Annotated in this window: 57 protein-coding genes and 1 riboswitch (1 of these 58 cut by a window edge); of the genes, 31 read left to right on the top strand and 26 right to left on the bottom strand. The window is 71.7% G+C overall.

Going from position 1 to position 54,805, the window contains the following annotated elements:
- Positions 1-251: 251 nt before the first annotated feature.
- Positions 252-1,178, bottom strand: coding sequence for a DUF3027 domain-containing protein (locus tag ACFWR9_RS10245; protein WP_383838475.1), 927 nt, complete (start codon positions 1,176-1,178; stop codon positions 252-254).
- 344 nt (positions 1,179-1,522) lie between these two features.
- Here ACFWR9_RS10245 and ACFWR9_RS10250 point away from each other — a divergent pair, with 344 nt between their 5' ends.
- The 4 genes from ACFWR9_RS10250 to ACFWR9_RS10265 are packed head-to-tail and all read left to right on the top strand — an operon-like array spanning position 1,523 to position 5,063.
- Positions 1,523-2,914 (top strand): MFS transporter, encoded by a 1,392-nt coding sequence (locus tag ACFWR9_RS10250; RefSeq protein ID WP_383838479.1) that lies wholly within the window; start codon positions 1,523-1,525, stop codon positions 2,912-2,914.
- A 58-nt stretch (positions 2,915-2,972) separates the two neighbouring features.
- Complete coding sequence (locus ACFWR9_RS10255) at positions 2,973-3,485, top strand: DUF2771 domain-containing protein (protein WP_383838481.1); 513 nt, start codon at positions 2,973-2,975, stop codon at positions 3,483-3,485.
- Positions 3,486-3,508: 23 nt separating this feature from the next.
- On the top strand, positions 3,509-4,225 hold the full coding sequence (locus tag ACFWR9_RS10260; RefSeq protein WP_383838484.1) for a futalosine hydrolase: 717 nt from the start codon (positions 3,509-3,511) through the stop codon (positions 4,223-4,225).
- Positions 4,215-5,063: a 1,4-dihydroxy-6-naphthoate synthase gene (locus ACFWR9_RS10265; RefSeq protein WP_383838487.1), complete on the top strand. Its 849-nt coding sequence runs from the start codon at positions 4,215-4,217 to the stop codon at positions 5,061-5,063. Before ACFWR9_RS10260 ends, ACFWR9_RS10265 begins: the two co-directional genes overlap by 11 nt.
- A 12-nt stretch (positions 5,064-5,075) precedes the next feature.
- On the opposite strand, the gene ACFWR9_RS10270 is transcribed toward ACFWR9_RS10265, so the two are convergent.
- Complete coding sequence (locus ACFWR9_RS10270; RefSeq protein WP_053132946.1) at positions 5,076-5,459, bottom strand: cold-shock protein; 384 nt, start codon at positions 5,457-5,459, stop codon at positions 5,076-5,078.
- Positions 5,460-5,777: 318 nt separating this feature from the next.
- Between ACFWR9_RS10270 and ACFWR9_RS10275 the strand changes: the two genes are divergently transcribed.
- Positions 5,778-6,359, top strand: a complete 582-nt coding sequence (locus ACFWR9_RS10275; RefSeq protein WP_383838491.1) for a protoglobin domain-containing protein — start codon at positions 5,778-5,780, stop codon at positions 6,357-6,359.
- A 45-nt stretch (positions 6,360-6,404) separates the two neighbouring features.
- Entirely contained in the window at positions 6,405-6,677 is a 273-nt protein-coding gene (locus tag ACFWR9_RS10280; protein ID WP_383838494.1) for a hypothetical protein, read from the top strand.
- Here the strand turns inward: ACFWR9_RS10280 and ACFWR9_RS10285 are convergent.
- Together ACFWR9_RS10285 and ACFWR9_RS10290 are read right to left on the bottom strand one after the other, a co-directional pair.
- Positions 6,632-7,288 (bottom strand): HAD family hydrolase, encoded by a 657-nt coding sequence (locus ACFWR9_RS10285; RefSeq protein ID WP_383838497.1) that lies wholly within the window; start codon positions 7,286-7,288, stop codon positions 6,632-6,634. The two genes, ACFWR9_RS10280 and ACFWR9_RS10285, sit on opposite strands and share 46 nt — an antisense overlap.
- 364 nt (positions 7,289-7,652) lie before the next feature.
- Entirely contained in the window at positions 7,653-8,642 is a 990-nt protein-coding gene (locus ACFWR9_RS10290) for a hypothetical protein (RefSeq protein ID WP_383838500.1), read from the bottom strand.
- 138 nt (positions 8,643-8,780) lie between these two features.
- On the opposite strand from ACFWR9_RS10290, the gene ACFWR9_RS10295 reads away from it, so the two are divergent.
- The 3 genes from ACFWR9_RS10295 (at position 8,781) to ACFWR9_RS10305 (ending at position 12,134) form a co-directional block, all read left to right on the top strand.
- Positions 8,781-11,333, top strand: coding sequence for a helicase-associated domain-containing protein (locus tag ACFWR9_RS10295; protein WP_383838503.1), 2,553 nt, complete (start codon positions 8,781-8,783; stop codon positions 11,331-11,333).
- Positions 11,334-11,750: 417 nt separating this feature from the next.
- Complete coding sequence (locus ACFWR9_RS10300) at positions 11,751-11,966, top strand: hypothetical protein (RefSeq protein ID WP_383838506.1); 216 nt, start codon at positions 11,751-11,753, stop codon at positions 11,964-11,966.
- A gap of 30 nt (positions 11,967-11,996) precedes the next feature.
- Positions 11,997-12,134 (top strand): hypothetical protein, encoded by a 138-nt coding sequence (locus tag ACFWR9_RS10305; protein ID WP_383838509.1) that lies wholly within the window; start codon positions 11,997-11,999, stop codon positions 12,132-12,134.
- A gap of 158 nt (positions 12,135-12,292) precedes the next feature.
- Here the strand turns inward: ACFWR9_RS10305 and ACFWR9_RS10310 are convergent, their stop codons facing one another.
- Together ACFWR9_RS10310 and ACFWR9_RS10315 are read right to left on the bottom strand one after the other, a co-directional pair.
- The gene (locus ACFWR9_RS10310; RefSeq protein ID WP_383838512.1) at positions 12,293-12,658 is read right to left on the bottom strand and encodes a hypothetical protein; all 366 of its coding nucleotides are present in this window, start codon (positions 12,656-12,658) and stop codon (positions 12,293-12,295) included.
- Between the two features lie 14 nt (positions 12,659-12,672).
- A complete protein-coding gene (locus ACFWR9_RS10315; protein ID WP_383838515.1) occupies positions 12,673-13,926 on the bottom strand; it encodes a helix-turn-helix transcriptional regulator in 1,254 nt (417 codons plus the stop codon).
- A gap of 506 nt (positions 13,927-14,432) precedes the next feature.
- Between ACFWR9_RS10315 and ACFWR9_RS10320 the strand changes: the two genes are divergently transcribed.
- From ACFWR9_RS10320 to ACFWR9_RS10335, 4 genes are all read left to right on the top strand, one after another.
- Complete coding sequence (locus ACFWR9_RS10320; protein ID WP_383838518.1) at positions 14,433-14,663, top strand: hypothetical protein; 231 nt, start codon at positions 14,433-14,435, stop codon at positions 14,661-14,663.
- A 238-nt stretch (positions 14,664-14,901) separates the two neighbouring features.
- Positions 14,902-16,026, top strand: coding sequence for a radical SAM protein (locus ACFWR9_RS10325; protein ID WP_383838521.1), 1,125 nt, complete (start codon positions 14,902-14,904; stop codon positions 16,024-16,026).
- Positions 16,023-16,187 carry a hypothetical protein gene (locus ACFWR9_RS10330; protein ID WP_359274138.1) on the top strand — a complete coding sequence of 55 codons (165 nt, stop codon included), beginning with the start codon at positions 16,023-16,025 and terminating at the stop codon, positions 16,185-16,187. Before ACFWR9_RS10325 ends, ACFWR9_RS10330 begins: the two co-directional genes overlap by 4 nt.
- Before the next feature lie 87 nt (positions 16,188-16,274).
- Positions 16,275-17,144: a GNAT family N-acetyltransferase gene (locus tag ACFWR9_RS10335; RefSeq protein ID WP_383838524.1), complete on the top strand. Its 870-nt coding sequence runs from the start codon at positions 16,275-16,277 to the stop codon at positions 17,142-17,144.
- Positions 17,145-17,694: 550 nt separating this feature from the next.
- Here ACFWR9_RS10335 and ACFWR9_RS10340 read toward each other — a convergent pair.
- Positions 17,695-19,392: a recombinase family protein gene (locus ACFWR9_RS10340; protein ID WP_383838527.1), complete on the bottom strand. Its 1,698-nt coding sequence runs from the start codon at positions 19,390-19,392 to the stop codon at positions 17,695-17,697.
- Between ACFWR9_RS10340 and ACFWR9_RS10345 the strand changes: the two genes are divergently transcribed.
- The 3 genes from ACFWR9_RS10345 (at position 19,364) to ACFWR9_RS10355 (ending at position 21,564) form a co-directional block, all read left to right on the top strand.
- Complete coding sequence (locus tag ACFWR9_RS10345) at positions 19,364-21,007, top strand: DNA repair helicase XPB (protein WP_383838530.1); 1,644 nt, start codon at positions 19,364-19,366, stop codon at positions 21,005-21,007. The genes ACFWR9_RS10340 and ACFWR9_RS10345 overlap by 29 nt on opposite strands.
- 63 nt (positions 21,008-21,070) lie before the next feature.
- Entirely contained in the window at positions 21,071-21,268 is a 198-nt protein-coding gene (locus ACFWR9_RS10350; RefSeq protein ID WP_383838533.1) for a hypothetical protein, read from the top strand.
- Positions 21,265-21,564 (top strand): type II toxin-antitoxin system PemK/MazF family toxin, encoded by a 300-nt coding sequence (locus ACFWR9_RS10355; protein WP_383838536.1) that lies wholly within the window; start codon positions 21,265-21,267, stop codon positions 21,562-21,564. Before ACFWR9_RS10350 ends, ACFWR9_RS10355 begins: the two co-directional genes overlap by 4 nt.
- A 17-nt stretch (positions 21,565-21,581) precedes the next feature.
- On the opposite strand, the gene ACFWR9_RS10360 is transcribed toward ACFWR9_RS10355, so the two are convergent.
- On the bottom strand, positions 21,582-21,767 hold the full coding sequence (locus ACFWR9_RS10360) for a hypothetical protein (protein WP_383838539.1): 186 nt from the start codon (positions 21,765-21,767) through the stop codon (positions 21,582-21,584).
- Between the two features lie 275 nt (positions 21,768-22,042).
- Between ACFWR9_RS10360 and ACFWR9_RS10365 the strand changes: the two genes are divergently transcribed.
- Positions 22,043-24,115: a HelD family protein gene (locus ACFWR9_RS10365; protein ID WP_383838542.1), complete on the top strand. Its 2,073-nt coding sequence runs from the start codon at positions 22,043-22,045 to the stop codon at positions 24,113-24,115.
- A gap of 91 nt (positions 24,116-24,206) precedes the next feature.
- On the opposite strand, the gene ACFWR9_RS10370 is transcribed toward ACFWR9_RS10365, so the two are convergent.
- The 3 genes from ACFWR9_RS10370 to ACFWR9_RS10380 all read right to left on the bottom strand — a co-directional run bounded on the left by ACFWR9_RS10370 (position 24,207) and on the right by ACFWR9_RS10380 (position 26,342).
- Positions 24,207-24,902 (bottom strand): copper homeostasis protein CutC, encoded by a 696-nt coding sequence (locus tag ACFWR9_RS10370; protein WP_383838545.1) that lies wholly within the window; start codon positions 24,900-24,902, stop codon positions 24,207-24,209.
- 75 nt (positions 24,903-24,977) lie between these two features.
- Complete coding sequence (locus ACFWR9_RS10375) at positions 24,978-25,661, bottom strand: maleylpyruvate isomerase family mycothiol-dependent enzyme (protein ID WP_383838548.1); 684 nt, start codon at positions 25,659-25,661, stop codon at positions 24,978-24,980.
- A gap of 33 nt (positions 25,662-25,694) precedes the next feature.
- A complete protein-coding gene (locus ACFWR9_RS10380; protein ID WP_383838551.1) occupies positions 25,695-26,342 on the bottom strand; it encodes a TetR/AcrR family transcriptional regulator in 648 nt (215 codons plus the stop codon).
- A 137-nt stretch (positions 26,343-26,479) separates the two neighbouring features.
- Here ACFWR9_RS10380 and ACFWR9_RS10385 point away from each other — a divergent pair, with 137 nt between their 5' ends.
- Both ACFWR9_RS10385 and ACFWR9_RS10390 read left to right on the top strand, forming a co-directional pair.
- On the top strand, positions 26,480-27,142 hold the full coding sequence (locus ACFWR9_RS10385) for a hypothetical protein (RefSeq protein ID WP_383838554.1): 663 nt from the start codon (positions 26,480-26,482) through the stop codon (positions 27,140-27,142).
- A gap of 10 nt (positions 27,143-27,152) precedes the next feature.
- Positions 27,153-28,238: a GNAT family N-acetyltransferase gene (locus tag ACFWR9_RS10390; RefSeq protein ID WP_383838557.1), complete on the top strand. Its 1,086-nt coding sequence runs from the start codon at positions 27,153-27,155 to the stop codon at positions 28,236-28,238.
- Here ACFWR9_RS10390 and ACFWR9_RS10395 read toward each other — a convergent pair.
- The gene (locus ACFWR9_RS10395) at positions 28,220-28,519 is read right to left on the bottom strand and encodes a DUF4031 domain-containing protein (protein WP_383838559.1); all 300 of its coding nucleotides are present in this window, start codon (positions 28,517-28,519) and stop codon (positions 28,220-28,222) included. The two genes, ACFWR9_RS10390 and ACFWR9_RS10395, sit on opposite strands and share 19 nt — an antisense overlap.
- A 10-nt stretch (positions 28,520-28,529) precedes the next feature.
- Entirely contained in the window at positions 28,530-28,910 is a 381-nt protein-coding gene (locus ACFWR9_RS10400) for a hypothetical protein (protein WP_307013266.1), read from the bottom strand.
- A gap of 55 nt (positions 28,911-28,965) precedes the next feature.
- On the opposite strand from ACFWR9_RS10400, the gene ACFWR9_RS10405 reads away from it, so the two are divergent.
- The 4 genes from ACFWR9_RS10405 (at position 28,966) to ACFWR9_RS10420 (ending at position 32,195) form a co-directional block, all read left to right on the top strand.
- Positions 28,966-29,931, top strand: a complete 966-nt coding sequence (locus ACFWR9_RS10405) for a MurR/RpiR family transcriptional regulator (RefSeq protein WP_383838562.1) — start codon at positions 28,966-28,968, stop codon at positions 29,929-29,931.
- Positions 29,932-30,047: 116 nt separating this feature from the next.
- A complete protein-coding gene (murQ, locus tag ACFWR9_RS10410) occupies positions 30,048-30,983 on the top strand; it encodes an N-acetylmuramic acid 6-phosphate etherase (RefSeq protein WP_383838565.1) in 936 nt (311 codons plus the stop codon).
- Between the two features lie 56 nt (positions 30,984-31,039).
- Positions 31,040-31,609, top strand: coding sequence for a hypothetical protein (locus ACFWR9_RS10415; RefSeq protein WP_383838568.1), 570 nt, complete (start codon positions 31,040-31,042; stop codon positions 31,607-31,609).
- Position 31,610: 1 nt separating this feature from the next.
- Complete coding sequence (locus ACFWR9_RS10420) at positions 31,611-32,195, top strand: TetR/AcrR family transcriptional regulator (protein ID WP_383838571.1); 585 nt, start codon at positions 31,611-31,613, stop codon at positions 32,193-32,195.
- Positions 32,196-32,207: 12 nt separating this feature from the next.
- Here the strand turns inward: ACFWR9_RS10420 and ACFWR9_RS10425 are convergent, their stop codons facing one another.
- Positions 32,208-32,957, bottom strand: coding sequence for an SDR family NAD(P)-dependent oxidoreductase (locus tag ACFWR9_RS10425; protein WP_383838574.1), 750 nt, complete (start codon positions 32,955-32,957; stop codon positions 32,208-32,210).
- A 94-nt stretch (positions 32,958-33,051) separates the two neighbouring features.
- On the opposite strand from ACFWR9_RS10425, the gene ACFWR9_RS10430 reads away from it, so the two are divergent.
- Positions 33,052-33,663: a TetR/AcrR family transcriptional regulator gene (locus ACFWR9_RS10430; protein WP_383838577.1), complete on the top strand. Its 612-nt coding sequence runs from the start codon at positions 33,052-33,054 to the stop codon at positions 33,661-33,663.
- Positions 33,664-33,671: 8 nt separating this feature from the next.
- Here ACFWR9_RS10430 and ACFWR9_RS10435 read toward each other — a convergent pair whose 3' ends face one another.
- Complete coding sequence (locus tag ACFWR9_RS10435; protein WP_383838580.1) at positions 33,672-34,061, bottom strand: hypothetical protein; 390 nt, start codon at positions 34,059-34,061, stop codon at positions 33,672-33,674.
- Between the two features lie 118 nt (positions 34,062-34,179).
- On the opposite strand from ACFWR9_RS10435, the gene ACFWR9_RS10440 reads away from it, so the two are divergent.
- Positions 34,180-35,019 (top strand): helix-turn-helix domain-containing protein, encoded by an 840-nt coding sequence (locus tag ACFWR9_RS10440; protein ID WP_383838583.1) that lies wholly within the window; start codon positions 34,180-34,182, stop codon positions 35,017-35,019.
- On the top strand, positions 35,003-35,209 hold the full coding sequence (locus ACFWR9_RS10445; RefSeq protein ID WP_383838586.1) for a DUF397 domain-containing protein: 207 nt from the start codon (positions 35,003-35,005) through the stop codon (positions 35,207-35,209). Before ACFWR9_RS10440 ends, ACFWR9_RS10445 begins: the two co-directional genes overlap by 17 nt.
- Here the strand turns inward: ACFWR9_RS10445 and ACFWR9_RS10450 are convergent.
- The 6 genes from ACFWR9_RS10450 to thrC form a co-directional block, all read right to left on the bottom strand.
- Positions 35,181-36,710: a carboxylesterase/lipase family protein gene (locus ACFWR9_RS10450; RefSeq protein ID WP_383838589.1), complete on the bottom strand. Its 1,530-nt coding sequence runs from the start codon at positions 36,708-36,710 to the stop codon at positions 35,181-35,183. The two genes, ACFWR9_RS10445 and ACFWR9_RS10450, sit on opposite strands and share 29 nt — an antisense overlap.
- Positions 36,711-36,743: 33 nt before the next feature.
- Positions 36,744-37,874 (bottom strand): NADH:flavin oxidoreductase, encoded by a 1,131-nt coding sequence (locus ACFWR9_RS10455; protein WP_383838592.1) that lies wholly within the window; start codon positions 37,872-37,874, stop codon positions 36,744-36,746.
- Positions 37,875-38,091: 217 nt separating this feature from the next.
- On the bottom strand, positions 38,092-39,717 hold the full coding sequence (gene groL / locus ACFWR9_RS10460; RefSeq protein WP_383838595.1) for a chaperonin GroEL: 1,626 nt from the start codon (positions 39,715-39,717) through the stop codon (positions 38,092-38,094).
- A 331-nt stretch (positions 39,718-40,048) separates the two neighbouring features.
- Positions 40,049-40,252, bottom strand: a complete 204-nt coding sequence (locus tag ACFWR9_RS10465) for a cold-shock protein (RefSeq protein ID WP_004929928.1) — start codon at positions 40,250-40,252, stop codon at positions 40,049-40,051.
- Positions 40,253-40,690: 438 nt separating this feature from the next.
- A complete protein-coding gene (locus tag ACFWR9_RS10470; protein WP_383838598.1) occupies positions 40,691-40,966 on the bottom strand; it encodes a MoaD/ThiS family protein in 276 nt (91 codons plus the stop codon).
- Between the two features lie 116 nt (positions 40,967-41,082).
- Positions 41,083-42,384, bottom strand: a complete 1,302-nt coding sequence (gene thrC, locus ACFWR9_RS10475; protein WP_383838601.1) for a threonine synthase — start codon at positions 42,382-42,384, stop codon at positions 41,083-41,085.
- Positions 42,385-42,401: 17 nt separating this feature from the next.
- Positions 42,402-42,549, bottom strand: a riboswitch (SAM riboswitch).
- A 141-nt stretch (positions 42,550-42,690) separates the two neighbouring features.
- On the opposite strand from thrC, the gene ACFWR9_RS10480 reads away from it, so the two are divergent.
- Entirely contained in the window at positions 42,691-43,635 is a 945-nt protein-coding gene (locus ACFWR9_RS10480) for a glucosyl-3-phosphoglycerate synthase (protein WP_383838604.1), read from the top strand.
- A gap of 62 nt (positions 43,636-43,697) precedes the next feature.
- The gene (locus tag ACFWR9_RS10485; RefSeq protein WP_383838607.1) at positions 43,698-45,086 is read left to right on the top strand and encodes a trehalose-6-phosphate synthase; all 1,389 of its coding nucleotides are present in this window, start codon (positions 43,698-43,700) and stop codon (positions 45,084-45,086) included.
- A gap of 65 nt (positions 45,087-45,151) precedes the next feature.
- Here the strand turns inward: ACFWR9_RS10485 and ACFWR9_RS10490 are convergent, their stop codons facing one another.
- The 4 genes from ACFWR9_RS10490 to ACFWR9_RS10505 form a co-directional block, all read right to left on the bottom strand.
- Positions 45,152-47,815, bottom strand: a complete 2,664-nt coding sequence (locus ACFWR9_RS10490; protein ID WP_383838610.1) for a KGGVGR-motif variant AAA ATPase — start codon at positions 47,813-47,815, stop codon at positions 45,152-45,154.
- A gap of 554 nt (positions 47,816-48,369) precedes the next feature.
- Positions 48,370-49,242 carry a trehalose-phosphatase gene (gene otsB, locus ACFWR9_RS10495; protein WP_383838613.1) on the bottom strand — a complete coding sequence of 291 codons (873 nt, stop codon included), beginning with the start codon at positions 49,240-49,242 and terminating at the stop codon, positions 48,370-48,372.
- A gap of 450 nt (positions 49,243-49,692) precedes the next feature.
- Positions 49,693-49,926, bottom strand: a complete 234-nt coding sequence (locus tag ACFWR9_RS10500) for a DUF3263 domain-containing protein (RefSeq protein ID WP_125494788.1) — start codon at positions 49,924-49,926, stop codon at positions 49,693-49,695.
- 39 nt (positions 49,927-49,965) lie between these two features.
- Positions 49,966-51,183 carry an extracellular solute-binding protein gene (locus tag ACFWR9_RS10505; protein ID WP_383838825.1) on the bottom strand — a complete coding sequence of 406 codons (1,218 nt, stop codon included), beginning with the start codon at positions 51,181-51,183 and terminating at the stop codon, positions 49,966-49,968.
- A 146-nt stretch (positions 51,184-51,329) separates the two neighbouring features.
- Here ACFWR9_RS10505 and ACFWR9_RS10510 point away from each other — a divergent pair, with 146 nt between their 5' ends.
- The 3 genes from ACFWR9_RS10510 to ACFWR9_RS10520 all read left to right on the top strand — a co-directional run bounded on the left by ACFWR9_RS10510 (position 51,330) and on the right by ACFWR9_RS10520 (position 54,484).
- The gene (locus ACFWR9_RS10510; protein WP_383838616.1) at positions 51,330-52,301 is read left to right on the top strand and encodes an ROK family protein; all 972 of its coding nucleotides are present in this window, start codon (positions 51,330-51,332) and stop codon (positions 52,299-52,301) included.
- Positions 52,301-53,446, top strand: a complete 1,146-nt coding sequence (gene nagA / locus ACFWR9_RS10515; protein WP_383838619.1) for an N-acetylglucosamine-6-phosphate deacetylase — start codon at positions 52,301-52,303, stop codon at positions 53,444-53,446. The genes ACFWR9_RS10510 and nagA overlap by 1 nt, the downstream gene beginning before the upstream one ends.
- Positions 53,447-53,551: 105 nt before the next feature.
- Entirely contained in the window at positions 53,552-54,484 is a 933-nt protein-coding gene (locus tag ACFWR9_RS10520) for a 1-phosphofructokinase family hexose kinase (RefSeq protein WP_383838622.1), read from the top strand.
- A gap of 4 nt (positions 54,485-54,488) precedes the next feature.
- On the opposite strand, the gene ACFWR9_RS10525 is transcribed toward ACFWR9_RS10520, so the two are convergent.
- Positions 54,489-54,805: the 3' end of a carbohydrate-binding protein gene (locus ACFWR9_RS10525; protein ID WP_383838625.1), read on the bottom strand. The gene runs 673 nt beyond the window's last position; only the last 317 of its 990 coding nucleotides appear in the window; its start codon lies off the right edge, out of view; the stop codon is at positions 54,489-54,491.

The following is a 54,805-nucleotide window of genomic DNA, read 5'->3' on the forward strand; positions in this document are numbered from 1 at the left end:
GCACCATCCAGCCCGGGCCGCATCATCCAGCCCGGGCGGCACCATCCAGCCCGGGCGGCACCATCCGGCGCGGGCGGCACCATCCAGCCCGGGCAGCACCATCCAGCCCGGGCGGCGTTTGAGGACGAGGCCGTCAAGGCCGAAGGGGGGTCCGGGGGCGCAGCCCCCGTGGACGCGAGCCACAACGCACCCGCACCCGCACACCCTAGGGACGCACCCGCACCCGCACCCCCTAGGGACGCACCCGCACGCTACGAATGCCCCAGCTCCGCCGACGCCTCGTCCTCCGCCACGGAAACGGACCCCGAGTCCGACGCCGGCCGCAGCGGAAACGGATCCACCCGCGTCTCGTCGATCACCGGCGGAGCCACCCGCGGCGGCTTCGGCATGACCGCCGCCTCGGAGTGCCCGCCGCACCCGTAGGCCAGCGACACCACGTGCCCGTCCGCCGGGGAGAACTCGTTGGCGCACACGCCGAAGGCCTGCCCGAGCGAGCCGCCGATCCGGGCCAGGAAGCCGCAGCTGACGCAGGACGCGGGGGCCGCCTGGGCCATCGCGGTCTTCGGGCCGTAGCCGTCCTCCCAGCGGTCCGCGGCGACGTGCAGCCCGTACCGGGACAGGACCCTCGTGCGGCGCAGGCCCAGTTCCTCGGCGACCGCCGAGATGGTGCCGCGGGCCGGCACGGTGGTCAGCTCTGCGGGCGGCCCGGCGGTCACCTCCGCGTCCTCGGCCTCGACCAGGTCGGCCATCTCGTGGGAGACGGCGGAGTTCGGCGGCGGCTCGTCCTCTCCGGTCCAGCCGGGCTCCAGACGCAGGTCCTCCGCGTCGGTGGGCAGCAGGTCGCCGGGGCCCATGTCGCCGGGGCGCAGCCGCTCGCTCCACGGCACCCACTCGGGGGCGAGCAGCGCGTCGGGGCCGGGCAGCAGCACCGCCTCGTCCACCGTGACGATCTTGGCGCGGGAGGCGCGGGCCACGGTGACGGCCCAGCGCCAGCCGCGGTAGCCCATCTCCTTGCAGACGAAGTAGTGGGTGACGACCCGGTCACCCTCCGACACCAGGCCCTCGTACTCGCCGACGACGCCGGGGGCGGCTGCCTCCTCGGCTGCGGCGCGGGCGAGGTCGAGGGCCTCGGCGCACAGGCGGTCAGGGGTGCGGCTTCGCGTTGTCGCTGCGCTCACAGGTATCGCTTCTCTCCATACGCCGTCTCACGAGTGCGCCGCTGCCTGCGAGGGGCGGACGGAGCGGACCTGTGGACCGCGTCGACGTCCGCGCCCGATCGCGCTCGGGCACACCTACGTCATCCATTCTGCGGGATGGCCGTAAGGCGCGCGGCCGAGAACGTTCGCCACGGCGCGCTAGGCACGCTACCTGCTCATGTGCGCTGGGCCTACACCGACGGGAGTTTCGGCGGGGTACGGTCCGGTGTTCCCCCTCGGCGCCGGCGTCCCTGTCACCCGACTCGATCACCGCCATCCGTGCCGATAGGACGCTATAGCCCCCGCTCTCGGGGCACTATGACGGGGTGGCAGCCGCACGCACGGAGTTCAAGGGCGGGAGCCGGCGGCGTGGCCCCGGCCCGCGGTTCCGCGCGCTCGGCCGCGCGCTTCGCCTGCCGGTGACCGGGACCGCGCGCGGTATCCGGAAAGCGACGCACGCGCACGGCGCCGGAGAGTCGGGCCTCGGCAAGCTGATCGAGCTGCACGGGGTGAACGGCGCCGGGGACGTCATGATCACCGTCGCCCTCGCCTCCACCGTCTTCTTCTCCGTCCCCACCGACGAGGCGCGCGGCCGGGTCGCGCTGTACCTGGCCATCACCATGGCGCCGTTCACTCTGCTCGCGCCGGTGATCGGCCCGCTCCTGGACCGGGTGCCGCACGGCCGCCGCGCGGCGATGGCGTGCGCGATGGCCGCGCGGGCGCTGCTCGCGCTGGTGCTGTCGGGGGCCGTCATCACCGGCAGCATCGAGCTGTACCCGGCCGCGCTCGGCGTGCTGGTCGCCTCGAAGGCGTACGGCGTGGTCAGAAGCGCGGTGGTGCCACGGCTGCTGCCACCCCGTTTCTCCCTGGTCAAGGCGAACTCCCGGGTCACGCTCTGCGGGCTGCTCGCCACCGGTGTCGCCGCGCCGATCGGGGCGGGGCTCCAGCAGGTCGGGCCGCGCTGGCCGCTGTACGGCGCGTTCGTGATCTTCGTGGCGGGCACCGTGCTGTCGTTCACGCTGCCGCACACGGTGGACTCGGCGCGCGGCGAGGCCCGGGCGCTGCTCGCCGCCGACGAGGACCATCTGCACGGTCCGCTGCGCAAGCGGAGCAAGCGGCCTGGGCTGCGCACGGTGGGCCCGGCGGTGACGCACGCGTTGGCCGCCAACGCCGCGATCCGCTGTCTGACCGGCTTCCTGATCTTCTTCCTGGCCTTCCTGCTGCGGGTGCATCCGCTGTCCGGGCAGAGCGCGGCGGTGTCGCTGGGGATCGTGGGCGTCGCGGCCGGTACGGGGAACGCGCTGGGCACGGCGGTCGGGGCGTGGCTGCGGTCCCGGGCGCCGGAGATCATCATCGTGACGGTGGTCGCGATCGTGCTGGGCGCGGCGGTCACGTCCGCGGTGTTCTTCAGCGCCGTCCTGGTGGCGTGTCTGGCGGCGGTCGCGGGGTTCGCGCAGGCGCTGGCCAAGCTGTCCCTGGACGCGCTGATCCAGCGGGACGTGCCGGAACTCGTCCGCACCTCGGCGTTCGCCCGCTCGGAGACGCTGCTCCAGGTCTCCTGGGTGCTCGGCGGGGCGGTCGGTATCGTGCTGCCCCTCAACGGCACGCTGGGCCTGTCGGTGGGCGCCGCGATCATCGCCGCCGGGTGGCTGACGACCGTACGGGGGCTGGTCGGCTCGGCGCGGCACGGCGGACCCGCCCGACCCAGGGTGGCGTGATCACGCCACGCCGTACCCAGGTGGGGGCCGGGCCGCGGGCGCCAGATAGCCTTCGCCCATGACCACGTTGCTCCGCGGCACTGCCGCCCTCGGACACGGCGCTGTGCGGCGCCGCCGCGCCGTCGCCGCCGCCGGCGCGGTATCCGCCGGACTGCTCCTGCTGTCCGCCTGTGACAAGCCCACGCCCATGGCCACGGTCACGGTCGGCAGTGACTCGGTCAGCTCCGACGCCACCTGCGGCGGGCACGGCAAGACCCTGGAGACCGCCGAGATCCAGGAGTGCCTGCAGGACGACGACGTCAAGTCCATCTCGGTCAACGCCGACGACACGGTCCGCTTCGGCGTCGACCCGGAGGTCGCCGACGAGCGCTGGACGATCCTGATGAACGGTCAGCAGCTGACCGACGACACGGACAACACCTACCGGACGGTCCCGGGCAGCGTGTTCTTCAACGCCCAGTACGGCGCCCAGGGCGACTCCACGCTGGTCACCATCAAGGCCGGTGACGGCAAGGACGACAGCGAGGAGGCCACCGGTCTGTGGTCCTTCAAGCTGACGAAGGACGACTGACCACGTCCTCCACGCGCGTTCTCGTGGCCACCGCGGTCCCCGCCGAACGGGACGCGGTGGCTCGGGCGTTCCCGGCGCCGGCCGCCGAGCTGTCCCGTCCCGGGGTGGCCCTGCACCGCCTCCCGGACGGCGGCCCGGACCTGCTGGCCGCCGGGGTCGGTCCCGCCCTCGCCGCCGCCTGCACCGCCGCCGCCCTGACCGCCGCGGCCCTCGACGGCGCCCCCTACGGCCTGGTCGTCTCGGCCGGCATCGGCGGCGGCTTCGTGCCGGACGCGCCGGTCGGCTCGCTCGTCGTCGCCGACGCGATCACCGCCGCCGACCTGGGCGCCGAGACCGCCGACGGCTTCCTGCCGGTCACCGACCTCGGCTTCGGCACCGTCACCCACCACCCGCCGCCCGGCCTGGTGCGGGCCGTCGCCGCCGCGACCGGGGCCCGCCCCGGCACCGTCCTGACCGGGTCCACCGTCACCGGCACCGCCGAACGCGCCGCGCTGCTGCGCACCCGCCACCCGGGCGCGCTGGCCGAGGCGATGGAGGGCTTCGGCGTCGCCGAGGCCGCCGCCGCGCACGGGGTGCCGGTACTGGAACTGCGCGCCGTCTCCAACCCGGTCGGCCCGCGCGACCGCGCCGCCTGGCGCATCGGCGAGGCCCTCGCGGCGCTGACGGACGCCTTCGGGAAGCTCGCACCCGTCCTCAGGAGTTGGAACCCACATGCCCCACATGACAGACATGACCGCTGAGACCCTGCGGATCGCGTACTCGCCCTGCCCGAACGACACCTTCGTCTTCGACGCCCTCGCCCACGGCCGGGTGCCGGGCGCGCCCGCCCTCGACGTGACCTTCGCGGACATCGACATCACCAACGGCATGGCCGAACGCGGCGAGTTGGACGTGCTGAAGGTGTCGTACGCCGTGCTGCCGTACGTCCTCGACGAGTACGCCCTGCTGCCCTGCGGGGGCGCGCTGGGCCGGGGCTGCGGGCCGCTGGTGCTGACCCGGGAGGCGGACGCGGACCTGCGCGGCCGTACGGTCGCGGTGCCGAGCGAGACGTCGACGGCGTACCTGCTGTTCCGCCTGTGGGCGGCGGACACGGTGCCCGACGGCGTCGGCGAGATCGTCGTGATGCCGTTCCACGAGATCATGCCGGCCGTGCGGGACGGGAAGGTGGACGCGGGCCTGGTGATCCACGAGGCGCGCTTCACGTACCGGAACTACGGGCTGCACAAGCTCGCCGACATGGGCGAGCACTGGGAGCACACCACCGGGCTGCCGATCCCGCTCGGCGCGATCATCGCCCGGCGGTCGCTGGGCGCGGAGGCCCTGACCCGGCTGGCCGACGCGGTCCGCGCCTCGGTCCGCGCGGCCTGGGACGACCCGGAGGCCTCCCGGCCGTACGTCATGGAGCACGCGCAGGAGATGGACCCGGCCGTCGCCGACCAGCACATCGGGCTGTACGTCAACGAGTTCACGGCCGGCCTCGGCGAGGCCGGCTACGCGGCGGTCCGGGGCCTGCTGACGCGCGCGGCGGCCGAGGGACTGGTGCCGGCCCTCGGCCCGGACGCGCTGGCGTTTCCCTGACGGGCGGGCGGGTCAGACGTCCAGCTGGTCGGCGACGGCGCGGAGCAGGCCGGCGATCTTCTTGCCGGCGGTCTTCTCGGGGTAGCGGCCGCGCTCCAGCATTGGCGTGATGTTCTCCAGGAGGGTCGTCAGGTCCTGGACGATGGAGGCCAGTTCGTCGGGCTTCTTGCGCTGGGCGGCCGCGACCGACGGGGCCGGGTCCAGCAGGGTCAGGGACAGGGCCTGGTCGCCGCGCTGCCCGGCGACGACGCCGAACTCCACGCGCTGGCCGGGCTTCAGCGCCTCGACTCCGGCGGGGAGGACCGAGGAGTGCACGAAGACGTCACCGCCGTCGTCGCGGGAGAGAAAGCCGAAGCCCTTCTCGCTGTTGAACCACTTGACCTTGCCAGTCGGCAAAGCACACGCTCCCTCGATCAGTCCCGGACGATTACCGACGCCGGTCGAACCGCTGCCAGGACACCCTACCGGGGGTCTCTCCACGGGAACACGCCTTAAAACGGGCCTGAGCCCCTATGCGCGTTGAGTGACGGGCCAGAGGCTCAGTCGGACGAGGGAAGCGTGACGACCATGTCATGAGGCTCCCCCTCGGTTTGCCGTGTTCTCGTGATCACCCGATCAGGTATCCGTTCGGTCGACACACCTCAAGATCGTGCGACGACGGCCTGTCACGCGGTACCGCTTTGATCCCGGACACGAGAAACGAGGCGGTTCTCCATGAGCGCACAGCGCCCTGCCGGTTACGACTACGGCTCGACTCCACCCGGCCCGGTCTCGAGGGCGGAGCTGGCCAAGCTGGAGGCGAGTGTTCTCTTCACCGCCGAGGACGAGCAGGCCCTGCGCATGGCCGGTGACGTACTGGAGGACCAGGTTGAGGACGTCTTGGACGTCTGGTACGGATTCGTCGCCTCGCATCCGCACCTCGTCGCCTACTTCGCGACCCCGGACGGCACGGTCCTGGACGACTACCTGACGCGTGTCCGCGCCCGATTCGGCCAGTGGATCATGGACACCTGTCGTCGCCCGCACGACGAGGAGTGGCTGTCGTATGCGCACGAGATCGGCCTGCGCCATACGAAGGACAAGAAGAACCAGACCGACGGAGCAGACTCCGTAGGCCCCGTCGCCCTGCGCTATATGGTGGCGTTCATCTATCCGATCACTGCCACGATGCGACCGTTCCTGGCCAACAAGGGCCACGACGAAGCAGCCGTGGAAAGCATGTACCAGGCATGGTTCAAGTCGGTGACGCTGCAGACCGCCCTTTGGCTCCAGCCGTACGCAGCTGACCAGTGGTGAACCGCGATGACCCCGCGCCCCGGGGCTGCGAACTACCCTGGTCGGGTGCGTGAACAAACCCAATCGAATTCCGCCGCGCCCGGCGACCGGCTGATCCGCGCCGGTGCGATCGTCTTCTTCGTCGGTACGGTGGCCACTCTGGTCACCGTGGCCCCGCTGCTCCTGGGGACGACGCCGTTTCCCACCTACATGTTCGGCCTGAGCATGCTGATGGGCGTGGGCTTCCTGATCGCCGGGGCGGGGGTGTTCCAGTCGATCGCGGCCGGGCGCCGTCAGGCCCGCGCGGCGGCCGGTCCGTCGGCCTCACCGTCGCCGTAACCCGCGAGCCACTCCGGGAACTCCGTCAGGTCGGCCAGGACCACGTCCGCGCCGGCCGCGCGCAGCTCCTCGGCGTCGCACGGGCCGCTGGCCACCGCCACGGAGCGGACGCCCGCGGCCCGGGCTCCGCGGACGTCGCCGACGTGGTCGCCGACGTAGACGTCCGCGCCGTGCTCGCGCAGCGCGACGGCCTTCTGCTCGGCCCACAGGTCGCCCACCACGGCGTCCGGCTCGATGCCGAGGTGGGCCAGGTGCAGCTTGGCGTTGGGTTCGTACTTGGCGGTGACGACGAGCGTCCGCCCGCCTGCCGCGCGTACGGCGGCGACGGCCTCCCGGGCGCCGGGCAGCGCGAGCGTCGGCTCGATCGCGTACGCCGGGTACATCTGCCGGTAGAGGTCGGCGGTGGCGGCGATCTCCTCGGCCGGGAACCAGTTGGCCAGCTCCTCGGCGAGCGGCGGCCCGAGCCGCGTCACGGCCAGGTCGGCGTCGACGTACGTCCCCGTCCGCTCACTCAGCGCCAGGTAGCAGGCCCGGATGCCGGGCCGCGAGTCGATCAGCGTCATGTCGAGATCGAACCCGACGGTGGGCGCGGTACGGGTGGTGAAGACCATGGCCCCCATTGTGCAGGTCCCGCGCATCCCCCCGGCCGGCCCCTCCCCGAGAGCGCGCCGCCTTCCCCGAGAGCGCGCCGCCCGGTCAGCCGCCCGCCACGGACGCCTCCGCCCGGAGCCGCGCCCGGCCACCTGCCCGCCGCACCGGCACGCGGGGCACCCACCCGGCACCCGGGCAGCGCCGCAACGCGCGCCATCACCCCGGAGCGAGACCACGTCGCAGGTCGGGCCACCGAACGCCCGCGCCCGGCCACCACGCGGCCCGATGCGCGCCCCCCGGCCGGATCCGGCACCGGGCGCCTGCCGGCCACGACGGCGCGGGAGGTGCCCATCCGGCACCCCGCGGTGAGGGGGGCGCGCCCGCTCAGCCCCGTGGGCGGCGGGAGTGCCGGAGGAGGTACAGGGACGTGGCGATGGCGGCGCCGCGGAGGATCCAGGGCCAGGTTTCGGTGATCGCGTCGTTCATGTGGCCCTCGGCGATGGGGTCGCCCCAGCGGCCCTCCGTGCGGCCCCAGAGCCAGACCACGCCGGCGGCGGCGACCGTGCCGGGCAGGCCCAGGACCGCCCACTTCGACTGGGCCGGGGTCAGGCGGCGCGAGAGGTAGGCGATGAGCCAGCCCAGGCCCAGGGCGACGAGGTTGCCGAGGGCGGCGCCGACGACCAGGAGCCCGGCGGCGAGCAGCAGCAGGGGGTTGTTCCAGCCGCCCTCGGGCCATGGGCGGGGCAGGCGTCGCAGGCGGCGTGTCCTGCCGGCGGGGACCGGCTCCTCCACAGCCTCCACGGCGGGCTTCGCGGCGGGGCCGTCCTTCTTCTCCGCCTCGGCCTCCCGCTTCGGCGGCGGCTTGAGCAGCTCCGGGATCTCCACCCCGCCGACGAACCCGGGCACGCTGTCGCCCACGCCGGCGAACGGGCCGCCCTCCACCCGCCACCAGTCCGGCCGCGGACCGGTGCCGCCGCCCAGTTCCTGCGCGCTCGCCAGGTGCGGCGGTGAGGCGGCCGGCGGTTCGGGCGGGCGTTCGGGCGCGTTCCGCCGCAGGCCCTTGCGGCGCTCGGTCTTCTGGGGGTCCGTGTCCCGCTGCTCGGGCACCGCGGTCGGTGGCGGCACCGGTGCCCGCCGGATCCCGCTGGTGCCGCCCGCCGCGTCGACGAGGTCGTCGGGGCTGCCGAGCCGGTCCAGGATGCGCCGGACGGCGGCGGGACTGTCCACGGTGGTCCTGGCCCGGTGCCGGTCGATCTCGTTGCGCAGCTCGGAGACCAGCCGCATGCGCGCGGCCGACGGCAGCTGCCGCTGCTGGGCCACGTCGCCGACGCGGCTCAGATACTCGTAGACGACCTGGTCGCTCTCGATCCCCACGGACCCCTCCGGGGCGGTGTGTTGTGGTAGCCCGTCGCACGAAGGTACCGAATCCTCCCGTGGACGGCGGACACCCCCACGCCCGGCACCGGCGTACGCGCCGCCCCGCCGTCACCCCCACCCGCTAACGTGGGCAGGATGAGCACCGAGGAGAAGTCCGCGGCCCCCCGGTCCCTCGCGGAGGCGCTCCGTGTCCGGGACGACGTTTCGCTGGCCGCCCTCCTGCGCAGCCGTCCCGACCTCATCACTCCCGTGCCCACCGACCTCACGCAGCTCGCCACCCGGGCCGGCACCCGGGCCTCGGTCGTGCGGGCGCTGGAGCGGCTGGACCGGTTCGCGCTCCAGACGGCTCAGGCGCTGGCCGTGGCGTCGGACCCGGCGCCGTACGGCGAGCTGCTCCGTCTGATGGCGGGTGACGACGAGGACCCGGCCGTCTCCGCGGCGCTGCCCCGGGCCGTCGCCCTGCTGCGCGAGCAGGCCCTGGTGTGGGGCGCCGACGACCGGCTGCGGCTGGTGCGCACCGCCCGTGAGCTGCTCGCGCCCTCCCCGCAGCACCCGTCCCCGACGGGTCTTGGGCCCACCGTGCGGGAGGCGACCGCCGGGATGTCGCCGGGGCGGATCCAGGAGCTCCTGACCGCCGTCGGCCTGCCCTCGACCCACGACTCCGTGTCCGCGGTGACCGCGCTCGGCACCCTGTTCGCCCACCGGCGGCGGATGACGGCGCTGCTCGCCGGGCTGCCCGAGGAGTCGCGGGAGGTGCTCGCCCGGCTGGTGTGGGGACCCCCGTACGGGCAGGTCACCCACGACCCGGCGGCGCACCTGCGCGCGCTCCTCGACCGCGGCCTGCTGCTGCCGACCGCGCCCGGCACGGTCGTCCTGCCCCGCGAGGTCGCCCTGCACCTGCGCGCGGGCCGCGCGCACCGGACGCCCGAGCCGGCGCCGCCGGCGGTGGAGGCCGCCGCCACGCACCGCCCACAGGTTGTGGACGCCACCGCGGCCGGGCAGGCCCTCGCGGCGCTGGCGACCGTGGCGGAGCTGCTGAAGGAGTGGGACGAGGGCGGCCCGACGGTGCTGCGGGCCGGCGGGCTGAGCGTGCGCGACCTGAAGCGCACGGCCGTCGCCCTGGACCTCCCCGAGCCGGTCGCCGCGTTCTGGCTGGAACTGGCCTACGCGGCCGGGCTGATCGCCTCCGACGGCGAGCCGGAAGAGCGGTACGCGCCGACCCCGGCGTACGACGAGTGGCGGGAGCTGCCGCCCGCCGAGCGCTGGGCGGGCCTCGCGCAGACGTGGCTGACGGCGACCCGGACGTCGGGTGTGGTCGGCGGGCGGGACGCGAAGGACCGGACGCTCTCGGCGCTGGGCCCGAACCTGGACCGTTCGGCGGCGCCGGAGGTACGGCACCGGGTGCTGGCCCTGCTGGCGGGCCTGCCCGAGGGAGCCTCGCCCACGGAGGAGTCGGTGCTGGCCCGGCTGCGCTGGGAGCGTCCCCTGCGCGGCCCCGAGCGGGACCGGCGGGAGGACGACCTGCGGACCCGGCTCGCCCGGTGGACGCTGTCCGAGGCCGAGCTGCTGGGCGTCACCGGCCGCGGCGCGCTGGCCGCGCCGGGGCGGGCGCTGATCGGGGCGCCCGAGCCGCCGCACCCGGCGAAGGCGCCCGAGGGCCCCGGCGACAAGCTTCCCGTCCACCACCGCACGCCCGCGCCGCCCGCTCCCCCGGCCCCCGGCGAACGGGCCGCCGCCGCCGCGCTCGCCGCCCGGCTGCTCGCGCCGCTCCTCCCGGAACCGCTGGACCACGTGCTGCTCCAGGCCGACCTGACGGCGGTGGCGCCGGGGCCGCTGGAGCATGAGCTGGCCGACCTGCTGGGGGTGAGCGCGGACGTGGAGTCCAAGGGCGGGGCGACCGTCTACCGGTTCACGCCGGGCTCCGTGCGCCGTGCGCTGGACGCCGGGCAGACCGCCGCCGACCTGCACACGTTCCTCGCCCGGCACTCCCGCACGCCGGTGCCGCAGCCCCTGACGTACCTGATCGACGACGTGGCCCGGCGGCACGGGCAACTGCGGGTGGGCGCGGCCTCGGCGTACGTGCGCTGCGACGACGACGCGACGCTGGACGAGATCCTCGCCGACCGGCGGGGCGCCGGCCTGGGCCTGCGCCGGCTGGCGCCGACCGTGCTGGCCGCGCAGGCCGACCCGGCGGCGCTGCTGGAGGGGCTGCGCGCGATGGGGTTCGCGCCGGCCGCCGAGTCCGCCGCGGGCGACGTGCTGATCGCGCGCGCCGACGCCCACCGCACCCCGCCGCGGGCGGCACCGGAGCCGGTCCCGGACGGTCCGCCGGCGCCCGACGACACCCTGCTGGCGGCCGCGATCCGCGCCGTCCGGGCGGGCGACCTGGCCTCCACGGCCCCGCGCAAGCCGGGCCCCGGGGGCGGCGAGGGCGGTGCCCCGGGCGGCGAGCTGCCCCGCACGGGCGCCGCCGAGACGCTGGCGACCATGCAGGCGGCCGTGCTGACCGGCGAGGCGCTGTGGATCGGCTACGTGAACGCGGAGGGCTCCGCCAGTCAGCGCGTGATCGCCCCGATCCGGGTGGAGGGCGGCTTCGTCACGGCGTACGACCACACGGCGGACGAGGTGCGCACCTATCCGCTGCACCGCGTCACGGGCGTGGCGGAACTGGCCGACGACGTGACGTGACACGCCCTCTTTCGGGCGTACGGGCCGGTTCATGCACGCCACGCCGGGTGATTCGCACCTGAGAGGGAGCTTTTTTCATAAACCGCATCGACCTGTCGGCGGTCGGGCAGCCACCCGGTGTCCTGAACCGAAACCGAAAGGAAGAACCCGATGCGTACTGCCGTTCGTCGAGTCGCCACCGTCCTGACCTCCACCGCGACGCTGATCGCGGCGTTCGCCGCCGAGGCCGCCGCGATCGGCATCGACCTCGGTGGAGGCCTCACCCTCTGACCGCCCCTCTGATCGCCCTCTGATCAGGCTCTGATCCCCCGCATCCCCTTCCGGCGGGCCGGGCGCCCAGTCCCCCTGGGCCCGGCCCGCTCCGGATCACCTTCCCTCCCCTCCCCCCTCGCCCCCCTCGCCCCCGGAAGGCCCCTCATGCGTCCCAAGACCGCCGAACCCCTCCGCTCCACCGTCCGCTCCGCCGTCGCCGTCTCCGTCGCTGCCCTGATCACCGCCGCGGCGCTGTTCGGCGCGCTCGCCCCCAAGGCCACCGCGCTGCCGCTCCCGCTGCCGGCCACCGGGGCGGAACCCCTGGTCACCGAGGGCGTCACCATCGAGGGGCCGCTGATCAACAACATCGGTCTCAAGTAGCCCGGCGGCGCGATCAGGCAAACTGGACGTTTGGCCGTCGTTGCCGTCAACCAGGCCCTCCTGCAAGAGTTCCCGCTCATCCTGATGCCGGTCCTACTGGAATTACTTGGCTCTGCCATTCCCGTTGCCCAGTGGCCGACCCAGGTGACCAAGCGCGAAGGCCACTGACGGGCCCGGCGGCATACACAGAGTGAGGTGGCCGCAAGCGACCAGGCGTCGGCTACAACCACCAGCCGAGGCTGCGACGCGGCAGCGATGGTCCAGCCCTATTGGCCCAGCCCAGGCCGTGCTCTCGGCCTTGTATCAGGTCGAGAGCTCACCAGCGATCAGCTCCGTGCCTTCTCGATGGCCTCGAAGATGTCGGCGTCGCTCTCCTGCTGCCACGACGGGAGGTCGGGCCAGTCGGCCACGTAGCCCGGCTTCGGGTCCTCGAAGTGCTTGAACATCTGCGCCGTCCAGCACGTCGCGACGAAGCGGCTCTTCTGCTCGCGGGACAGCCGTGCCGTAGTGCCGCCGCTGATCTCGATGAAGTGACGGACTTGCTCGTAGACGGAACCCGCGGCCTCGCGCTCCCACTGCGGGGTGTCGTCCCACGGCGTGACATAGCCGGCCTTCGGTTCTCCCGGGAAGTGCTGGCGGACTCCCGCGATCCAGGCTTCCCGGAACACTCGTGCACCCTCGGTCTGCGACATGCTTACCCCTCTCGTCACGGCGTGCTCAAAGCGACGATCTCCTCTCTCAGCTCCGCCACGCGGTGGTCGCGGCTCAAGGGACCGAACTCGTCGCACAGGGTTTGGAGTCTACGGGCGACGTACCCGGACCCGGAGGATCGGGCCAGCTCGATGGCTTCCCTGCCATACGCCACAACCTGTTCGACGTCCCGCCGCTTCGCACCGATGGCGGCCAGGTCGGTGAGCACTGCTCCCCGTCGCCGGTACGACTGCCCGGACGCCAAAGCTGTCTGCTCCAGGGCACCCCTCAAAGCGTTCTCCGCCAGGTCGAGACGGCCCAGCTGTACGTAACGCGACCCCCGTTCCTCTGCCAGACGCGCTCCGCCGAACCGGAGCCATCCACCGTTGGTGCTGTCCGCGGTGAGATCGCGAACGGCCTCTGCCCGGCCCATCGCGCGCTCGCACGCGTCCAGGTCTCCAAGGCCGGCACATGCCTCGGCTTGGACGGAAGCGACCCAATGCCGAGTCGAGAGGTTGCTGTCCCCTCGGTCGGCCAGTCGCTCGGCCGCGCCAAGCATCTGCGCAGCCTGCCGGTACCGCTGCTCGGACATGTCCACGTAGGCGTGACGGACGAGCGCGCATGCCCACAAGTCGTACGCCTCGGCGTCCTTACTGACCGACGCAGCGAGCGAGTACGAAGCAACTGCGTCGGAGTACCGATTGCCGTCGAACGCCACCTCCCCGGCCAACTGAAAGAGGTCGGCCGCCGCGCTCAGCAGGGCCCGTGCACTTCCACGGTTGCTCGCCAGCGCCTCGTTCAGGGTCGTCAACTGGTCCCGGACGACGGGATAGACAGAGCCCTTGGAGCGAGCCAGTTGGTAGACCTGCCAGAGGTGTCTGTTCATACGCGCGAAGTCGGCAGGCACTCCGCGACGGACGCCCTCGGTCAGGGCCTCGGCCTCCTCGACCGGCAGGACGGTCAAAGCCCCGCTGACAGTCAGTATCCGGAGGAACTCACGGCGGATCATTTCGTCGGGGTCTCCCGCGCTCGGGGCGTCACTGAACTGGTGCCCGGCAGCCTCCTGGCCTGCGGATCTTGGCGGCTTCAGGAGGATGTCCAGCTCTCGGAGGCTGACTTCGAGGGCGGCGGCCAAGCCCCGTCGCTGGGGCGGCTGAGGAGCGACTTTGCCACTTTCCCAGCGTCCGACCGTTGTCCGGTCCACGCCGAGCAAATGGGCCAACTTCTCCTGACTGTAGCCCAGAGCCCTGCGCCGTTCCGCCAGTTCCATGGCGCCCCTTTCCCGCGGCTTCGGCCCCTTCGGTGCCCGTGCACGGACCTGCGTCAAGACTGCCGCATTGATGCCGTGGAGACCTCCGACTCCTGGCGCTTTCCTGGATGTTGCCCGGACGAGCAGCGGGATTCACAGAGGAGTTCGGTCATGACCACGAGTGGCGAGGCTCTGGCGCGCGAGCCAGACAGGAATACGCGGATGCAGGGCCCGGGGGCTGAGCATCGAGTCCTCATGACGCTCAGGGTCTCGCGTGACTCCGGCCGGACTTGGGGCCAGCGGACGGAGGTATGGGAGGTCGAGAATCCGGTGATTGTCGACAACCTCATTGGCTTTCCGCCATGCACGTGCTCGCGCTGCACGGACCAGTCCCCGCACTCCGAAGCCTCCCCTGGGGTGGAGTCGTGATGCGGTGCACTCACTGGCACCAGGTGCTCCTGGACTTGGTGCAGGAAGCACGGGGTAGGTCGGCCGCGGAGTGCGTCGACAGGACTGTGCAGTGCCAGTTGTCCGCGCACGACGACGGTGAGCACTACGGCCTCCTCGACGACGTCGGCGAGTACGGGACCGCCCTGTGGCTCCGCTGGCTCGGGAGGGCCGAAGTGGAGCTGGTCGTACTGCCGGACTGCCCGGTGGTCGCCCCGGGTCTCGACGGTGAGGGCTGCTGTCTGTTCGCCGACCACACCGAGCAGCACACCTGGGAAGACACCCTGGAGGCGGTCTCGTGCACCAGCTGAGCGCGAGCCTGCGCATCGGCGCGTATCTCGTCGCCCGCCCCGACTCCCCTGGCGGAATGCAGACCCGGCGCCTTCGCCCTCCTCGCAACCAGAGCTGCGAGGACTGCGGCGGCAGTGGCGCCGACTCGTCCGGCAAGTCATGCGGCACCTGCAACGGGCTCGGCGAGATCTATTGTCGCGCCGGCCGTCAAGGCGCACGTGAGCCGTCACGTTCCATGATCCGGAAGGAGGGCCGCTGATGGCCCACGCTCTGATCGCATCCCCGTTCCTCGATGGGCACCTGCTCCTCAAGCCCGGAGCGAGGGCAGGCGCCCGCATCCCCGACGACCACTACGAGGGCATCCGGCAAGCGGTCGCCGATGGTGAGGCGCTGCCCGCCTGGGCGGTGCGGACCGCAGCCGATGTCTGGGGCATCGACCTGAACGGCCGATCCGCGCAGGGCACGGTGCTGGTGCGCCATCCGTCCCCGTACGGCTACTGCCGCGCCTCCTGGGAGATCAACCTCGGCTGCAACTTCGGTTGCAAGCACTGCTACCTCGGCGAGCGTCCCTTCTCCGGGCTCGGCTGGGAGGACAAGGTGCGACTGCTGGACATCATGCGCGAGGCCGGTGTCCTCTGGCTCCAGATCACTGGTGGTGAGCCCACCATGGACCCCCACTTTCAGGGCGCCTACCGGTACGCCTGGCAAGCCGGGATGATGCTCACCGTCTCCACCAACGGCTCGCTGCTCTGGCGACGAGACCTCCTCAAGCTCTTCCGCGACTGCCCGCCCTACCGGTTGGTCGTCAGCATGTACGGAGCGAGCGAGGAATCTTTTGACACGCTCACCCAGCGCCGTGGCGCGTGGAAGGCGTTCCGACGCGGCATGGACGCCGCACGCGAGGCGGACCTGCAGCTGCGTATCAACGTCGTGGTCACCGAGGACAACGCGGCCGAGGCCGAGGAGATGGCCGCCCTCGCCGACAAATGGAACGTCGAGAACCACGCCTACACGAACATGACGCCCACGATCTACGGCGGCGGTGAGCCGCTACTCGCCCAGTCCGCCGCCCACCTGCGGAAGCGCAAGCCGTTCGCTGGCTGCAACGCGGGACACACCTTCTTCCACGCCGACCCGCACGCCAAAGTGTCGATCTGCAAGGTCGGCCGAGACGACCAGATCGACCTCATGGCCGAAGGCATCGACGGCCTCACCCGGCTCGGCGCCATCGCCGACCGCCTCATGCTTCGCACCGGAGGGTGCGAAGGCTGCGCCCTGTCCGGCAACTGCCGGGTCTGCCGCCCCCTGGCCAAGCACTATCAGGAGGCGAAGGCGCCGCTGCACAGCTACTGCCAACACGGAGACAAGGAGAACGGATCATGACCCCGCCCGTACTGGTGACCCTTCTGCCCGGCCCGCCGGCCTCGGCGCGCCGTGCGGCGCCGCCCGTCGCCGCCCTCTCAGTGACCGCCGTCCCGGACCTGGACGACGTCGTGGAGAGCGCGGAGTGCTCCTGCGACGCTGGCGACGACAATCCCCACTGACCGACGCAATCCAGTCGGTTCCGTTCAGGCCCTGGCGTGTTCGCGTCGGGGCCTGACCCTGACCGGCCGACGGTTAGGGTGCCGCTCATGTTCTTCCGCTGGGACTGGCTCCGGCCCGTATTGACCGCGCCGATCGTGCCTACTCTCGGCCCCGTCCACCCTCACGTCCTCACCGTCGACCTCTTCGAGGACACACTGCGGGCGGCCGTCACCGACCGGTCCTTCCTTCACTATGACAAGGACCGGCGCTGGAGCAGCGAGAAGGACGAGGTGCTCCTTCGCGGCGACGTGGTGCACCAACCCGACCACACCCTCATCCCCACCCTGACCCGACGCGGACGCGGCGCCGTCAAGGTCTTCGCCTACGGGCACTGCGGCAGCGTCGTGGATGAAGCCGCCGAATTGGCCGCGAAGCTCGCCGCCGTGCACGACACGGTCAACGCGAGGGTCGTGCGCCCGCTCGGCCCCGAGACCAGATCCCCGCGCGGCACCCGCATACAGCTTCAGGACTTCGCCGCCCGCCCGTGCCCCGACCCCGGTGGCCCGGTCCGCCCCGTCGCCGACTGGCCAGCCGCCGTGCAGGAGACCTTCGCCCCGTTCGCCATGGCCATGGCCGCCGATGGCCTGGCCTTCCTTCACACGCAGATGCAGGCTGGCCGGTGCGGCCCGGTACTCGCCGCTGCCGTCGAGAACCGCATCGTGGGCGCGATCGGCCCCATGGAAGTACGCCGCGACGCGATCGGATGTCCCCAGCTCCTGCCCCAGTACTTCGCCGTCCTGCCTGAGGCCCGAGGACAGGGCCTGGGACGCGTCCTCTGGCGGGCCGCGATGCACTGGGGCCAGTGCCACGGTGCCGCTTACCAGCTCCTCCAGACCGAGGTCGGCGGCCCCTCCGACATGCTGTGCCAATCTGAAGGACTGGCCTCCCTCGGCTTCAGCCACACGACACGGGCGTAGCCTCCAGATCTCGCCCGCCGTAAGTAGCGTGTCTCCACTGGGACTGAGGAAGTCGCCGCAGCCATCGGAAAGCTCTTCGGCAGGCAGTCGCCGACCCGGGCCAGCGACGAAGCCGACTACTTCGAAGTGATGCCCCGATCCACCACCATGCGAGTCGTCATCTCCGGCCCTGAATCCATCAGGGCCGGCCTGCTGACAGCAGCACCTCGCTATGCACCAAAGCCCAGTATTCGGCTCTGGTCCCGCCTCGCCGACGCATAGGCCTCGGCAGCTTCCGCCTGAGTTCCGCCTCATGGGACCTGCCGGAATCCGTCCCAGCGCTGAGGGCCGCACTGTCCGGGCAGGCGGGGACGCCCTCTGCGAACTCGCTGCAGAGACAGTTGAGTTCACAACCCGCGATGGCGCCGCACTGTCCTATTGCCGCCCCTCTATCAAGGTCATCGGCCCCTGGCACGACCCCGACCAGCGCACTGCCTGAGCTGAACAGACGAGAGGGCGCCTCCACCTCGTCCGGTGGGGGCGCCCTCTCGTCTGTCTGGTGGCGTCGGCGTCAGCCCTGGGTGTCGGTCGCCTCGATCTCCTGTCCGCTCTTCTTCACCTCTGCCGCCCGTCGCATGTGCCCCTCCTCGCCGAAGTGCACCGACAGCCGCGACGTGTCCAGCTTCTTCCCACCGCGCCGCGCGGGTGCCACCTCCACGTAGCCGCCCGCGTTCAGCAACAGGTCCCGCTTACCGGCCACGTCCGAGCGCTTCCACTGCTCGGAGTGCGTCTCGCCGGCCGGCTCTGCCTTCACTCCACCGGGCTTCGCCGTTCGCTGCTTCTCCATCAGGGACGCCAGACGGTCCTCCAGCTTGGCGTACTGCTCCGCATACCGGATCGCGCCGTCGTCTCCCTTGAACAGACCTCGGTCGTACCGGTCCTTCTGCAAGTCGGCCAGGGCTTCCTCTGCCTGCCTGATCTGGGGACGGAAGTCCTCGCCTACCTCCTGGACCATCCGCATCACGGGGAGGTGCCCGTACTTCGCAAGGAACTGCTCGGTGACATGCTCCTCGGTGGTCACCCCCGCCACGGTCGGCCCGTAGCACTTCTCGCCCGGCTTCGCCTCCCCCTTGGCCGCCCGCTGGCGATACTTCAGCGGACCGATGCACCGGTACCGAAGCTGACCGTTGCGCCCGCTGAACGTGTACATACGCTCACCGCACACCCCGCAGTGCATGATGCCACGCAGCAGCGACGTCCCCTCCCGGCGCTTCTCACCGAGATTGGCCCGGCGCTCCAACTCATCCTGGAGCGCCTGCCAGGTGTCCGTGTCGAGAATCGGCGGGCGAGTGACCAGCGGCAACCCGTCCGTTCGCAAGATCGGCTTTCCGTCCTCGATGACCTGGCCGAGCAGTTGCGGATTGCCCAGCAGGCTACGCAGAGTCGTCGTGTACCACTGTTTGGAGTCGCTGCGCTTGCCCGTGGTCTGGCGTGATGTGTGGCCGGGCGACGGCACGCCCTCCTTGCTGAGGTCGTTGATGATCTGCATGAGCGAGTCCTTGGCCAGAACCTGCTCCACGATCCTCCTGATCGTCCTGGCCTCGTCCTCATTGACGGCGAGGACCTTGCCCGCCCCGTTGGGATTGGGGACGACCATGTACCCGTACGGGACCCGGCCACCGGTGTAGCGGCCCTCGCGACGCAGGTGTTCGTGCGCACTGGAGACCCGCACGCCGATGGTGTCCGACTCCAGCTCCGCGAAGACCGCGATGACCTTCGCCATGGCCCGGCCCATGGACGACGTGAGGTCGAGCGGCTCCGTCGCCGACGCGAGCGCAACGCTCTGGTGCTCGGCAAGCTGCATGATCTCCGCGAAGTCCACCGTCGAACGTGCAAGCCGGTCGATCTTGAAGAACACGATCACGTCCAGCACGGCGAGCCGAGTGAGGATGCGCTGCAGTCCCGGCCGGTCGAGGCCCCGGGAGAAGCCCGAGACATCGATGTCCTCCTCGACAGCTATGACGTCCCAGCCACGCGCCTCACACAGTGCCTCGCACGCCGCTCTCTGGCGCTCTGGAGAAGTCGTCTCGTCCGTTTCACGCGATAGGCGAACATAGATAGCGGCGCGCATCCCCGGCGCGTCGGCCGGTACGCCCTTCCGGCGCCGGGCACGGGGCATGGCCCGAACCGTGGCAGGTGTGGTGTCTGTCACGGTGACAATCGTAACCGCGGAGGTATGCGTGTCTTGCCTAATCGTCCAGTCCGACAAAACCCTGCTCCTGGAAGTCGACCACGAGCGGGCCGGTGACTGCCGTCGGGCCATCGCGCCGTTCGCCGAGCTGGAGCGGGCGCCCGAGCACATCCACACCTACCGGGTGACGCCGCTGGGCCTGTGGAACGCGCGGGCGGCCGGCCACGACGCCGAGCAGGTCGTGGACGCCCTCGTCGAGTACAGCCGCTACCCCGTGCCGCACGCGCTGCTCGTCGACATCGCCGAGACGATGGACCGCTACGGCCGCCTCACCCTCTCCAAGCACCCGGCGCACGGCCTGGTCCTGACGACGACCGACCGGCCGGTCCTTGAAGAGGTCCTGAAGTCGAAGCGGATCGCGCCGCTGGTCGGCACCCGCATCGACCCCGACACGGTGGCCGTGCACCCCTCCGAGCGCGGGCAGATCAAGCAGACGCTGCTCAAGCTCGGCTGGCCCGCCGAGGACCTCGCCGGGTACGTCGACGGCGAGGCGCACGCGATCGAGCTGGCGGAGGACGGCTGGGCGCTGCGCCCGTACCAGAAGCAGGCGGTGGAGAACTTCTGGCACGGCGGCAGCGGTGTCGTCGTCCTCCCCTGCGGTGCGGGCAAGACGCTGGTCGGGGCCGGTGCGATGGCGCAGGCCAAGTCGACGACGCTGATCCTCGTCACGAACACCGTCTCCGCCCGGCAGTGGAAGCACGAGCTGGTGCGGCGGACCAGCCTGACCGAGGACGAGATCGGCGAGTACAGCGGCACGAAGAAGGAGATCCGGCCGGTCACCATCGCCACGTACCAGGTGCTGACGACCCGGCGGAAGGGCGTCTACCCGCACCTGGAGCTGTTCGACTCCCGGGACTGGGGGCTGATCCTCTACGACGAGGTGCACCTGCTGCCGGCGCCGGTCTTCAAGTTCACCGCCGACCTCCAGGCCCGGCGGCGGCTCGGTCTGACCGCGACCCTCGTCCGCGAGGACGGCCGCGAGTCCGACGTCTTCTCCCTCATCGGCCCGAAGCGGTTCGACGCGCCCTGGAAGGAGATCGAGGCGCAGGGCTACATCGCGCCCGCCGACTGCGTGGAGGTCCGGGTCAACCTCACCGACTCCGAACGGCTCGCGTACGCCACGGCCGAGACGGAGGAGAAGTACCGCTTCTGCGCGACGACCGACACCAAGCGCAAGGTGACGGAGGCGATCGTGCGGCGCTTCGCCGGGCAGCAGATCCTCGTCATCGGCCAGTACATCGACCAGCTCGACGAACTGGGCGAGCACCTGGGCGCGCCGGTCATCAAGGGCGAGACGTCCAACGCCCAACGGGAGAAGCTCTTCGACTCCTTCCGGCAGGGCGAGATCAGCGTCCTCGTCGTCTCCAAGGTCGCGAACTTCTCGATCGACCTGCCGGAGGCGACGGTCGCCGTCCAGGTGTCGGGCACCTTCGGCTCGCGGCAGGAGGAGGCGCAGCGCCTCGGCCGGGTGCTGCGTCCGAAGGCCGACGGTCACAAGGCGCACTTCTACTCGGTCGTCGCCCGCGACACCCTCGACCAGGACTTCGCCGCCCACCGCCAGCGCTTCCTGGCGGAACAGGGCTACGCGTACCGGATTATGGACGCGGACGAGGTGCTTGCCGAGGATGCCTGAGAGGGGCACGTTCACTCGACCGAGTACTGGGCCGAGTGTCATACGGCTCATATGATGGCCAACATGACAGTCAACATGACGTTCTCTCTGCCGGACGAGGTAGCCGCCTTCCTGAAAGCTCGTCCGAACGCGTCGTCGCAGGTCACCGCCGCCATAAGACGCCAGATGCTGGAGGAGGCACTGGACACGCTGCCGCGCCGCTCGGACGACGACGCCTTCCTCGGGGCGTCGGCTGACGCGTTCTTCAGTGAGCGCCGGTGAAGCGGGGACACGTCTACGACATCGAGCACGGAGGCCGTTCCCGGCGTGCCCTGGTCGTCTCCGACGATCTCGTCAACGAGCGGTTGGGCATCGCGACGTGCGTCGAAGTACACGAGCCGGGACGGATGCCGCCGTCCATCCTGGCGACAGAGCTGACCGCGCCCCTGCCCGGGACCGCCGTCGTCGACACATACGCCACGTTCGCGGCCCGCTACTTCGACAACGACCTCGGAGCCGTGGCTCCCCGGGACATGGAGGCTGTGGAGACGGGGATACGTCTGGTGCTGATGCTGTAGGCCTCACGGGGCCCGTCCTAGCGGCGGCGTACGCCGGCCTCCTCGCCGTACTCGCCGAGCACGACCACGTCGAAGGCGGCGCCCGCGAACACCCGCACGGCGCGCACGGCGTCGCCGAGCCGGTGCCGGTGGCTGCCGGCCACGGGCGTGGCACCGGACGCGCGGCCGGGTGCCGGGGCGGGGTACATGGTTGCTGCGCTCATGTCTCCATGGTGCGACCGCGCGGCCCCGACCGGCATCGGTCTCGGGACCGAACCCGCTCCGCCCCCGCGTACACCTCCCGGGGGACGGCTGCCCCTCAGGTCGGAGGGCCCGTCCCCTAGGGGTCGAAAAAGAGTTGGCCTGCCTCCCGCCCCCTCCCCTAAAATCTCCGCTCTTGCCCGCCTCCCCCACGGAGAGCCGCCGTCCGGACGGAAACCGGTCGGCTTCCCGCGCGCGCCCGCGCCCACCGCACCGCAGGTCACCCGGAGGCACCGCCTTGTCCACGCCCGTCCACGACGACCCCCTGTCCCGCGAGCGCTCCCACCTGGCCGCCTCGCGCTCCGCCCTGCGCGCCATGCGCGAGGACGTGGAGTCACTCGACATCTCCGACGTGACCGCGAACTGGGTCAACGCCGCGGTCCTGGAGAGCCAGATCGAGCAGCGCATCAAGGCGCTGGCCGACCTCAGCGGGACCCCGCTGTTCTTCGGCCGGCTCGACTACCTGCACGCTCCCGGTGCCGAGCGGGCCGAGGGCGCGGAGGGCGAGCGCCCGCGGCCGGAGGCCGCTTATCAGACACTGCATGTGGGGCGCCGGCACGTGCACGACACGGACGGCGACCCGATGGTGATCGACTGGCGGGCGCCGGTCTCGCAGCCGTTTTACCGGGCGTCGAAGAAGGACCCGCTGGACGTCTCGCTGCGCCGCCGCTTCGGCTACACCGGCGGGGACCTCACGGCGTACGAGGACGAGCACCTGTCCGACCCGGCCGAGACGGCGACCACCAGCAAGCTGCTCCAGCAGGAGATCGAGCGGCCCCGCGTGGGACCGATGCGGGACATCGTCGCGACGATCCAGCCCGAGCAGGACGAGATCGTGCGCGCAGGGCTGTCCGGCTCGGTCTGCGTGCAGGGCGGTCCCGGCACCGGCAAGACCGCCGTCGGCCTGCACCGGGTCGCCTATCTCCTGTACGCCCACCGCGAGCGCCTGGCCCGCACCGGCACGCTGGTCATCGGGCCGAACCGGTCCTTCCTGCACTACATCGAGCAGGTGCTCCCGGCGCTCGGCGAGCTGACGGTCCGCCAGGCCACCGTCGACGACCTGGTCGGTCACGTCGAGGTGCGCGGCACGGACGACGCGGCGACGGCGGTGGTCAAGGGCGACGCGCGGATGGCGGAGGTGCTGCGCCGGGCCCTCTACTCGCACGTCTCCCCGCCCGCCGACGGGATCGTCGTGGTGCGCGGCTCGCGGCGCCGGCGGGTCGCGGCGTACGAGCTGGAGGAGATCGTCCGTGAGCTGCTCGCCCGCGACATCCGCTACGGCGCCGCCCGCGAGGCACTGCCGCAGCGCATCGCGCACCTCGTGCTGGTGCAGATGGAGCGGGCGGGCGAGGCGCCGGACGACCGGGTGCAGAACGCGGTGGCGCGCAACGCCGCCGTGAAGGCCGCGGTGAAGGCCGTCTGGCCGCCGGTCGACCCCGCGAAGCTGGTCCTGCGTCTCCTCTCCGACGCGGACTTCCTCGCCGAACACGCCGCGGGCGTCCTCACCGAGGACGAGCAGAAGGCGGTGCTGTGGGTGAAGCCGGCCCGCTCGGTGAAGTCCGCCAAGTGGTCGCCAGCGGACGCCGTGCTGATCGACGAGGCCACCGACCTGGTCGAGCGCACCCACTCCCTCGGGCACGTGGTCCTCGACGAGGCGCAGGACCTCTCCCCGATGCAGTACCGCGCGGTGGGCCGGCGCTGCACCACCGGCTCGGCGACCGTCCTCGGCGACCTGGCGCAGGGCACCACGCCGTGGGCGACGCGGAGCTGGGCGGAGGCGCTGGGGCACCTGGGCAAGGGCGAGGCCGTGGTGGAGGAGCTGACGGCCGGTTTCCGCGTGCCGACGGACGTCATCGCGTACGCCTCCCGGCTGCTGCCGCACATCGCGCCGGGCCTGACGCCGGTCGCGTCGATCCGGGAGAACCCGGGCTTCTTCGACATCCGTACGGCCCCCGAGGGGACGGCGGGGGTGCTGGCGGCCTGCGGTGAGCTGCTGTCCCGCGAGGGCTCCGTCGGCCTGATCGCGGCGGACGCGCGGGTGCCGGAGCTGGCGGCGGCGCTCGGTGCGGCGGGCGTCGGGTACGTCGGGCCGGGCGAGGAGACCACCGACGCCACGCGGCTGACCCTGGTGCCGGCCTCGCTGGCCAAGGGTCTGGAGTACGACTACGTGGTGCTGGACGAGCCGCGGGCCGTGGTGGACGGGGAACCGGACGAGCGGACGGGGTTGCGGCGGCTGTACGTGGCGCTGACCCGTGCGGTGTCGGGGCTGATCGTGACCCACGCGACGGAGTTGCCGGCGCAGCTTGGTTAGCGTGCCCGGGGGTGGGTGACGCGGCCCGGCGCTTGCCGGGTGCCGCTCTCTTTGGGACGGGTGCCGCCCCAGGCGGCACATCTGCCCACGGTTACGCGTGGCCCCCCAACACCCGCCGCCACTCCGCGACCGCCTCCGACGACACCGGCCCCTCCCACCCGGAGGGTCTCGCCGCGCCGCCGATGTGGAACGCGTCGATCCCCGCTGCCAGCAGGCCCGGCACGTGCTCCAGCCGGAGGCCGCCGCCGACGAGGAGCTGCTGCTCGTAGCCCGGCTCGCCCCGCCGCCGCGCCTCGGCGAGCAGGACGGGCATGCCCTCGTCCACGCCGCCGGCCGCGCCGGCCGTGAGGTAGGTGTCAAGGCCCGGGAAGTCCCCGAGCTGCTTGCGCAGCGCGTCGCGGTTCGCGGCGTGGTCGATCGCCCGGTGGAAGGTCCACCGGCATCCGTGCAGCACCCCCGCGATCCGCTCCACCGCGTCGAGGTCCACGTGCCCGTCCGGGTCGAGGAACCCGAGCACGAACTCCGTCGCCCCGGCCTCCCGCATCCGGCCGGCGAGCCGCGTCAGCCGTTCGACGTCACCGGCGGCGAACCCGTCCGCGAGCCGCAGCATCACCCGCAGGTCGATGTCGACGGCGGCACGGATCGCGGCGACGGTCTCGGCCGACGGGGTGAGTCCGTCGGCCGCCATGTCGGTGACCAGTTCGAGGCGATCCGCGCCTCCGGCCTGGGCGGCGACCGCGTCCTCGACGTCGAGGGCGATCACCTCCAGGACTGCACGCTTGCTCATGGGACCCCATTCGTCGGCCTGCTACAGGTCTAGTCCAATCCAAGACTACGCCCAGACGGCAGGCCGGGGCCCCCCTCAGTCGCCGAAGAGGTTCAGCTCCGCCGCCTCCACCCCGGCCAGCTCGTACCCGGCGGCGCCGTCCAGCGGCCGGCCCGCGTACAGCCGTACGAGGGTGGCGGCGTCGCCGATGAACCGGCCCGGGGGCCGCTCGCCGCTCACCGCGCCGAGTTTGAGGGGCTCGTCCACGTCGTCGAGGTCGGCGTGCAGCGGGACGTGGCCGCGGTCGCGGGTGAGGGTGGCGAGCAGCGCGAGGGCGGCGGGCAGTCCGGGCCCCGCGTACGCACCCGGCTCGCCCAGGGCCGTGCGCACATCACCCGCGTGCACCCACTCCCCCAGCGCGATCCCGTCCAGCGCGCCGTCCGCGCGGCCGATCACCGGGCCGGCCTCGGTCATGCCGCGCTCCAGCTCGTCCAGGACGCGGGCGTTGGTCCAGTCGGCGCGTTCGGCGATGTCGCGGTCGTTGGACTCGGGGGAGAAGACGCCGTCCTCGAAGCGGCTCTCCACCACCCGGATCAGCGCGCAGGAGCAGTGCGCCAGCACGTCGCGCACGGTCCAGCCCGGACACGCGGCCACGGGCAGCGCGAAGTCCGCGTCCGCCCGCGCCCGCAGCAGAGGCACCAGTTCGTCCCGCTCGATGGTCAGCAGCCGCCCGGGCAGCTCGGGGTCGCGTACGTCGTTCACGTCGGCAGGCGTCGTCATGGACCCCACGTTAGGGCCGGGCGGGGTCCGCGGTCAGCGTCCCGACAGGTCGTCGAGTTCGGCGGCGAAGAGCAGGGCGGGGTCGAAGGTCATGCCGGTGAAGTGTCCGGCGAGTTCCAGGGAGAGGGCGCCGTGCACGCGGGTCCAGAAGGCGAGGGCGCGGTGCAGGGCCGCGGCGGGGGCCGGGTGGCCGTCCGCCCACTGCCGGTGGCCGTCGAGGTGCGCGTCGAAGTCCGTGGCGGGGCGGTCCGACGGCAGTGCGGCGCTGGCGTCGAGGATGACCGCCATGGTCTCGGAGGCGATCTCGGTGATGTTGTCGGGGGCGTGGTAGCCGGGGACGGGGGTGCCGAAGACGAGGAAGTAGCGCTGGGGGTCGGCGAGGGCCCAGGCGCGCAGGGCGTGCGCCAGTCCGGACAGGTCGGCGCCCGAGGCGGCGGTCGCCTTGAAGGTGTCGGCGAGGCTTCGGTAGGCGTCCCGGATCAGTTCGGTGATCAGCTCGTCGCGGCCGGCGAAGTACCGGTAGAGCGCGGGCCCGCTCATGCCCATCCGCTTGGCGATCGCGTTGAGGGAGAGCGCGGAGGCGCCCGCCGCGGCGATCTGCTCCCACGCGTGTTCCTTGATCTCCGCGCGCACCTGGGTGCGGTAGCGCTCGCGCGGGGTCTCGGTGCGCGCCTCGGGCATGGTCCGCCGCCTCTCCGCTTCATCATCAAGATTGAGTGAGAGGTTATCGCGAAAGCTATTGACACGGACCGTGCGGCCGGACGGGGCGCGGAGCATGTCCAAGACATGGTGACCGGCCCCGCTGGAAGAATGGGCGCATGGCCGACCTCGACGCCCTGCGCTCCCGCTTCGCCCGTGCCCTGGAGCAAGCCGCCGCCCCCGGTTCCTGCCCCGACCCGGCGCCGTACGCGGACCGTCTGCTCGCCCGCTGGCAGGAGCCGCACCGCCGCTACCACACGCTCGCGCACCTGACCGCCGTACTGGACCACGTCGACGTGCTGGCCGAGTACGCCGACGACGTGGCCGCCGTCCGGCTGGCCGCCTCGTTCCACGACGCGGTGTACCTCCCCGAGCGCTCGGAGAACGAGGAGCGCTCGGCCCGGCTCGCCGAGCGCGCCCTTGCCGAGGCCGGGGTCCCGGCGGAACGCACCGCCGAGGTGGCCCGGCTGGTCCGCCTCACCGTCACCCACGCCCCCGCCGACGACGACCACGACGGACAGGTGCTGTGCGACGCGGACCTGGCGGTCCTCGCCTCGCCGCCGTCCGCGTACGCGGCGTACACGGTCGCCGTGCGCGAGGAGTACCACTTCGTGCCGAACGACGCCTTCCGCGAGGGCCGGGCCGCGGTCCTGCGGCAGCTGCTCGGCCTGCCCCGGCTGTTCCACACCCCGCACGGCCGCCGGGAGTGGGAGGCGACCGCCCGCCACAACATCACGGGCGAGCTGGAAATGCTGTCGCTCGGGGACACCCCGGACCCTTAGCCTGCCCGGCATGCGGACCATGGGTGGGGAACAGGTGGAGGAAGCCGTCGCGAGCGCCGTCGCGCTGCTGCGGACGGCGGCCGGCCGGGACTGGGAGACGGCGCGGGCCGGCCGGCTGGAGTGGAGCTGCCGGTACACGGCGGAGCACGTCGCGGGCGATCTCATCACCTACGCGGGGCAGTTGGCCGGACGAGCCACCAAGGCGTACGTCCCCTTCGAGATCACCCTCGACGAGGGCACCGGCAACGAGGACGTGCTCCAGGTGATCGAGACGACCGGCGCGCTGCTCGCCGCGACGCTGCGCACCACCCCGCGCGAGGTACGCGCCTTCCACCCGTACCCGTACCGCAGCGCGAACCGCGAGGGCTTCGCCGCGATGGGCATCGCCGAGGTGTTCCTGCACACGCACGACATCGCCGAGGGCCTCGGCCTGGCCTACGAACCGCCCGCCGGGCTCTGCGCCGGCGTCCTCGCCGGGATCTTCCCGCACATCCAGCCCGGCGCCGACCCCTGGCGCACACTGCTGTGGGCCACCGGCCGCGGAGAGCTGCCCGGACGTGCCCCGGTCACCGAGTGGCGCTGGCGCAACAACCTGGTGATCCCGGCCGAGCGGCTCACCCTCCAGGGCGTCACGCCGGCCGCCGCCACCGACCTCGCCGCGGGCGGCGACGGCGGGTTCGAGTGGGTCGACAGCGGGCCCTTCCAGGGCACCCGGGACGCCGCCGGAATGCTGCTCAAGGCGTACGAGGGGGGCGTGCACCGGCCGGAGTGGGGCGTGTTCGCGCTGGTGCGCCGGGAGGACGGCCGCGCGGTCGGCGGTATGGGCTTCCACGGGGCGCCGGACGAGGACGGCCGGGTGGAGATCGGCTACGACCTCGCCGAGGCGGCCCGCGGCCACGGCTACGCCACCGAGGCGCTGCGCGCGCTGTCCGCGTGGGCGTTGGCGCGGGACGAGGTGACGTCCGTGTTCGCGACGACCGAGCACGCCAACCTCGCCTCCCAGGCTGTGATCACCCGCGCCGGCTTCACCCGGGTCGCCGGAGACGAGGGCGACAAGGGCGACGAGGGGCAACTCGCCTACGAGCTGCGCGGCTGAGCCTCGGCACCCGAGCCGGTCCCGGAGCCCTTGCGGCGCCGCAGCCCCGCCCCGTGCAGCAGCCGCACCACCTCGCGGCTGCTGACCTCCAGCGCGCCGGCGGACACCGCGTCGGCGTACCGCTGGGCGGGGACGTCGTAGTGGTCGCGTTCGAAGGCGCGGCGCGGCACGCCCAGCGTCCCGGCGAACGCGTGCAGCTCGGCGTAGGAGACGTCGCTGACCAGGTGCGACCAGAGGCGGCCGTGGCCCGGCCAGGCCGGCGGGTCGATGTAGACGGTCACCGGGGCGTCCTCACGGGGCGGAGCCGCCGGTGGCGCCGCCCAGCGAACCGACCGCGGCGACCTTCACACCCGCCTTGCCGCACACCCAGTGCGGGTCGGGACCGAGTTCCGGCTCGACGTCCAGCGCGTGCGGGTCGCCGGAGCCGCAGACCGGGCACAGCGGCCAGCGGCCGTACCGCTCCAGCAGGGCGTCCTGCACGTCCTGCGCGACCAGCCCGGCCACGAACTCCGCGCCCTCGGGCCACTGCTCGACCCACCAACGCCGTTGTACGACGGACTCCTCGACCAGCGACACGACGTCCGGCTCGGCGACCTGGCCCGCCACCAGATCGGCGAGCACCAGTGCGCGCGCGGCGTGCAGCGTCTGCTCCAGGGGGCTGATGGGGTCCATGCACCCATTGTGCGCACTCTTGACCCGCGGACCGAAACGAAAATATCTTTCATGAGTGACCGATGACGTGAAGGAAACTTTCGCGAACGCCTCCGGGGGCCGCCGCGCCACCGGCGGCCGGACCGCGCCGCCCGCGCCGCCCGCGCCCGCCGCGCTCGCGGCCAAGGTGCGCACGCTGGCGCCGTCGATGACCCGTTCCATGCAGCGGGTCGCCGAGGCCGTCGCCGGCGACCCGGCCGGCTGCGCCGCCCTCACGGTCACCGGTCTCGCCGAGCTGACCGGCACCAGCGAGGCGACCGTCGTACGCACCGCCCGGCTACTCGGCTACCCCGGCTACCGCGATCTGCGCCTCGCGCTGGCCGGGCTCGCCGCCCAGCAGCAGTCCGGCCGCGCGCCCGCCATCACGACGGACATCGCGGTGGACGACCCGATCGCCGACGTCGTCGCCAAGCTGGCCTACGACGAGCAGCAGACCCTCGCCGACACCGCCGCCGGACTCGACACCGGCCAGCTCGGCGCGGCCGTCGCCGCACTGGCCGCCGCCCGCCGCACCGACGTGTACGGCATCGGCGCCTCCGGTCTGGTCGCCCAGGATCTCACCCAGAAACTCCTGCGCATAGGGCTGATAGCCCACGCCCCCAACGACCCGCACCTCGCCGTGACCAACGCGGTGCAGCTGCGCGCCGGGGACGTCGCCCTCGCGATCACCCACTCCGGGTCGACCGGGGACGTCATCGAACCGCTGCGGGCCGCGTTCGAACGCGGCGCGACGACCGTCGCCATCACCGGCCGTCCCGACAGTCCCGTCACCCAGTACGCCGACCACGTGCTGACCACGTCCACGTCGCGGGAGAGTGAGCTGCGGCCGGCGGCGATGTCCTCGCGGACGAGTCAGCTGCTGGTGGTGGACTGTCTGTTCGTGGGGGTGGCGCAGCGGACGTATGAGGCGGCGGCGCCGGCGCTGGCTGCGTCTTATGAGGCGTTGGCGCATAGGCACGGGGGACCTCGCGGAAGACCGTAGGGGTGAATCGCCGTTCGCGGCCGCGGGCCCGTGGTGGCTGGTCGCGCAGTTCCCCGCGCCCCTGGGAGCCTCGCACCACCCAGCATCGACAAGACACCGGAAAGAGCCGCACCATCATGACCTCAACCCCCCACCACCCCGATCTCCGTTCCCAGTTGGAGACCCTTGCCACTGAGGCGTTCCGGCCCGAGCTGGCCGAGATCGATCAGTTGGCCACCCTCGACATCGCCCGGACGATGAACGGTGAGGACGCCACCGTCTCCGCCGCCGTCGCCGTGCGGTTGCCGGAGATCGCCGCCGCCATCGACGCCGTGGCCGCCCGGATGGCGCGCGGAGGGCGGCTGGTCTACGCGGGCGCCGGGACCGCCGGACGGCTCGGGGTGCTGGACGCCTCGGAGTGCCCACCCACCTTCAACACCGCCCCGGGACAGGTCGTCGGCCTGATCGCGGGCGGCCCGGACGCCATGGTCACCTCCATCGAGGGCGCCGAGGACTCGCCCGAGCTGGCCGGTGCCGACCTGGACGCCCTCGGCCTCACCGCCGACGACGCGGTGGTCGGCGTCTCCGCCTCCGGCCGCACCCCGTACGCCGTCGGCGCCGTCGAGCACGCCCGCGCGGTCGGCGCCCTGACCGTGGGGCTGGCCTGCAACGAGGGCAGCGCCCTGGCCGCCGCCGCCGAGCACGGCATCGAGGTCGTCACCGGACCCGAGCTGATCACCGGGTCCACCCGGCTGAAGGCCGGCACGGCGCAGAAGCTGGTTCTCAACATGCTGTCGACGATCACCATGGTCCGGCTCGGCAAGACGTACGGGAACCTGATGGTGGACGTGCGCGCCTCCAACGAGAAGCTGCGCGCCCGCTCACGCCGGATCGTCGCGCTCGCCACCGGCGCCGCCGACGCCGACATCGAGCGCGCCCTGACCGCCACCGACGGCGAGGTCAAGCACGCGATCCTGGTCCTGCTCGCCGACGTGGACGGCCCGACCGCGGCCCGCCTCCTGGCGGACTCCGACGGCCACCTGCGGGCAGCGCTGGCGGCGGCGACGGGCTGACCCGCGCCGGGGCCTGTGGCCCGGGGCGGTCGGCGGCGTGTGCGATTCTGAAGGACATGAACCACGCCCAGCTGACCGCCCTGGGCCGCGCCCTGCGTCTCCTCGGTGAGCACGGCGAGGCCCTGACCGGTGACACCCCCGACGCCAAGCTGCACGAGGTCCGCGCGGACGTGAAGCGCGCGCTGGACCTGCTGGAGGAGAGCGTCGCGACGGCGGCCCCCAGCACCCGCTGCCCGGAGCATCCGACGGGACCGGTCGACGAGGCCGCCCCCGACCGGTGCCTGCTGTGCGAGACCCGCCGCCGCAGCGCCCGCCGCGCCGAGTACAACGGCGGCCCCCTCCCGGCCCGGCCCGCCGAGCCGGTCCAGTCCCGTTACGGGGTGCGGGGCGACCGTCCGCAGCCCCAGCAGCGCTGGCTGCCCGAGCTGTGGAACGGACAGGTGTGGCAGCTGTGCGGCACCCCGCGCCGCGACCGCCGCGAGGCCGAGCTGTACATCGCGGCCCAACTTCGCGCCCCGCGCGCGGCCATGGCGTACCGGCTCGTCCACGAGTTCACGGACTACGAGGTGCTGCGGGTGTGGGGCACGCCGGTGCGGTTGGACATCGAGCCGATGGGCGGCCTCTGAGGTGGTCAGACGGAACGACCTGCGGCGCGCCGCCCTCGTCGACGCCGCCATCGAGGTGCTGGCCGCGCAGGGCGCCCGGGGCCTGACCTTCCGGGCGGTGGACGCCGAGGCCGCCGTCCCGGCCGGCACCGCGTCCAACTACTTCGCCAACCGCGACGACCTGCTCACCCAGACCGGCGCCCGCGTCTACGAGCGTCTCCACCCCGACGAGGCCACCATCGCCCGCCAGCGCGCGGCCGGGAGCGACCGCGACACCTACGTCCGGTTGATGCGCGAACTCGTCGACCGCGTCTCCTCCTTCCGCTCCGGCTACCTCGCGCTGCTCGAACTGCGCCTTGAGGCCACCCGGCGCCCCGGCCTGCGCGCGGTCCTGACCGAGCGCATCCGCGAGGACGTCGACGCCAACGTCGCGTATCACGAGGGGTCCGGCCTCCCCGGCGACGCCATCGCCGTCAAGCTGCTCTACCTCGCCCTGAACTGGCTGATCGTCGAACAGCTCACGCTCCCGGACGTGTTCACCCCGGCCGAGCGCGACGAGCTGGTGGCGGCGGCGGTCGAACGCATCGTGGCGCCGGACGGGGACTGACCGCCCGCCGGGTCAGATCTGGTTCTCGCCGCCGTCGACGTACCAGTTGGCGCCGAGGACGAAGCTGCTCTGCCCCGAGGCGAGAAAGGCCACCACCGCGGCGACCTCCTCGGGGCGCCCCATCCGGCCTATGGCCGTGTCCCCGGCGAGCTTCGTGCGGACGGTGGGCGCGTTGTCCTCGCCGAAGAGGTTGGTGATCCCGGGGGTGTCGACCGGGCCCGGGGAGACGGCGTTGACCCGGATGCCGCGGTCCTTGAGTTCGTTGGCCCAGCCCCGCGCGAAGGACCGTACGGCGGCCTTGGAGGCGGCGTACAGGCTGAACGCCTCCGCGCCGTTGTCGCCGGCGGTGGAGGCGTTGAGGATCACCGAGGCGCCGTCGTTGAGCAGCGGCAACGCCTTCTGCACGGTGAAGAGAGTGCCCCGCACGTTGACGCCGAACGTGTGGTCGAGCTGCTCCTCGGTGATCTGCTCCAGCGGCACCAGCAAAGCGGTCGCCGCGTTGGCGAAGACCACGTCGAGGCCCCGGCCCCGGGCGCGGACCGCGTCGTAGAGCCGGTCCAGGTCGGCCAGGTCGGTGACGTCTCCGGCCACCGCCGTGACCTTCGCCGCGCCGATGGCCTCCACGGCCGCGTCCAGCTCGGCCTTGCGCCGGCCGGTGATGAACACGTGCGCGCCCTCGGCCGCCAGCCGCACCGCGGTGGCGAGGCCGATCCCGGTGCCGCCTCCGGTGATGACGGCGGTCTTGCCTTCCAGCTGTCCCATGAGAATGACCTCCGGTGACTTTCAGTACCGATCGGTACTGAACGCGACCGTAGCACATCTGCACCGTTCGGTACGGAAGCGGTAGGGTGGGGGCATGGAGACGCGGGGAAAGGGGTCGCCGATCGGCCGGCCGAGGGGATTCGACGCCGGCGAGGCCCTCGAACAGGCCATGCGGGTCTTCTGGAAACAGGGCTACGAGGGCGCCAGCCTCACCGACCTGACCAACGCCATGGGCATCACCCGCACCAGCATGTACGCGGCCTTCGGCAACAAGGAGGACCTGTTCCGCAAGGCCCTGGAGCGCTACGAGGAAGGCCCCGCCGCCTACGTGGCCCGGGCCCTGAAGGAGCCGACCGCCCGCGAGGTGGCCACCGCCTTCCTGAACGGCGCCGTCCGGACCAGCACGCGCCCCGACTGCCCGCCCGGATGCCTGGGCGTCCAGGGCTCCCTCGCCGCCGGCGACGCGGGACTCCCCGTCCGGGACATGCTCGCCGACTGGCGCAAAGGGGGCGTCACCCACCTCGCGGACCGGTTCCGGCAAGCCGTCGACGACGGCGACCTGCCGCCCGGCATCGATCCGCTGCACGTCGCCCGTTACCTCATGACGTTCGCGAACGGCATCTCCGTGCAGGCCGCCGGGGGCGCCACCCGGGAAGACCTCCAGCGGGTGGCCGAGATGGCCCTGCGCGACTGGCCACCCGCTTGACGGCACCCCTAGGGCTGTACGCTCTCGTGGTTCGTCCTGCGCAGCCGCGCCTTCAGCACCTCCTCCGGCCGCGCCACGGCCACCGACACCTGCGGGCAGTCCCACTCCCGGCCTCCCGCGACCGGCCGCAACTGCACACTGCCTCCCACGTGCCCCATCACCTCCCCCACACGCCCGTCCCGCGCGTCCACGGCATGCGTGCCGACCGCCGGCCGCTCACCCCGCACCACCGACGCCAGCCGCTCGGCCACCCGGACGTTGCACCGCCCCAGGTCGACCAGGGCGAACGGCTCGTCACTCGCGCCGGTCACCGGATCGACGCACAGGGACGGCAGGACGACACCGGCCCCCACGAGGGCCTGCCGCAGGGACTCGACGACTTCTTCGGTCGAACGCACCCTTCCTCACCTCCACGCTGAGTTTGTGATTCGCGACACAGCGTGTCCGGTCCGCCTCTAACCTGGCCATAGAGGGCGCCCCAACAACCCCTGCTGTACGACCGGGAGTTCCGTTGCCATGCCAGGACCGAAAGACCTAGACCCTTCGTCGTCCCCCCGCGCCCTGCTGGGCGCCGAGCTGCGTCACGCCCGCGAGAAGGCCGGCCTGAGCCAGGAGGAGTTGGGCGGGCGGTTGTTCGTCAGCGGTTCGTTCATCGGCCAGTTGGAGTCCGGCACGCGCAGGATGCAGCCGGAGTACGCACGGTTGTTGGACGACGCGCTGGGGACGGAGGACTTCTTCCAGCGAAACTGCGCGGCTTCGGCGAAGTCCAAGCATCCCGAGCACTTCGCCGAGGCGGCGGAGGCGGAAGCACAGGCCACGGCGATCAGGCAGTACGCTCCGCTGCTGATCCCCGGCCTGCTCCAGACTCCCGCGTACGCGCGAGCAGTTTTCCGCGCCTATCGGCCAACGGGGCCGGAGGAGAAGGTGGACGAGCTGGTGACGGCTCGAATGGAGCGGGCCCACATCCTCGACGATCCAACAGATCCTTTGTTGTGGGTGGTAATCGACGAGGCCGCACTGCGTCGGGAGACGGGCGGGCGCCAAGTGATGACGGAGGCTCTGCGCCACCTGGCCAGCGTTATCCGGCGAAACCGGGCCATCGTGCAGGTCTTGCCACTCAAAGCCGGTGCCCACGCGTCGATGGAAGGCTCCATCAAGCTGATGGACTTCGAGGACGCTCCTCCTCTGCTCTATTTCGAGGGCGTCGGCACGGGACGGTTGGAGGACGATCCCACCACCGTCAGGTACCAGCGCCACACCTACGAGCTCCTCACCGCCTACGCGCTCTCCCCACAGAAGTCCCTGGCCCTGATCGAGGCGATGGCGCAGGATTACGCCCATGAGGAGCACCCCTGAGGCGACTTGGTACAAGTCCAGCTACAGCGGCGGGAGCGGCGGCGACTGCCTCGAAGTAGCCGTCGGCAACCCCGCCGTCACCCCGGTCCGCGACTCCAAGGCCCCCGACGGACCCACCCTCCGGTTCCAGGCCGCCGCCTGGTCCGCCTTCCTCCACGGCGTCAAGGCGTCACCAGGGGCAGCGGCGTGAACTCGTAGCCCTCCCAGAGGCGTCGGGACGTCTCCTCCGGGTACGGCGCGACGACCGGCTCCGCGTCCAGGACCTGGACGAGGCGCCGCTCCGCGTCGTACTCCGGCCAGCCGGGATCACCCGTGCGGGCGAACGCCGTCCACGAGGACCGGAAACGGGACGACAGGGCCAGCGCCTCCGGGGACGGTTCCGCACCGGCGAAGAGGAGGGGGCCGATGTCGGCACGGAAGGTGCCGAAGAGCAGCGGGATGTCCAGGGCGTGACAGGCGCCGAGGGCGCCGCCGTCGGCCGGGGCCGGCCAGGTCAGCTCGTAGACGTGGGCGCGGCCCCCGCCCGCGAGGTGCGCCTCGGCCAGGTGCAGGGAGGGCATGCCGAACAGCCAGTCCGTCTGGACCCGTTCGTAGAGGTCGTTCGCGGAGAATTCGGGGAACGCCGCTCGGTAGGCCGCCTCGCCGCCCGGCGCGTACAGGCGCAGGGCGGCGCCCGACCGCTCCTCGCCGATCTCGCCGAGCTTGCCGGCCATCGCGGTGAAGAGGCGGTTCTCGTCGCGGTTGTGGCCGACGATCAGGTCGACGTCGCGGGAGGCGCCGGAGGCCAGCGCCCGCCAGGGCGTGACCGGCAGGACGTCGCCGTCGACGACCGGGGCGTAGGGGGTGACGGTGGGCGCGGCCTGTCCCCAGCGGTCGACGCGGCCGGGCATCTTCGGGGCGAGGGCCTGACCGGCCTTGACCAGCTGCTCGGGAGCGACGGCGCCGAGGTCGGCGACGGTGGGGCGCAGACCGGCCTCGGCGGCGAGGGCGGTGCCGAGGTCCCGGGCGAGTTCCGGGGAGAAGAAGGTGCCCGGCACGCTCTGCGCGACGGCCCGCCCGAAGAGTCCGGCCGCTCGTGGCATGGCGAGGAGCGCGGCCACGGAACCGGCGCCCGCGGACTCCCCGAAGACGGTGACCCGGCCGGGATCGCCGCCGAATGCGGCGATGTTGTCCCGCACCCACTCCAGCGCGGCCACCTGGTCGAGGAGGCCCCGGTTGGCGGGGGCGCTCTCGATGTGGGCGAAACCCTCCATGCCGAGGCGGTAGTTGAAGGTGACGACGACGAGGTCGCCGTCGACGGCGATACGGCGGGCGTCGTAGCCGGGGCTGCCGGAGTGGCCGAGCTTGTAGGCGCCGCCGTGGATCCACACCATCACCGGGCGGCGGGCGGCCGGATCGGGCTCCGGCGTCCAGACGTTGACCGTCAGCCAGTCGTCGCCCTCGGGCAGCGCACCGGCCGGGCCCGCGATGCCGAGGTCCTGCGGGGGCGGCGGGCCGAAGGCGTACGCGTCGCGTATGCCGTCCCAGGGGCGGGCGGGGCGCGGGGCGGCGAACCGGCCCGCACCCACCGGAGGTTCGGCGAAGGGGATACCGCGGAAGACGGTCAGCCCGTCCTCCCCTCGCCCGCGCACCGCACCGGCGGCCGTGCGCACCACGTATTCCACTGACTCCACGGGTCCAGGGATCGTCATCCCACGGACCCTACGCCGTGGTGCGCACCGCGCTCAGCTGAGGGTCTTCAGCGACGCCGCGTCGTAGGGCGCGAGGCTGTCGAAGCGTCCGGCGAGGACCTTCTCGGCCCACAGCGGGTCCTGGAGCAGCGCGCGGCCGACGGCGACGAGGTCGAACTCGTCGCGCTCCAGGCGGTCGAGGAGGTTGCCGAGGCTGCCGACGGGTGCGCCCTCGCCCAGGAACGCCTTGGTGAAGTCGCCGTCGAGGCCGACCGAGCCGACGGTGATGGTGGTCCTGCCGGTCAGCTTCTTGGTCCAGCCGGCGAGGTTGAGGTCGGAGCCGTCGAACTCGGGCAGCCAGTAGCGGCGGGTGGAGGCGTGGAAGGCGTCGACGCCGGCCGAGGCGAGCGGGGCGAGGATCGCCTCCAGTTCGTCGGGGGTCTCGGCGAGGCGGGCGTCGTAGGCCTCCTGCTTCCACTGCGAGTAGCGGAAGATCACGGGGAACTCCGGCGAGACCTTCTCCCGCACGGCGGCCACGATCTCGGCGGCGAACGTGGTGCGGGCCACGGGGTCGCCGCCGTAGGCGTCGGTGCGGCGGTTGGTGCCGGACCAGAGGAACTGGTCGACGAGGTAGCCGTGGGCGCCGTGGATCTCCACGCCGTCGAAGCCGATGCGCTCGGCGTCCGCGGCGGCTTCGGCGAAGGCGCCGATGACGTCGTCCAGGTCGCTCCGGGTCATCGCCGTGCCGGTGACCTCGTCCTCGCCGATGCGCAGCCCGGACGGGCCGACGGCGGGGGCGTCGGCGAAGGGCGGCTGGCCGGCCTTGCGCACCATCCCGACGTGCCACAGCTGGGGCACGATCGTGCCGCCCGCCGCGTGCACCGCCTCGGCGGCCTTCGCCCACCCGGCGAGCTGCTCCTCGCCGTGGAACCGCGGCACCCGGCTGCTCTGCCCGGCGGAGTCGTGACCGACGTACGTCCCCTCGGTGACGATCAGGCCGACACCGGCGGCGGCCCGGCGGGAGTAGTACGACACCACGTCCTCACCGGGGACGCCGCCCGGGGAGAACATCCGGGTCATCGGCGCCATCGCGATGCGGTTCGGGACGGTGAGTCCGTTGATGGTGGCCGGGCGGGCGAGGATCTGGGCGGCGCGGGAGGCGGCCTCGACGGGGGTGACGGTCACGTGGGGGCTCCTTGGTGGGGGTACCAGGTGGTATGTGCGTGCGCATGGATACTCCCAAGGGTGAACCCCCGCACCCACCGGTCCCATTCCGCTCACCGCACCCGGCCGGACGTGATCAGGCCCACACCCCCCCGGACAACGCCGAGGGCGGCACCCCCCGTTCGGGGAGTGCCGCCCTCGGTTCGTGCGGGACGGTCGATCAACCGGAACCGGTCGATCAGAAGTCCATGTCACCGCCCGGCATGCCGCCCGGGGCGCCGCCCGCGGCGGCCTTCTCCGGCTTGTCGGCGATGACGGCCTCGGTGGTGAGGAACAGCGCGGCGATGGAGGCGGCGTTCTGCAGCGCGGAACGGGTCACCTTCGCCGGGTCGATGATGCCCTCGGCGATCATGTCGACGTACTCACCGGTGGCGGCGTTCAGGCCGTGGCCGACCTGGAGGTTGCGCACCTTCTCGACGACGACGCCGCCTTCGAGACCACCGTTGACGGCGATCTGCTTCAGCGGGGCCTCCAGGGCGAGCTTCACGGCGTTGGCGCCGGTCGCCTCGTCACCCGTCAGCTCCAGCTTCTCGAAGACCTGGGTGGCCTGGAGCAGGGCCACGCCACCACCGGCGACGATGCCCTCCTCGACGGCCGCCTTCGCGTTGCGAACGGCGTCCTCGATGCGGTGCTTGCGCTCCTTGAGCTCGACCTCGGTGGCGGCACCGGCCTTGATGACGGCCACGCCGCCGGCCAGCTTCGCCAGACGCTCCTGGAGCTTCTCGCGGTCGTAGTCCGAGTCGCTGTTCTCGATCTCGGCGCGGATCTGGTTGACGCGGCCGTTGACCTGGTCGGTCGAGCCGGCGCCGTCGACGATGGTGGTCTCGTCCTTGGTGATGACGACCTTGCGGGCGCGGCCCAGGAGGTCCAGGGACGCGTTCTCCAGCTTGAGGCCGACCTCCTCGGAGATGACCTCGCCGCCCGTGAGGATGGCGATGTCGCCGAGCATGGCCTTGCGGCGGTCGCCGAAGCCCGGGGCCTTGACGGCGACGGACTTGAAGGTGCCGCGGATCTTGTTGACCACCAGGGTCGACAGGGCCTCGCCCTCGACGTCCTCGGCGATGATCAGCAGCGGCTTGCCCGACTGCATGACCTTCTCCAGGAGCGGCAGCAGGTCCTTGACGTTGCCGATCTTGGAGTTGGCGATCAGGATGTACGGGTCGTCGAGCGACGCCTCCATACGCTCCATGTCGGTGGCGAAGTACGCCGAGATGTAGCCCTTGTCGAAGCGCATACCCTCGGTGAGCTCCAGCTCCAGACCGAAGGTCTGGGACTCCTCGACGGTGATGACGCCTTCCTTGCCGACCTTGTCCATGGCCTCGGCGATGAGCTCGCCGATCTGGGTGTCGGCGGCGGAGATGGAGGCCGTGGAGGCGATCTGCTCCTTGGTCTCGACGTCCTTCGCCTGCTCGAGCAGGGCGGCGGAGACGGCCTCGGTGGCCTTCTCGATGCCGCGCTTGAGGGCCATCGGGTTGGCGCCGGCCGCGACGTTGCGCAGGCCTTCCTTGACCAGGGCCTGGGCGAGAACGGTCGCGGTGGTCGTACCGTCACCGGCGACGTCGTCCGTCTTCTTGGCGACTTCCTTGACCAGCTCGGCGCCGATCTTCTCGTACGGGTCCTCGAGCTCGATCTCCTTGGCGATGGAGACACCATCGTTGGTGATCGTGGGGGCGCCCCACTTCTTCTCGAGGACGACGTTGCGGCCCTTGGGGCCGAGCGTCACCTTGACGGCGTCCGCGAGCTGGTTCATGCCGCGCTCGAGGCCGCGCCGTGCCTCCTCGTCGAACGCGATGATCTTGGCCATGTGAAGTGGTCCCTCCAGGACTGGGGGTGATTCCTTCGGACCGCGCCCGCGCCCGCGACGGACGGCTCGCCGGCCTTGTGGTTCCTTCCCCACCCGGCCTGCGGGCCTCACCGACCCGGTCCTTCGTTGTCACTCTCACCTTCAGAGTGCTAACGCCAATGATTAGCACTCGACCCCATCGAGTGCAAGCGCCTCCGGGGGATCCGGCCGCCCGCTCCGCCACCCGCGAACAAGGGGCGCGCCCGGGTCCGGGCAGCCCGAAGGGCCCGGACCCCCTGAGGAGGTACGGGCCCTTCGGAGAAGAACCGTTTACTTGCGGTGGCCGAACGTCTCAGGCGCTGAGGCGAACCATGTCGGCCTGCGGGCCCTTCTGACCCTGCGAGATCTCGAACTCGACCCGCTGGCCTTCTTCGAGGGTGCGGTAGCCGTCCATCTGAATCGCGCTGTAGTGGACGAAAACATCCGCACCACCGTCGACCGCGATGAAGCCGTACCCCTTCTCCGCGTTGAACCACTTGACGGTGCCCTGAGCCATGCCTAACTCCCCTATTACTGGCCCTTGCACAGATCCGCACTTCGCGGATCCGGGTCAGACCTCACCCCCCACGACTGGGGGCGTGCGCCGGAACGCGTCGACCGCGGCTGAATGTATCTGTCCAACTGCCGTCTGCAACAGGTCAATCGGACGAGAAATCTGGACGTACCCGGTCCGGAAAATGACGAGCTTTCCCCTGAATGTGGGTCAAGTCGGGGCACGCAAAGGTCACAAAAGCCGCGAAACACGCCCACACTTTGGCTACTTCTTGTCGGGCGGGCGGCAGGAATTCAGGGTTCCCGATGCCTTGATCGGGAGCGCGTTCCCCAACTCTACCGCGCTCAATCCAATGGAATTGCCCCCTCCGCTTCTCTTACGGAGGGGGCAATTCGATGAACTCTGCGTCACCACGATTACCAGTGGTAACGAAGGGGCGGTTCAGCCGCCGGCGACCGCCGGGATGATGGAGACGCCCGCGCCGTCCGGGGTCGCGGTCTCCAGGCCCTGCTCGAAGCGCACGTCGTCGTCGTTGACGTAGACGTTGACGAAGCGGCGCAGCTTGCCCTGGTCGTCCAGGACGCGGGCGGCGATGCCGGTGTGGTTCTTCTCCAGGTCGGTGATGACCTCGCCGAGATTCGCGCCCTCGGCTTTGACCTCGGCCTGGCCACCGGTGTAGGTGCGCAGGATGGTGGGGATGCGGACGTTGACGCTCACTTGAACCTCCGGTCAGGGTGACTTACCTAGGGGGCGCGGGGCTGTGTTGAATTTGCGGCTACCGCCGCGTGGGCGCGACCAGCCCCCACCGGCCCGCAGACGACGTACAAGCTGTCTTACGCGAGCCCGGCCTCACGGAACGAATCCAGGTTGGGACGAATGGTCGCAGTCAGCCCCGTGTCCGCCACCGCGTCCAACGTCTTCAGACCGTCACCGGTGTTGAGGACGACCGTGGTGAGCGACGGGTCCAGCAAGCCACCCTCGACCAGCTTCTTGGTCACCCCCACCGTCACGCCACCGGCGGTCTCCGCGAAGATGCCCTCGGTCCGGGCGAGCAGCTTGATCGCGTCCACGACCTGCGCGTCGGTCACGTCCTCCACGGCACCGCCGGTGCGGCGCGCGATGTCCAGGACGTACGGCCCGTCGGCGGGGTTGCCGATGGCCAGCGACTTGGCGATGGTGTTCGGCTTCTGGGGGCGCACGACGTCGTGGCCGGCCTTGTACGCGGTCGACACCGGCGAGCAGCCCTCGGCCTGGGCGCCGAAGATCTTGTAGGGCTTGTCCTCGACCAGACCGAGCTTGATCAGCTCCTGGAGGCCCTTGTCGATCTTCGTGAGCTGGGAGCCGGAGGCGATCGGGACGACGATCTGGTCGGGCAGCTTCCAGCCGAGCTGCTCGCAGATCTCGTAGGCGAGGGTCTTGGAGCCCTCGGCGTAGTACGGCCGCAGGTTGACGTTGACGAAGCCCCAGCCCTCGCCGGCCGGGTCGCCGATCAGTTCGGAGCAGAAGCGGTTCACGTCGTCGTAGTTGCCCTGGATGCCGACCAGCTCACCGCCGTAGACGGCGGCCATGACGACCTTGCCCTGCTCCAGGTCGTGCGGGATGAACACGCAGGAGCGGAAGCCGGCCCGGGCGGCGGCGGCGCCGACGGCGCCGGCCAGGTTGCCGGTGGAGGAGCAGGAGAGGGTGGTGAAGCCGAAGGCGCGGGCGGCCTCGATGGCCTGGGCGACGACGCGGTCCTTGAAGGAGTGCGTCGGGTTGCCGGAGTCGTCCTTGACGTAGAGACCGCCGGTGACGCCCAGCTCGCGGGCCAGGTTGTCGGCCTTGACCAGCTTGGTCCAGCCCGGGTTGATGTTCGGCTTGTCGGCCACGTCGGCGGGGACGGGCAGCAGGGGGGCGTAGCGCCAGATGTTCGCGGGGCCCGCTTCGATCCGCTTGCGGAGTTCCTCGGTGTCGTAGGCCGAGAAGTCGTAGGCGATCTCCAGCGGGCCGAAACACTCCTGGCAGGCGAAGAGCGGGCCGAGCGGGACGCGGTGGCCGCACTCCCGGCAGCTCAGGGCGGCGGCGGGGCCGAGGTCGACGGTGCTGTCGGTGGCGCCCGGGGTGTTCGTGGAGGTTTCGGCAGTCTGCACAGCCATGGAGGCGAGGCCCTTTCTCCTCATCTTCCTCACGACGCATCTCGCCGTGAGACGGATTTGGCACCTTCCCTAGTCGGGAGCCTCGCCACGTCTGTGTGACAAGAACCGACTGGAGGGTTGCCGGGGCTTCAACGGGCCGTATCCCTCTGCCCCTCTGGATGAGCGGTATGAAGTTGTATTTCGCTGCTACGCGCGGCGACCCCGGCATGCGGTGGTCCTGCGCGTTGTTCAAGACTGTAACCGAAGGCCAGGACGGTTGAGATAGTCGTCCGTACCGCGAGATGGATCACAGAGGAGCCCGGGACCGTGCTGGAAGAAGTCGAGCGCTGGCTGAGCGCGCGTTCCTGGTCCGCCGGGGACCGGCCGATCCGGCAGCTGCTGGCCGCCAAACAGGCCACCGGGCAGACGGTCAGCGTGGTGCTCCCGGCCCTCGACGAGGAGGCGACGGTCGGCGAGATCGTCACGGTGATCCGCCGCGAGCTGATGCTCCGGGCCCCGCTCGTCGACGAGATCGTGGTCGTGGACTCCGGGTCGAGCGACCGTACGTCGGCGGTGGCCGCGGCGGCGGGCGCGCGCGTCGTGCACCGCGACGCGATCCTGCCGCGCATCCCGGCGGTGCCGGGCAAGGGCGAGGTGCTGTGGCGTTCGCTGCTGGTCACCGGCGGCGACATCGTCTGCTTCGTCGACGCCGACCTGCGCGAGTTCTCCGCCGACTTCGTCTCCGGGATCGTCGGCCCGCTGCTCACCGAACCGGACGTCCAGCTCGTCAAGGCCATGTACGACCGTCCGCTCGGCACCACGCCCGGCCAGGGCGGCCGGGTCACCGAGCTGGTGGCCCGCCCGCTGCTCAACCTGCACTGGCCGCTGCTGGCCGGCTTCGTGCAGCCGCTGGGCGGCGAGTACGCGGCCCGCCGCTCCCTGCTGGAACGGCTCCCCTTCCCCGTCGGCTACGGCGTCGAGCTGGGCATGCTGGTCGACGCCCTGCACCTGGTCGGCCTGGACGCCCTCGCCCAGGTCGACGTCGGCGTCCGCCGCCACCACCACCAGGACGGCCAGGCCCTGGGCCGCATGTCCGCCGCGATCTACCGCACCGCCCAGCTCCGCCTGGCCCGCGGCCACCTGGTCCGCCCGACCCTCACCCAGTTCGAACGCGGCCCCGCGGGCTTCGAGCCCCGCACCCACGCCGTGGACACGGAGGAACGGCCGCCGATGACGGAGATCGCGGAGTACGCGGCGCGGCGGGTGGCGTGATCGGCACCGCTGTGGCGTGCGGGCACGTTTGAGTATTTCGGGGCCGGGCTAGGTTGAGGCGTATGGCTTCAAGCTTCGGTGCTGCTCAGGTGCTGGTCGCCTCCAATCGGGGGCCGGTCTCGTACGAGGTGGGTGAGGACGGGTCGCTGCGCGCGAAACGGGGTGGTGGCGGGCTGGTCTCGGGGCTGTCGGCCATCGGGCCGGACGCGGGTGCGCTGTGGGTGTGCTCGGCGCTGGGTGACGGCGACCGTGAGGCGGTGCGGCGCGGGGTCGGCGAGGACGGCGTACGGATGCTGGACGTGCCGGCGGACGTGCACGCGGACGCGTACAACGGGATCGCCAACTCCGTGCTGTGGTTCGTGCACCACATGCTCTACCAGACGCCCCTGGAGCCGGTCTTCGACGCGGAGTTCCGGCGGCAGTGGGCCTCCTACGAGGCGTACAACCGGGCCTTCGCCGAGGCGCTGGCCGAGGAGGCCGCCGAGGGCGCGGTCGCGATCGTGCAGGACTACCACCTGACGCTGGTGCCGGGGATGCTCCGCGAGCTGCGGCCGGACCTCAGGATCGGTCACTTCTCGCACACGCCGTGGGCGCCGGTCGACTACTTCCGGCTGCTGCCGGACGACATCGCCGAGCAGGTGCTGCGCGGCATGCTCGGCGCCGACCGGCTCGGGTTCCTCACCCGGCGCTGGGCCGACGCGTTCACCGCGTGCTGCGACGCCCTGGTGGGCGGGCTCGGCGGTACGGAGACCGGCGTGCACGGGCTCGGCGCGGACGCGGACTTCCTGCGCGCGCGGTCGCACGAGGCCGACGTGGACGAGCGGATGGCGGCGCTGCGGGAGGAGATCGGGGAGGGCCGCCGCACCATCGTGCGGGTGGACCGCACCGAGCTGTCCAAGAACATCGTGCGGGGGCTGCTGGCCTACCGCGAACTGCTGGCGGCGCGGCCGGAGTGGCGGGAGCGGGTGGTGCACGTCGCGTTCGCCTACCCGTCGCGGCAGGATCTCGCCGTGTACCGGGACTACACGGCCGAGGTGCAGCGGGTCGCGGACTCGGTCAACGCGCAGTTCGGCACGGCGGACTGGACGCCGGTCGTGCTGCACGTGAAGGACGACTTCGCGCGGTCGCTGGCGGCGTACCGGCTGGCCGACGTGGCCCTCGTCAATCCCGTGCGGGACGGGATGAACCTCGTCGCGAAGGAGGTCCCGGTCGTCTCCGACGAGGGGTGCGTGCTGGTGCTGTCGCGGGAGGCGGGGGCGTACGAGGAGCTGGGCGAGGACGCGGTGGTGGTGAACCCGTACGACGTGTCCGGGACGGCGGAGGCACTGCACGAGGCGCTGTCGGTCGCGCCCGGTGAGCGGGCGGAGCGGTCGAAGCGGTTGGCTGCTGCGGGGACGGCGTTGCCGCCGGGGCGGTGGTTCATGGAGCAGTTGGATGCGTTGAGGGGTTGAGGAAGAGTTGGATAGGTCGGCCAGGGCAGCTCTCCCTCACTGACCTGGCCGAACGCCACGCTTCTTCACCTTCGCACGACGCGGGCACGCCCCTGGGTCCTGAACCCCAGGGCATGCCGGTAGATCTCAGGCAACCGATAGCGGCCGTCAGTGTCCCGCGCCATGGCACCAGCTTCTCTGAGTACGGCCAGATCGTTGGCTTCCAGGCCGACGTCCTCGGCGCTGAAGGGCATCAGCACCTCCGGTGCGTACTGCCCCAGCCCGAGTAGCAGGTCCCCAAGCCGCTTGTTCTCCTGGCTGATCTCTCTGACCTTCTCTGAGCTGCACTGCGCAAGAGCGTTACGCATGGCAGTAGGGACGAGGAGCCTGTCTGTCCGTTCGTCCCCCGCGGAAAGTTCCGCCGCCTCCCGCAAGAAGCGGACGACGTCACGGGCCTGAACCTGGTCATTGAAATCAGCGAGGGCTGCGGGGACCCAGCGTTCGGACCAGGCCTCGTGCGAAGCGTCCGAACCGAGCTTCGCCCCCCAGACCGGGCGCAACGCCTGGGCAATGTCCTCGTACGAAAGTTCCATTAGCTCGCGGCCCGGGTCCGGAACGGCGCGAGCCGTCACAGCCACCCAGAGCGCGAGTCGGAGCGCTTCTTGCGCATCCCACCGCAGGGCGTATGCCTCGTATCGGTCCAAGAACTGGCCGAGATTCTGCCTGATCGCCCATGAAGCCAAGTCACGGCGGACAAAGACCACCACTCCAAGCGGACGGTCGCGCAGCGATCGGAGCCAATCAGGTACCTCGACGAGCAGCGTGCGCAACGCGACACGTTTCGCATCCCCCTCAAGCTCCTGCAGGAAGTCCTCCAGACCGTCGAAAACGAAGAGCAGCTTCTGGTCGCGCCCGAGTCGTAGAAGTTCTCGCTCCGCGTCGAAGTCGTCATGCAGGGAGGCCTCACTACCGCCGGCGATCGCCATACATCGAAGCCAGACATTGAGCCAGACGTAGGAGTCCGAGCTGTCATCGCCAGAACGCAGCGCCTCATTGAGGATCCGCAGAATCTGCGTACGCGTTGCCCCCTGGCCCCTCGCTGCCCGGTCGCGCAAGTCCTGAGGCCCGGTTCGTGCGTCACCCGCCGGTTGCTGATCAAGGTTGGCCGGGTCAAGTACCGGTACGACCAATGCGTCATCCAGCACATGGGTATTTGCCTTGCTCGCAAAGGCAGACCAACTCCCCGCGGCACACATCCTGGCGAAGGTGAAGGTCTTGCCCGCACCTTTGGCGCCAACGACCACCGTCACGGGCAGTGAACTACGGTGATCGCCAATCAGCCGACGAATGGGTTCGGTGGACAAGAAGCCCAACGCTCCGTCCAAACCCGTTCGTTCAGCAAAGACCAGGGCGGCTGCCCGGCCATGCAGCGCCGTCCTGCGCTCCTCAACCCCGCTGGGCCCCTCAGCCACCGCGTCCAAGGTTTGTCCCGGCTGGGGCTGCGGCGCCAGTTCGGCGACCTTGTCTCCCAGACCGCACCGATGGACGACGTCGATGACCTCGTCCCAACTGCGAGGCAGGGCGAGCAACTCGTCCCGGAACGGGCTGACCAACGCTACGGTCACGGCTCTGGTGTCGACGACGAGGTCCGACTCGTCCTCATCGCCTTCCGTCACACCCAGCATGTCGTTCAGCGCCTGCTCAAGCGTGGCCACGGCGGCCTCTGCTTCAGCATCGTGAACGTCCATCCGGTACTGCGTCACAATTGCCGCTGGAGCGGGGTCACCGCCCAGGAGGGTCGGCGCCTTGGCGCCGAGCTGATGGATCATGCGAACCGTACCGTCCAAGGACTGGCTGCTCAGTGTCGTGACAAAGACCCGCTGCACGCGCGGGTCCAGCAGTACAGGTGCAGACAGTTCGGAGGCACCGGCACGCAAGTCGACAATGACTACGTCAAAGCCGGATCTGTGCGCTACTTCCGCGAGGGACTCGGTGAGGAAGTAGCTTGATCGATCGGCAGTCAGCAGGTCCAACGGCTCGATGTGTGGCGGCCCGAGCCGAGGTCGACGAGTAGCGGGGAGGATCGCGAGCCTGCCTTCACCCGTACCACTAGTGACGAACTGGCCTGCCAGATAATCCTGAACGATGCCCGCGACCGAGGTCACGTCTCCGCCGGTTGTGCCGTGCAGGAGGGCCAGCACGTCCTCGTAGGCGATATCGCAGGTCCCGCCCTGGGCCTGGTGCATCCACGTAATGCCTGGCGCCTCCAGATCACCGTCAACGAGCAGCACTCGACTTCCCGACCGGGCCAACTGGTCGGCGAGAGCGACGGCGTGGACGGTACGCCCGACTCCTCCCTTGAAGGAATGGAACGCGATCACTTGGACATCACCTGTGAAGGCGTCGGAGTGTGGACGGCTGAGGGCAAGTGCCAACTCAGCCGTCGTCCTTCGCTCCGCGAGACGTGGCACTCGACGATCGGCAGCTTTGCCTTGGGTCTTCTCCAGCACCACGGGAATGCCCTCTGTGCCGAGACCACCTGGCCTGTCCAACGCGAGCACCGGCTCCTCGGGGGCGCCCGTGACAGAGCCCGCCCCGAACGCTCGATCCAGCCACTTCCGTACATCGTCGACAGATGTGTCCGGTTCGACTGCCAGCAGCAGCTGATCCCACCACGCATCCGCCTCCGACAACCAACTGGGCCAGAGGCCGGACGACGCCAAGTGGGCTAGATGCTCGTCAACGTCCACCCAGGTAAACAGACGCCCGGGCACTACTCGGCTGCGGTCGCCAGCCACCAAACGCGTCCCTACTTCAGTGTTCGTTACGTCATTCACTTCCGTGACTCCGAGATCAGGGAACGCAGCGCTTCCACCGCATGCTTCTCACCATCCGACTCCAGGTCCGCACCGTACCGCCATGCCTCATGCAACGCTTGGGACTGGACTCGCTGAGCGGCTCTCCCGTTGACCGGGGTCCGCACGCAGCCTCTCAGCGCCTCCTGGACCTCCGGTGACAACCTCAGTTCCCGGGCAAGGGCTCGGAGATCGTGTGTACGAAGATAAGCTGGAAGCTGGGAAGTGTCCCGAAGCCCTCTACGCCGCATGACTTCCGCCTTGAGGCCGCATTCGGCGCCATAGAACATCAGGAGTGCGCCCGTAGGCTGATCTCCCCCGCTCACCACCGCTTCCGCCCCACGTTCCAGTCGATCCCTGCTGCGCTCCAGCTGCCTCACCCCAACATCGACCATGCGGGTGATGTTATGGGCACACAGCGCAACTTTGCACAGGATCGGGTCGCTGCGTCATCGCTGCAGTTCTTCCGCCAGCGTCCCCAAGAGTCCGACGACGCCCGAAGGACCGTTCACGACGACGTCCGCTCGTTTCCTGAGGTCCGGGACCTCGTCGCTGCCGCTGCAGACGAGGAGGCCCGGGGTGCCCTCGGAGCGGAGTACGTCGACCGCCGCGAAGGCGGGGAGGTCGCCGAGGTCGTCGCCGGCGTAGAGGACGGACGCGGCGTCCGTGTCCCGGACGTACGCCCGTAGCGCGGCGCCCTTGTCCATGCCGGGTGGGCGCAGTTCGAGGACCATGCGGCCCGGTTCGACGATCAGGCCGTGCCGGGAGGCCAGGTCGGTGAGGGGGACGCGCAGGATGTCGAAGGCGGCCTGCGGGTCGGGGGCGCGGCGGGTGTGGACGGCGACCGCGTGGCCCTTCTCCTCGATCCAGGTGCCCTGCCCGGCGCCGGACCGCTCCAGCAGGGCGGGCAGCTCTGCGCGGACGGCGTCGACGCCGGGGTGTGGTTCGGGGGTGGTGAGGGTGCCAGTGGCGGCGTCCCAGCGCTCGGCGCCGTAGTGGCCGAGGACGACGAGCCGGTCCAGGCCGGGGACGTCCGCGAAGCCGCCGTGCCGGACGGCGACCTCGGCCGGCCGGCCCGTGATCACCGCGACGGAGGCGACCTGGGGGGCGAGGGCCGCGAGCGCCGGTACGGCGTCCGGGTGCGCCCGCGCCCGGTCGGGGTCGGCGACGATCGGGGCCAGCGTGCCGTCGAAGTCCAGCGCGATCACCGCGCGCCCGGGGTCGGCGAGAAGCGCGTCGAGCCCCGCGCGCCCGGCCTCCGTCGAGGGGGACGGCAGGTGGTCCGGGGAGTCGTCACGGGTGGAGTCCTGGTGGCTGCCCATACCGCGAACCTATCCCGCCGACACCGGCCGCGCGCATCGCCCGCGGAACGGGTCCCGGCCGCCGGCCGGAGAGGTACCGCCCGGCGGGCGGGGCTGTCGTCCCGGAGAGCAGGTCCTTCCGAGCGGACCAGGGCGGGCGGGGCCGCCCCGGCGGCGCCCCGGCGTGGGATCGGTCCGGACCGCGTGGGGCGGGTCAGCGCTCCGTGCGGCGGGATTCCCGTATCCGGCGCAGGCGCCGCCCGGGGGGCGCCCTTCGGAACGGACCAGGGCGCGGGGCCGCCCCGGCGTGCGATCGCTCCGGGCCGCGCGGGGCGGCTCAGCGCTCCGTGCGGCGGGACTGTCGTATCCGGCACAGGTGCCACCCGGGGGGCGCCCTTCGGAGCGGACCAGGGCGCGGGGCCGCCCCGGCGGCGCCCCGGCGTGGGATCGGTCCGGACCGCGTGGGGCGGGTCAGCGCTCCGTGCGGCGGGACTCCCGTATCCGGCGGAGGCGGTTGACCGTGACCGGGTCGGTGGCCAGGGCTCGGGGGTCGTCCAGGAGGGCGTTGAGGAGCTGGTAGTAGCGGACGGGAGCCAGGCCCAGTTCCTCGCGGATCGCGCGTTCCTTCGCGCCGGGGCCGGGGAAGCCGCGGCGCTCCAGTGCGAGGATGCCGCGCTCCCGCTCGGCCAGCTCTCCCAGGTCCATGTACGGCACCGTAGCGCCCCCCACCGACAGTGCGGCCGGCTACTCCGCGCTGCCCGCCCGCATCGCCGTCGCCTGGATCTGGGCGAGCACCTCCTGGGGGCTGCCGCCGGGGGCGACCGCCTGGCCGATCCGCTTCTTGACGTCCGCGCTGACCGAGGCCCAGGAGGTCTTGCCGACCGGGTACAGCTCGGAGAGCAGCAGTTCGTCCAGGAACGGCTTGAGGTTCTTGTCCTCCGCCGCCGTGCTCATGACCTGGGACGCGGAGGTGGTCGCCGGCAGCAGGTCGTACTCGCGGGAGAAGTCGAGGACGTTCTCGTCGCTGTAGACGAAGTCGAGGAAGTCGCCGATCTCCTCCTGGTGGCCGTTCTTCTTGAAGGCCGTCATCCAGTCGGACACACCCAGCGTGTTCTGGCTCTCGCCGTCGACGCCGGGGGTCGTCACCATGCCGTACTTCACGCCCTTGTCGGAGGCCATCTTCATCAGCGAGGGGTGGCCGTTGAGCATGCCGACGTCGCCGTTCGCGAAGGCCGCGAAGGCGTCGGCGCGGTTGAACCTGCCGGGGGCGATCGGGCCGGTGAGGCCCTTGCCGACCAGTTCGTCCCGGAGCCAGGTGAAGGTGGTGACGTTCTGCGGCGAGTCGACGGAGTACGTGCCGACGTCGTCGGTGTAGCCGCCCCCACCGCTGAGCATCCACTGCATGGTCTCGGCCTGCGCCTCCTCGGCGCCCAGCGGCAGGGCGTACGGGTACTCCACGCCCGTCTCGTCCAGCGCCTCGGCGGCCTCGGCGAGGTCGTCCCAGGACTTGGGCGGGGTGACGCCGGCCTCGGCGAAGAGGGTCTTGTTGTAGAAGAGCACGCGGGTGGAGGCCGCGAAGGGCAGCCCGTACTGGACCCCGTTGACCTGGCCCGCGCCCGCGAGCTGGGAGACGAAGCCGGCCTGGACCGGGATCGAGAGCACGTCGTCGGCCGCGTAGAGCAGGTCCTTGTCCGCGTAGTCGGAGTACGCGCCGATCTGCGCCATGTCGGGCGCCTCACCGGCCTCGACCATCTCCCGGACCTTCCGGTCGACGTCGCTCCAGGAGTGGACGTCCACCTCCACATGCACGTCGGGGTTCTTGGCCTCGTAGGACTTGACCAGCTCGTCCCAGTAGTTCTGGGAGCTGTTTTCCTTGCTGTCGCCGTAGTCGGCGGCGACCAGCTTCAGGGTCACCTCGCCGGAGTCGCCGGTGAGGCCGCAGCCGCCGAGGACCGCCGTCATGCCCAGTGCGGACACCACCGCGATCGTTCCTGTCCTACGCCGCTGCACCTGAATCCCCAACCCTGTGCTTATCCGTTTAACGGATTAAGGTCTACACCACGGCAGTGGACTAGACCTCTCCCGGGTCAGGGGGCCACACTGTCCCCGTGAGACATGTCATCGCCCTCGATGTGGGCGGCACCGGGATGAAGGCCGCCCTCGTCGGGTCCGGGGGCGAGCTGCTGCACCGGGCCCGCCGGGCCACCGGCCGCGAGCGCGGACCCGACGCGGTGGTCGCGGGCATCCTCGACTTCGCCGCCGAGCTGCGCGCCCACGGCGCCGACCGGTTCGGCGAGCCCGCCCGCGCGGCCGGCGTGGCCGTCCCCGGCATCATCGACGAGGAGCACGGCACCGCCGTGTACGCGGCCAACCTCGGCTGGCGGGACGTACCCCTGCGGGCCCTGCTCGGCGACCGGCTCGGCGCCGTCCCCGTCGCCCTCGGCCACGACGTGCGCGCCGGCGGGCTCGCCGAGGGGCGGATCGGGGCCGGACAGGGCGCCGACCGGTTCCTGTTCGTGCCGCTGGGCACCGGCATCGCGGGCGCCATCGGCATCGACGGCCGGGTGGAGTCGGGCGCCCACGGCTTCGCGGGCGAGATCGGCCACGTCGTCGTGCGGCCCGGCGGCATCCCGTGCCCGTGCGGGCAGCGCGGCTGTCTGGAGCGGTTCGCGTCCGCGTCGGCGGTCAGCCAGGCGTGGGCCGAGGCCTGCGGGGACCCGGCCGCGGACGCCGCCGACTGCGCCAAGGCCGTCGATTCGGGCGACGCCCGCGCGCTCGCGGTCTGGCAGGACGCCGTGGACGCGCTGGCCGACGGACTGGTCACCGCGCTCACTCTGCTGGACCCGCGCGTCCTGATCATCGGTGGCGGCCTCGCCGAGGCGGGGGAAACCTTGTTCACACCGCTGCGGGACGCCGTGCGGCGGCGCGTCACCTTCCAGAAGCTGCCGGAGATCGTCCCCGCGGCGCTGGGGGACACCGCCGGCTGCCTGGGTGCCGGGCTGCTCGCCTGGGACCTGCTCGGCACCGAACCGACCGGCACCACCCCCACGACCGCGACTCCCCCGGAGGTAACCACCTGATGGCCCCAAGCAAGGTTCTCGCCGGTGCCCGGGTGGTACTGCCCACCGGGACCGTGGACGACGGCCGCGTGATCGTCGACGGCACCCGGATCGCGGACACGGCGCCCCCCGGGGCGGATGTCCTCGACCTGTCGGGCCACTGGGTGGTGCCCGGCTTCGTCGACATCCACAACCACGGCGGCGGCGGCGCCTCCTTCGCCGGCGGCACCCCCGAGGAGATCCTCAAGGGCGTCGACACCCACCGCCGGCACGGCACCACCACCGTGGTCGCCTCCGCCGTCACCGGCGACCTGGACTTCCTCGCCCGGCACGCGGGGATGCTCGCCGAACTGGCCCAGCAGGGCGACGTCGCCGGCATCCACTTCGAGGGGCCCTTCATCTCCCCGTGCCGCAAGGGCGCGCACGACGAGCAACTGCTGCGCGACCCCGATCCGGCCGAGGTCCGCAAGCTGGTCGACGCGGCGCACGGGCACGCGAAGATGGTCACGCTCGCCACCGAACTGCCGGGCGGCCTGGACTCCGTACGGCTGCTCGCGGAGCACGGCGTGATCGCGGCGGTCGGGCACACGGACGCGACGTACGAGCAGACGCTCCAGGCCGTCGACGCGGGCGCCACGGTCGCCACGCACCTCTTCAACGCCATGCCGCCGCTCGGCCACCGCTCCCCCGGCCCGATCGCGGCGCTGCTGGAGGACGAGCGGATCACCGTCGAGCTGATCAACGACGGCACGCACCTGCACCCGGCCTCGCTCCAGCTGGCCTTCCACCACGCGGGCGCGGACCGGGTCGCCTTCATCACGGACGCGATGGACGCGGCCGGCTTCGGCGACGGCCGCTATCTGCTCGGCCCGATGGAGGTCGAGGTCGCGGACGGGGTGGCCCGGCTGGTGGAGGGCGGCTCGATCGCGGGCTCCACGCTGACCCTGGACCGCGCCTTCAAGCGGGCGGTGACGGTCGACGGGCTGGCCGTCGGGGACGTCGTCGCGGCGATCTCCGCCAACCCGGCCCGGCTGCTCGGCCTCGCCGACCGGATCGGTTCCCTGGAGCCGGGCAAGGACGCCGACCTGGTGGTGCTGGACGACGCCTTCGACGTGAAGGGCGTGATGCGCCGGGGCGCCTGGGTGGTCGAGCCCCAACTGGGCTGATCCGACGGGGGGACTGGGCCGACCGCCGTCTGTTTGGCATGATCGTGTCTTAGGACAACATCTCCGGGACAGGCGGCCGGAGGCGATCGGGGGAGGTCGGTACCGGTGATCCTCACCGTCACGCTCAACACCGCTCTCGACATCACCTACCGGGTCCGGTCCCTGCGGCCGCACGCCTCCCACCGGGTCACCGACGTGACGGAGCGGCCCGGCGGCAAGGGGCTGAACGTGGCCCGGGTGCTGGCGGCCCTCGGGCACGAGGTGACGGTCACCGGTTTCGCCGGTGGCACCACCGGCGGCGTCGTACGCGACGGGCTGGCCGGCGTGTCCGGGGTGGCCGACGCGCTCGTGCCGGTCGCGGGGGCCACCCGGCGCACCATCGCCGTCGTCGACGAACGCACCGGCGACACCACCCAGCTCAACGAACCGGGCCCGGCCGTCGCACCCGCCGAGTGGAACGCCTTCCAGGACGCGTACGAGGAGCTGCTCGCCGGTGCCTCCGCGGTGGCGCTGTGCGGCAGCCTGCCGCCGGGCGTCCCGGTGGGCGCCTACGCCGGTCTGGTGCGCTCCGCGCGCGCCGCGGGCGTACCGGTGCTCCTCGACACCAGCGGGGAGCCGTTGCGGCGGGGCGTCGCCGCCCGCCCGGACCTGATCAAGCCGAACGCCGACGAACTGGCCGAGCTGACCGGCTCGCACGAGCCGCTGCGGGCCACCCAGGCGGCCCGGCGCCGCGGCGCCCGCTCCGTGATCGCCTCGCTGGGCGCCGAGGGGCTGCTCGCGGTGACCCCCGAGGGGCGCTGGCGTGCGGCGCCGCCCGCACACGTGCACGGCAACCCGACCGGCGCGGGCGACTCGGCGGTCGCGGGCCTGCTCTCCGGCCTGGTCGAGCACCTGCCCTGGCCGGACCGGCTGGCCCGCGCGGTCGCCCTGTCCGCGGCGACGGTCCTCGCACCGGTGGCCGGCGAGTTCGACCGGGCGGCGTACGAGGAGCTGATCGGGCGGGGGGTCGCGGTGACGGCGGAGGCGGGGGCGGCGTGAGCCGCTAGTCCTTGACCTGGCCCTGCTTCAGCGAGAGCTGGTCCAGCAGGACGTTGCACTTGTCGCCGGCGGCGCAGGAGAGCGTGATCGTGTTGGTGCCCTTGTTCAGGGTGGGCCAGGCGTAGGTCTTGGTCCAGCCCTTGTCGAACTCGCCGTCCTTGGCACCGGTGAAGTTGCCCAGGTTGAGCTTGCTGCCGAACTCCTTGCCGTTGACCGTGAGGGTCATCGACTGGTCCTCGCCGGTCGCGCTGTAACCGGCGAAGAGGGTGTAGAGCCCGTCCTTGGGGATGCCGCTGACGGTCCAGGTGGCCGAGGCGCCGG

Source organism: Streptomyces sp. NPDC058534 (assembly GCF_042717365.1).
Lineage (GTDB): Bacteria > Actinomycetota > Actinomycetes > Streptomycetales > Streptomycetaceae > Streptomyces.

Excerpts from the sequence above, each read along its gene's own strand:
- nagA (WP_383838619.1), top strand. The coding sequence starts at position 52,301 with ATGGCCCCAAGCAAGGTTCTCGCCGGTGCCCGGGTGGTACTGCCCACC.
- ACFWR9_RS10375 (WP_383838548.1), bottom strand. The coding sequence starts at position 25,661 with ATGACGACGCCTGCCGACGTGAACGACGTACGCGACCCCGAGCTGCCC.
- ACFWR9_RS10255 (WP_383838481.1), top strand. The coding sequence starts at position 2,973 with ATGACCACGTTGCTCCGCGGCACTGCCGCCCTCGGACACGGCGCTGTG.
- ACFWR9_RS10315 (WP_383838515.1), bottom strand. The coding sequence starts at position 13,926 with ATGGAACTGGCGGAACGGCGCAGGGCTCTGGGCTACAGTCAGGAGAAG.
- thrC (WP_383838601.1), bottom strand. The coding sequence starts at position 42,384 with ATGGCTGTGCAGACTGCCGAAACCTCCACGAACACCCCGGGCGCCACC.
- ACFWR9_RS10505 (WP_383838825.1), bottom strand. The coding sequence starts at position 51,183 with ATGACGGCGGTCCTCGGCGGCTGCGGCCTCACCGGCGACTCCGGCGAG.
- ACFWR9_RS10445 (WP_383838586.1), top strand. The coding sequence starts at position 35,003 with ATGAGGAGCACCCCTGAGGCGACTTGGTACAAGTCCAGCTACAGCGGC.
- ACFWR9_RS10285 (WP_383838497.1), bottom strand. The coding sequence starts at position 7,288 with ATGGTCTTCACCACCCGTACCGCGCCCACCGTCGGGTTCGATCTCGAC.
- ACFWR9_RS10430 (WP_383838577.1), top strand. The coding sequence starts at position 33,052 with ATGGAGACGCGGGGAAAGGGGTCGCCGATCGGCCGGCCGAGGGGATTC.
- ACFWR9_RS10275 (WP_383838491.1), top strand. The coding sequence starts at position 5,778 with ATGAGCGCACAGCGCCCTGCCGGTTACGACTACGGCTCGACTCCACCC.
- ACFWR9_RS10465 (WP_004929928.1), bottom strand. The coding sequence starts at position 40,252 with ATGGCTCAGGGCACCGTCAAGTGGTTCAACGCGGAGAAGGGGTACGGC.
- ACFWR9_RS10335 (WP_383838524.1), top strand. The coding sequence starts at position 16,275 with ATGTTCTTCCGCTGGGACTGGCTCCGGCCCGTATTGACCGCGCCGATC.
- ACFWR9_RS10350 (WP_383838533.1), top strand. The coding sequence starts at position 21,071 with ATGACAGTCAACATGACGTTCTCTCTGCCGGACGAGGTAGCCGCCTTC.
- ACFWR9_RS10485 (WP_383838607.1), top strand. The coding sequence starts at position 43,698 with ATGGCTTCAAGCTTCGGTGCTGCTCAGGTGCTGGTCGCCTCCAATCGG.
- ACFWR9_RS10400 (WP_307013266.1), bottom strand. The coding sequence starts at position 28,910 with ATGGACCCCATCAGCCCCCTGGAGCAGACGCTGCACGCCGCGCGCGCA.
- ACFWR9_RS10415 (WP_383838568.1), top strand. The coding sequence starts at position 31,040 with ATGAACCACGCCCAGCTGACCGCCCTGGGCCGCGCCCTGCGTCTCCTC.
- ACFWR9_RS10295 (WP_383838503.1), top strand. The coding sequence starts at position 8,781 with ATGAGCACCGAGGAGAAGTCCGCGGCCCCCCGGTCCCTCGCGGAGGCG.
- ACFWR9_RS10500 (WP_125494788.1), bottom strand. The coding sequence starts at position 49,926 with ATGGACCTGGGAGAGCTGGCCGAGCGGGAGCGCGGCATCCTCGCACTG.
- ACFWR9_RS10325 (WP_383838521.1), top strand. The coding sequence starts at position 14,902 with ATGGCCCACGCTCTGATCGCATCCCCGTTCCTCGATGGGCACCTGCTC.
- ACFWR9_RS10390 (WP_383838557.1), top strand. The coding sequence starts at position 27,153 with ATGCGGACCATGGGTGGGGAACAGGTGGAGGAAGCCGTCGCGAGCGCC.
- ACFWR9_RS10450 (WP_383838589.1), bottom strand. The coding sequence starts at position 36,710 with ATGACGATCCCTGGACCCGTGGAGTCAGTGGAATACGTGGTGCGCACG.
- ACFWR9_RS10370 (WP_383838545.1), bottom strand. The coding sequence starts at position 24,902 with ATGAGCAAGCGTGCAGTCCTGGAGGTGATCGCCCTCGACGTCGAGGAC.
- ACFWR9_RS10440 (WP_383838583.1), top strand. The coding sequence starts at position 34,180 with ATGCCAGGACCGAAAGACCTAGACCCTTCGTCGTCCCCCCGCGCCCTG.
- murQ (WP_383838565.1), top strand. The coding sequence starts at position 30,048 with ATGACCTCAACCCCCCACCACCCCGATCTCCGTTCCCAGTTGGAGACC.
- ACFWR9_RS10425 (WP_383838574.1), bottom strand. The coding sequence starts at position 32,957 with ATGGGACAGCTGGAAGGCAAGACCGCCGTCATCACCGGAGGCGGCACC.
- otsB (WP_383838613.1), bottom strand. The coding sequence starts at position 49,242 with ATGGGCAGCCACCAGGACTCCACCCGTGACGACTCCCCGGACCACCTG.
- groL (WP_383838595.1), bottom strand. The coding sequence starts at position 39,717 with ATGGCCAAGATCATCGCGTTCGACGAGGAGGCACGGCGCGGCCTCGAG.
- ACFWR9_RS10385 (WP_383838554.1), top strand. The coding sequence starts at position 26,480 with ATGGCCGACCTCGACGCCCTGCGCTCCCGCTTCGCCCGTGCCCTGGAG.
- ACFWR9_RS10310 (WP_383838512.1), bottom strand. The coding sequence starts at position 12,658 with ATGTCGCAGACCGAGGGTGCACGAGTGTTCCGGGAAGCCTGGATCGCG.
- ACFWR9_RS10300 (WP_383838506.1), top strand. The coding sequence starts at position 11,751 with ATGCGTCCCAAGACCGCCGAACCCCTCCGCTCCACCGTCCGCTCCGCC.
- ACFWR9_RS10360 (WP_383838539.1), bottom strand. The coding sequence starts at position 21,767 with ATGAGCGCAGCAACCATGTACCCCGCCCCGGCACCCGGCCGCGCGTCC.
- ACFWR9_RS10265 (WP_383838487.1), top strand. The coding sequence starts at position 4,215 with ATGACCGCTGAGACCCTGCGGATCGCGTACTCGCCCTGCCCGAACGAC.
- ACFWR9_RS10380 (WP_383838551.1), bottom strand. The coding sequence starts at position 26,342 with ATGCCCGAGGCGCGCACCGAGACCCCGCGCGAGCGCTACCGCACCCAG.
- ACFWR9_RS10330 (WP_359274138.1), top strand. The coding sequence starts at position 16,023 with ATGACCCCGCCCGTACTGGTGACCCTTCTGCCCGGCCCGCCGGCCTCG.